This is a genomic window from Pseudomonas sp. MT92, assembly GCF_058792515.1.
Map to the genome: position 1 here is coordinate 113265 of NZ_JBXAFA010000010.1, position 57671 is coordinate 170935.

The window sequence follows — 57671 nt, forward strand, 5'->3', positions numbered from 1 at the left end:
CGCGCGCACGGCGCCAGCGGTGTAGGTCGCGTGATCGAGCAGCGACAGATAAGTCTGCGAGCTGCAGCCTTCGCCCAGTTGGCCACCCACGGTCACGGTCACGCTGCCATCGGCCTGGGGCACCGGGTTGTAGCGCACGCCGCCAGTGCATTGCTTGGAATTGATGGCCTTGACCTGATTGTCGATGCGGATGCTGGCAATTGGCGGTTCCACCGAAACCAGCACTTTGCCGGAGTCGTTGCGCGCGACGAATCGCAGGGCCTTGAGGTTGACCAGCAGCGCATCAGGCTTGACCAGGAATGGCTTGTTTTCGTCATTGCCGTCGTCGTTGAACTCTGGCAGTTGCGGTTGCACGAAAAAGTTCTTGTCCAGCACCAGGTCGCCGGTGACCTGGGTGACGCCATTGGCGCGCAGGTCGCGCATCAGCAGCCAGAGTTTTTCCATGTTCAGCTTCGGATCGCCGCCACCCTTGAGGTAGAGGTTGCCATTGAGGATGCCGCCGCTGAGGGTGCCGTCAGTGTAGAACTCGGTTTTCCACTGATGGTTCGGGCCGAGCATTTCCAGGGCCGCGTAGGTGGTGACCAGCTTCATGGTCGAGGCCGGGTTGACCGACACATCGGCGTTGAAAACGGTCGGGGTGCCGGGGCCGGTCAGTGGAATCATCACCAGCGACAGGGCGTTGTCCTGCAATTTGCTGGCCTTTAGGGCTTTTTCAACGTTGGGCGATAACGCGGTATTGATGGGATCAGCGGAAACAGGGAGGGCCAGGGGAAGGAGAAGGCCGGCCAGCAGTAATGGACGCAACGATTTGATCATTTGAAATAAAACCCTACAGCCGAGGGGAAAAGACGAGGGCATGAAGATAAATTCCCTCAGTGGTCATGAAAGTGTCGGCATTATGCCCCAAGGTGTCGTGGCTTGTGCCGTGCCTGACCCTTCTAATCCGCTATTTTTTTACCGGGCGGTAGGGCTGGCGCCGTTCAGAGGCGAGTAATCGGCCGCTTAAACTGCTAAAGTGCCGCCCGTTATTACTTAAGAGGATTGTTCCAATGGCGACTAACCGTTCCCAGCGTCTGCGCAAAAAACTGTGCGTCGATGAATTTCAAGAGCTGGGTTTCGAACTGAACCTGGATTTCAAAGAAGATTTGGCTGATGAAGCCATTGATGCTTTCCTCGACGCGTTCCTCAAAGAAGCCATGGAAGCCAACGGTCTTGGCTATGTTGGCGGCGACGACTTCGGTCTGGTATGCCTGCAGAAGCGTGGCTCGGTGTCCGAAGAGCAGCGTGCTGCTGTTGAAGCCTGGCTGAAAGGCCGCAGTGAACTGACCGAAGCGACTGTCAGCCCGCTGATCGACGTCTGGTACCCGGAAAAGCCGATCAATCCGGTAGCTTGATGTTCAGAAAAACGGCGACCCATGGGTCGCCGTTTTTTTTGTAAGAGTCGCGATGACCTGAAAGCTTCGCGGGGCGTCATGTTTCCAGCGTTATTGTTGACGACCATCGCGAGCAAGCTCGCTCCTACAGGGCCTTGCGCCAGTTCAGAATCATCAGCGTCACCACCCCCGCGACAATCCCCCAAAATGCCGAGCCAATGGAAAACAGCGTCAGCCCCGATGCCGTGACCATGAAGGTGATCAGTGCCGCCTCCCGTTCCTTGACCTCACTCATGGCGATGCTCAGACCATTGATGATCGAGCCGAACAGCGCCAGCGCGGCAATCGACAGCACCAGTTCCTTGGGCAATGCGGCAAACAGGGCGGCCAGCGTCGCACCGAACACCCCGGCGATCCCGTAGAAAACCCCGCACCAAACGGCTGCCGTGTAGCGCTTGTTGCGGTCCTCATGGGCGTGTGGCCCGGTGCAGATCGCTGCGCTGATGGCGGCGAGGTTGATCCCGTGGGAGCCGAAGGGCGCCAGCAGCAAGGAAGCGATGCCAGTGGTGGTGATCAGCGGTGAGGCCGGCACGGTGTAGCCGTCGGCGCGCAGTACGGCGATGCCGGGCATGTTCTGCGAGGTCATTGCCACGACGAACAGCGGAATGCCGATGCTGATGGTTGCCGCCAGGGAAAAGTGCGGGGTGGTCCAGACCGGCGTCGCCACTTCCAGGTGGAATCCGCTGAAATCCAGCAACCCCATCAACCCCGACAACGCAGTACCGATCAGCAGCGCGGCCAACACGGCATAACGGGGCGACAGGCGCTTAACCACCAGATAGGTGAAGAACATGCCCAGCACCAGCGCCGTGCGATGCTGCGCGGCGACGAAAATCTCGCTGCCGATCTTGAACAGAATCCCGGCCAGCAACGCGGCGGCCAACGACGCCGGGATCTTTTTCACCAGGCGCTCGAAGCTGCCGGTCAGCCCGCAAATCGTCACCAGTACCGCGCAGGTTATGTAGGCACCAATGGCTTCGCCATAGCTCACGCCGCCAAGGCTGGTGATCAGCAACGCCGCCCCGGGGGTCGACCAGGCGATGGTAATCGGCGTGCGATAGCGCAGGGACAGACCGATGGAACACACCGCCATGCCGATGGAAATCGCCCAGATCCACGACGAAATCTGCCCGCTGGTCAGGCCGGCCGCTTGCCCGGCCTGGAACATCAGCACCAGGGAGCTGGTATAGCCGGTCATCATGGCGATGAAACCGGCGACGATGGCCGAAGGCGATGTATCGGCCCATGGGCGCAGTTGCGTGTGTGTGGCGTCGTTCATGACGGTGGTGTTCCCTGTTCTGATAAAGATGTCCGCCACACCACAATTCCCTTGTGGGAGCCAGCAGGCTCGCTCCCACAAGAATTCTATGCAAAAGGCGGATTCTGCGATTAAGCCTAAACTCAAACGTAACCAACCGTTGCAATACAGCGGAAGCAACAAACAGCCATACAGTCGTGTTGCCACTATCCATTGTGTACAATCACAGCGTTTTTTACGCGATACTTGCCAGCGACCCACTGTGCCGTATTACAGTCACGGTCAATTCGCCGCAGTTCTCCCGACTCGAGTGCCCATGAACGAACAGTTGCAGCCCCTCAAGAAACAACCGCGAGCAGGCAAAGCCGGCCGCAGCGGTACCCAGGACGATATTGTCTATGCGCATATCTTCGAGGCCATCCTCGAACAGCGTCTGGCGCCCGGCACCAAGTTGAGCGAAGAAGCGCTGGGGGAAATTTTCGGGGTCAGCCGCACCATCATTCGCCGTGCGCTGTCGCGCCTGGCTCATGAAGGTGTGGTGCTGCTGCGTCCGAATCGCGGCGCGGTGGTGGCCAGCCCGAGTGTCGAAGAGGCGCGCCAGGTGTTCATGGCCCGGCGTCTGGTAGAGCGCGCCATCACCGAGCTGGCGGTGCAGCACGCCACTGCCGAGCAGATCGCCGAATTGCGTCAGATGGTCAACGACGAGCGCGACAGCTTCTCCCGTGGCGATCGTGGTGCGGGCATCCGCCTGTCGGGCGAATTCCACCTGAAACTGGCCGAAGCGGCGAAAAACGCGCCGCTGATCAGCTTCCAGCGCAGCCTGGTGTCCCAGACTTCGCTGATCATCGCCCAATACGAAAGCGGCAACCGTTCCCACTGCTCCTACGACGAGCACACCCAGTTGATCGACGCCATCGAGGCGCGCAACGGTGAGCTGGCGGTGGACCTGATGATGCATCACATGGATCACATCGACAGCAAGCTCAACCTTGACGAAGAAAGTGCGTCGGATGATTTGCACGCCGTGTTTTCGCATTTGTTGCAAACCAAGAAACCGGGACGTTCACCAGCGAAAATCTGAAAAAACGCGTCGCGCCTTTCGCCAGCAGGCTGGCTCCCACAGGGTTTTGTGTTGAGTGCACATTTGTGGGAGCGAGCCTGCTCGCGATAGCAATGTGACAGGCAACAAAAATCCCCCGGGCTGAAAGGCTGCGGGGGATTTTTTATGTCGGTGAAACCTAGCGCTGATGCACCAGATTCCCCGCCGCATATGTCTGCAGCACGGTCCTGTCATCCCCGAGGGTCATCAGCACGAACAGTGTCTCGGCAATGTTGTTGGCCTGCTTCAGGCGATAGCCCAGCAGTGGCGTGGCGTTGTAGTCCAGCACCAGGAAGTCAGCATCAGTGCCCGGTTGCAGGGTGCCGATCTTGTCTTCCAGGCGCAAGGCGCGGGCGCCGCCCAGGGTCGCCAGGTACAGTGACTTGAACGGGCTCAGGCGCGCACCTTGCAGTTGCATGACCTTGTACGCTTCGTTCAGGGTTTGCAGCAGCGAGAAACTGGTGCCGCCGCCCACATCGGTGCCCAGGCCGACGTTCAGCTTGTGTTTCTCGGCCATCGGCAGGTTGAACAGGCCACTGCCGAGAAAGAAGTTCGACGTCGGGCAGAACGCAATCGCCGACCCGGTTTCGGCCAGTCGCGCGCACTCGTCGTCGCACAGGTGCACGCCGTGGGCAAACACCGAGCGCTCGCCCAGCAACTGGTAGTGATCGTAGACGTCCAGGTAGCCCTTGCGCTCCGGGAACAATTCCTTGACCCACTCGACTTCCTTGAGGTTTTCACTGATGTGGGTCTGCATGTACAGATCCGGGTACTCGCTGAGCAACTGGCCGGCGAGGGTCAGTTGTTCCGGGGTGCTGGTCGGGGCGAAGCGCGGGGTCACCGCGTAGTGCAGGCGGCCCTTGCCGTGCCAGCGCTCGATCAGCGCCTTGCTTTCGACGTAGCTGGACTCGGCGGTGTCGGTCAGGTAGTCCGGGGCGTTGCGGTCCATCATCACCTTGCCGGCGATCATCCGCAGGTCCAGCTGTTCGGCAGCTTCGAAGAACGAGTTCACCGACTGCGGATGCACGCTGCCGAACACCAGCGCCGTGGTGGTGCCGTTGCGCAGCAGTTCCTTGATGAAAATGTCGGCGACTTCGTCGGCATGGGCCTTGTCGGCGAACTGGCTTTCGCACGGGAAGGTGTAAGTGTTCAGCCAGTCCAGCAGTTGCTCGCCGTAGGCTCCGACCATGCCGGTTTGCGGCAGGTGGATGTGGGTGTCGATGAAGCCCGGGGTGATCAGCGAATCCTGGTAGTGGGTGATTTCGATGTCCGCCGGCAGGGTCGGCAGCAGCTCACTGGCGTGACCCAGTGCGCTGATTTTGCCGTTATCGACCACCAGCAGGCCATCCTCGAAATACTCGTAGGAGGCTTCGATCCCCACTTCAGCGGGGTCGGCGATACTGTGCAGAATGGCGGCGCGGTAGGCTTTGCGAGTCAGAGGCATGGTCATTCTCTATTTATGAAGCTCATCAATTTGAGGCTTTCAGTTTTGTGGCCTGACTGCGGCGCGACACGGGCAGCAGTTTGGCAATCGGTTCGGCGCTGGCGGTCTGCTGGCCGAAGTTGGCGTTGTAGGTGGCGATGATTTCGCCGGCGATGGAGATGGCGATTTCCACAGGCAACTTGCCTTTGACTTCGCCGATGCCCATCGGGCAGCGCATGCGTTGCACTACGTTGCTGTCGAAACCGCGATCACGCAGGCGATGTTCGAATTTCACCCGTTTGGTCTTCGAGCCGATCAGGCCGAAGTAGGCGAAGTCATTGCGCTTGAGGATCGCGGCGGTGAGTTCGAGGTCGAGCTGATGGTTGTGGGTCATGACGATGCAATAACTGCCGGCGGGCAGGTCATCGATTTCATCCACCGGTTCTTCACTGACAATCTTGCGCACGCCGTGGGGGATCTGTTGCGGGAACTCATCCTCCCGCGAGTCGATCCAGCGCACCCGGCAGGGCAGGCTGGCCAGGAGCGGCACCAGTGCGCGGCCGACGTGGCCGGCGCCGAACACGGCGATTTGCGCCTGGACCTGGCCCATCGGTTCGAACAGCAATACGGTGGCACCACCGCAGCACTGGCCCAGGCTGGCGCCGAGGCTGAAGCGCTCCAGATGGGTGTCTTGCTTGCCGCTGGCGAGCATCTCGCGGGCGATCTGCATGGCCTTGTATTCCAGGTGCCCGCCGCCGATGGTGTCGAACGTCTGGCTGGCACTGATGACCATCTTCGAGCCGGCGTTGCGCGGCGTCGAGCCGAGCTCTTCGATGATGGTCACCAACACGCAGGGTTCACCGCGGTTTTGCAGGTCGGCGAGGGCGTCGATCCAGTTGTACATGTCTCACCTCAACATCTCTGTTGTCTGTTCCGGCCTCATCGCCAGCAGGCTGGCCCCACATTGGAATGCATTCCCCTGTGGGAGCTGGCTTGCCAGCGATGGCAGCGCCTCGGGCTTAGAGCGGAGCCAACTCGGTTTCAGCCTCGACAGCCTTCGCCACCTTCAGCTGGCGCATCTGCTCACAGCCCCACAACACGCGCTCCGGGGTGGCCGGTGCGTCGATTTTCGGTTGGTGCTTGTAGTCGCCCAGGCTGGCCACGGCGTCCTTGATTGCACACCACGCGGCGATACCGAGCATGAAGGGCGGCTCGCCCACGGCCTTGGAGTGGAACACCGTGTCTTCCGGGTTCTTGCGGTTCTCCACCAGCTTCACCCGCAGGTCCAGCGGCATGTCCGCCACGGCCGGGATCTTGTAGCTGGCCGGGCCGTTGGTCATCAGCTTGCCTTTGTTGTTCCAGACCAGCTCTTCCATGGTCAGCCAGCCCATGCCCTGGATGAAGCCGCCCTCGACCTGACCGATATCGATCGCCGGGTTCAGCGAGGCGCCGACGTCGTGCAGGATGTCGGTGCGCAACATCTTGTATTCGCCGGTCAGGGTGTCGACCAGCACTTCGCAGCACGCCGCGCCGAAGGCGAAGTAGTAGAACGGACGACCACGGGCCTGGCTGCGGTCGTAGTAGATTTTCGGGGTCTTGTAGAACCCGGTACTCGACAGCGACACCTGGGCGAAATACGCCTGCTGGATCAGTGCCTCGAAGGTCAGGATGTGATCGCGAACCCGCACGTGGCCGTTGTGGAATTCCACGTCTGCTTCGCTGACCTTGTAATGCCGCGCGGCGAATTCCACCAGGCGTTGCTTGATGGTTTCGGCGGCGTTCTGCGCAGCCTTGCCGTTCAGGTCGGCGCCACTGGAGGCGGCGGTCGGCGAGGTGTTCGGCACTTTGTCGGTGTTGGTCGCGGTGATCTGCACGCGGTCCATTTCCACCTGGAACACTTCGGCCACGACCTGCGCGACTTTGGTGTTCAGGCCCTGGCCCATCTCGGTGCCGCCGTGGTTCAGGTGAATGCTGCCGTCGGTGTAGACGTGTACCAGCGCGCCGGCCTGGTTGAGGAAGCTGGCGGTGAAGGAAATGCCGAATTTCACCGGGGTCAGCGCCAGGCCTTTTTTCAGGATCGGGCTGTTGGCGTTGTAGCGACGGATCGCTTCGCGGCGCTCGGCGTACTGGCTGCTTTCTTCCAGTTCGGCGGTCATTTCCTCGAGCATGTTGTGCTCGACGGTCTGGTAGTAGTGGGTGACGTTGCGCTCGGTCTTGCCGTAGTAGTTGGCCTTGCGCACGGCCAGCGGATCGAGGGCCAGGTGACGGGCGATGGCGTCCATCACTTCTTCAATGGCCACCATGCCTTGCGGGCCGCCGAAACCACGGTAGGCGGTGTTCGACGCGGTGTTGGTCTTGCAGCGGTGACCGTTGATGGTCGCGTCGCCCAGGTAATACGAGTTGTCGGAGTGGAACATCGCCCGGTCGACAATCGAGGCCGACAGGTCCGGCGAGCAACCGCAGTTGCCGGCCAGTTCCAGGGCGATGCCGTGCAGGCGGCCCGTGCTGTCGAAGCCGACGTCGTACTCGACGTAGAACGGGTGCCGCTTGCCGGTCATCAGCATGTCTTCGACACGTGGCAGGCGCATCTTGGTCGGCTGGCCGGTCAGGTGCGCGATCACCGCGCACAGGCACGCCGGGCTCGCGGCCTGGGTTTCCTTGCCGCCGAAACCTCCGCCCATGCGGCGCATGTCGACGACGATTTTGTTCATCGACACATCCAGCACTTCGGCCACCAGTTTCTGCACTTCGGTGGGGTTCTGGGTCGAGCAGTAGACGATCATGCCGCCGTCTTCGGTCGGCATCACCGAAGAAATCTGGGTTTCCAGGTAAAAGTGTTCCTGCCCGCCGATGTGCAGCGTGCCCTGGATGCGATGTTCGGCGGTGGCCAGCGCGGTGGCTGAATCGCCGCGTTGGTGGGTGTGGCTGTCGAGTACGAAGTGACGCTTGCGCAGGGCTTCGACCACATCCAGCACTGGCTCGAGATCTTCGTATTCAATGATCGCGGCCATCGCCGCCTTGCGCGCGGTTTCCAGGTCCTTCGCGGCAACCGCGACCACGGGTTGACCGACGAACTGCACCGTGTCGATCGCCAGCAGCGGATCGCCCGGCAACAACGGGCCGATGTCTTTCAGGCCCGGCACGTCTTCATGGGTGATGGCGATGCGCACGCCTTCGAAGGCGTAGCAGGGCGTGGTGTCGATGCGGATGATTTTCGCGTGGGCGCGGTCCGACAGGCGGGCGTATACGTGCAACTGGTTCGGAAATTCCAGGCGATCGTCGATGTACTGCGCTTCACCGGACACATGCTTGGCGGCGCTGTCATGCTTGACGCTGCGGCCGACACCGGTGGTCAGGTCCTTGGCGAACAGTTCAGCCAGTTCGGCCTGGGTCTTCTCTACGGCGTGATGATTAGACATAAGCGGTCACCCGAGTCTCGATGTGCGGTGTTTGCAGTTCGATGAAGTATTTGCGCAGCAGGTTCTGCGCACTGAGCAGGCGATATTCCTTGCTGGCGCGGAAGTCCGAGAGTGGTGTGAAGTCTTCGGCCAGGGCCGCGCAGGCGCGTTCGACCGTGGCGTTATTGAAAGGCGCACCCAGCAGCGCCGCTTCGCACGCGGCGGCACGTTTCGGGATGGCTGCCATGCCGCCGAAGGCCACGCGTGCCTCGGCGACCATGCCGTTTTCCAGGCGAATGTTGAAGGCGGCACACACGGCCGAGATGTCATCGTCCAGGCGCTTGGAGACTTTGTAGGCGCGGAACAGTTTTTCGGCGCTGGCGCGCGGCACGATGATCTTCTCGATGAACTCGCTTTCCTGGCGGGCAGTGACGCGGTAATCGATGAAGTAATCCTCCAGCGCCAGGGTGCGGCGGGTTTCGCCCTTGCACAGGACGATTTGCGCGCCGAGGGCGATCAGCAGCGGAGGCGAGTCACCGATGGGCGAGGCGTTGCCGATGTTGCCGCCGAGGGTGCCCTGGTTGCGGATCTGCAAGGAGGCAAAGCGCTGCAGCAATTCGCCGAAGTCCGGGTACTCGGCTTTCAAGGCGTCGTAGCAGTCGGAGAGGGCCGTGGCGGCGCCGATTTCCAGGCGATCCTCGAAGCGCTCGATGCGTTTCATTTCGGCGACGTTGCCAACGTAGATCATCACCGGCAGCGTGCGGTGGAACTGGGTGACTTCCAGCGCCAGGTCCGTGCCGCCGGCCAGCAGGCGAGCCTGTGGGTAAGCATCGTAGAGGTCGGCCAGATCGGCCACCGTCAGCGGCACCAGGCAACGTTTGTCGCCACTGTTGAGTTCGCCGATATCGGTCGGGGCAATGGCTTTGAGGCGGGCAATGGTTTCGGCTTCACGGGCATCGAACTGGTCGGGCTGTTTACCGCAGCAGGACTGTTGGGCCGCTTCCAGAATCGGGCGATAGCCGGTGCAGCGGCAGAGGTTGCCGGCCAGGGCTTCGTGGGCTTTATGGGCGTCGGGTTCGGTGCTGTTCTTTTGCAGGGCGAACAGCGACATGACGAAGCCAGGCGTGCAAAAGCCGCACTGCGAGCCGTGGCACTCGACCATGGCTTTCTGCACGCTGTGCAGCTCGCCTTTGTGCTTGAGGTCTTCGACGCTGATCAATTGCTTGCCGTGCAGGGACGACACGAAGGTCAGGCATGAATTAAGGCTGCGATAGCGAATGTGTTCGCGGCCCTCGTCATCCGTTTGCAACTCGCCGACCACCACGGTGCAGGCGCCGCAGTCACCGCTGGCGCAGCCTTCTTTGGTGCCGGGTTTGCCCACATGGTCGCGCAGATAGTTGAGCACGGTCAGGTTCGGGTCCAGGGCGTGCTCGCTACGGAGTTCCTGGTTTAGTAAAAACTGGATCACGGAAGGCCTCGCAGACTCATTATTGTTGTTAACCGACTTGAACCGAATTTAGCAGGTCTGACTTTTCGGTCAATGATTTTCTGACTTAAAGGTCAGAAAAATGCACTTTGTCGATCGACAACCGGTTTCTTCATTATTGACCCTCGCGGGATAGCCTGCTTTTTGCTCGAATCGTGCCAAAAACCACCAGGCGGGCACTCTGCCCTGTCGTATCAATTGCGCTACACTGCGCCGCTTGTGCAGATCTACGAGTTTGAAGGGACCACCATGACGTTCAAGGCGCCGGACAGCCTCGCCGAGCAAATCGCTCACCACCTCGCCGAACGGATCATTCGCGGCGAAATGAAGCCCGGAGAGCGCATCCAGGAACAGAAGGTCACGCTTGCCCTGAACGTCAGTCGCGGTTCGGTTCGCGAGGCCCTGCTGATCCTTGAGCGCCGTCATCTGATCGCGATCCTGCCGCGACGTGGCGCCCATGTCACCGAACTCACCGCGCACAAGGTGCAGAGCCTGTGCACGCTGATGAGCGAGATGTACATCCTGTTGGGCAATGCGGTGGCCAATGGCTGGCAAGTCCAGGCGGACCTGGCGCCGTTCGTGCAGATCCAGCAGCGCCTGAACAGCGATTTCGAGCGCCAGGACATTCGCAGCTTCGTCGATGACAGTTTCAGCGTGATGCGCGCCGCGTATCCGTTTGCCAACAACCCGTACTTGCAGGAAACCGTCGAGAATCTGCAGCCGGCGATGAGCCGTGCCTATTTCCTCGCCCTGGATCAGCGCAAAGCGTCGATGAGCGAGTTTCTGGAACTGTTCGAACGCCTGCTTGCCGCCGTGATCGCCCGTGACTTTGCGCAGATTCGCCTGGTGCTGACGGCTTACGCCCAGCGCAGCTGCGATCTGGTGATCTCCGCCCTGACGGACGCCTGATTTTGCGGCTCAAGTGCATCAAGCTGGCGGGGTTCAAGTCCTTCGTCGATCCGACCACGGTGAACTTCCCCAGTAACATGGCGGCGGTCGTCGGGCCCAATGGCTGCGGCAAGTCGAACATTATCGACGCCGTACGCTGGGTGATGGGCGAGAGCTCGGCCAAGAACCTGCGCGGCGAGTCGATGACCGACGTCATCTTCAACGGCTCCACCAGCCGCAAGCCAGTGAGCCAGGCCAGTATCGAGCTGGTGTTCGACAACTCCGACGGCACACTGCTCGGTGAATACGCCGCCTACGCGGAAATCTCCATTCGCCGCAAAGTCACCCGCGACAGCCAGACCACCTATTATCTCAACGGCACCAAATGCCGGCGTCGCGACATCACCGACATATTCCTTGGTACCGGCCTGGGCCCGCGCAGTTATTCGATCATCGAGCAGGGGATGATCTCCAAGCTGATCGAGTCCAAGCCCGAGGACCTGCGTAACTTCATCGAAGAAGCGGCAGGCATTTCCAAGTACAAGGAGCGCCGGCGCGAGACCGAAAACCGTATCCGTCGCACCCACGAAAACCTTGCGCGCCTGACCGACCTGCGCGAAGAACTTGAACGCCAGCTCGAACGCTTGCACCGTCAGGCCGAGGCCGCCAAGAAGTATCAGGAATTCAAAGGCGAAGAGCGGCAGCTCAAGGCTCAACTGTCGGCCTTGCGTTGGCAGGATCTGAACGACCAGGTCGGCCAGCGTGAAGCGATCATCGGCACCCAGGAAATTTCCTTTGAGGCCCTGGTCGCCGAGCAGCGCAATGCCGACGCGAGCATCGAGCGCCTGCGTGACGGGCATCACGACCTCTCTGAGCGCTTCAATCTGGTGCAGGGGCGCTTCTATTCGGTCGGCGGCGACATCGCCCGGGTCGAGCAGAGCATCCAGCACGGTCAGCAGCGTCTGCGCCAACTGCAGGACGATCTGAAAGAAGCCGAGCGCGCGCGCCTGGAGACCGAATCTCACCTGGGCCACGACCGCACCTTGCTGCTGACCCTCGGCGAAGAGCTGGACATGCTCACCCCTGAGCAGGAAGTCACCAGCGCCGCCGCCGAAGAGGCCGCCGCCGCGCTGGAAGAGTCCGAAACCACCATGCACGGCTGGCAGGAGCAGTGGGACACGTTCAACCTCACCGCCGCCGAACCGCGACGTCAGGCCGAAGTCCAGCAGTCGCGAATCCAGCAGCTGGAAACCAGCCTGGAGCGTCTGGCCGATCGCCAGAAGCGCCTTGGTGAAGAGCGCGCCTTGCTGTCGGCGGACCCGGAAGACGCGGCGATCATGGCGCTCAGCGAACAGCTCGCTGAATCCGAGGCGACCCTTGAGGATTTGCAGACCAGTGAAGAAGCTCAGGTCGAAAAGCTTGAGCAACTGCGTCAGCAATTGCAGCAAGCGCTGACGGCGCAGCAGCAGGCCCAGGGCGATTTGCAGCGCCTCAATGGTCGATTGGCCTCCCTGGAAGCCTTGCAGCAAGCCGCCCTGGATCCGGGCACCGGCACCGCTGAGTGGTTGCGTGATCAACATCTGGCGGATCGCCCGCGCCTGGCCGAAGGCTTGAAGGTGGAAGCAGGTTGGGAACTGGCGGTGGAAACCGTGCTCGGGGCCGACCTGCAAGCCGTGCTGGTGGATGATTTCAACGATTTAGATTTGTCCGGGTTTGTCCAGGGCGACCTGCGTTTGCTCAGCCCCGCGACCGATGGCGTGCGGGTGCCGGGCAGTTTGCTCGACAAGGTCGAGGCGCAGATCGATCTGTCGCCGTGGCTGGGACAGGTCAAACCGGTCGACAGTCTGGAGCAGGCGCTGGCCTTGCGTGGCCAGTTAACGGTCGGCCAGAGCCTGATCAGCCGCGACGGTTATTGGGTCGGTCGGCACTTCCTGCGTGTGCGTCGTGCCAGCGAAGCGGAAAGCGGCATGCTGGCTCGAGGTCAGGAAATCCTGACACTGGGCCTGGAGCGCGAAGAGCGCGAAGCGGCGGTCGAGACCCTGGAAACCGAATTGCAAAACCTGCGGGCGCAACAGCGTCAGCAGGAGAACGGACGCGAACACTTGCGCCGATTGCTGCAAGACGAGGCCCGTCAACAAGGCGAATTGAAAGCCCAGTTGTCGGCCGGAAAAGCCAAGGCCGAGCAGTTGACCTTGCGCCGCACGCGTCTTGATGAAGAAATCGAGGAATTGGGCGAACAGCGGGCCCTGGAGCACGAAAGCATCGGCGAAGCGCGCCTGCAATTGCAGGAAGCCCTCGACGCCATGGCGTTGGACACCGAGCAGCGCGAGTTGCTGCTGGCCCAGCGCGACAGCTTGCGTGAGCGTCTTGACCGGGTGCGCCAGGAAGCGCGCCAGCATAAGGATCACGCTCATCAATTGGCGGTGCGCCTTGGATCGCTCAAGGCCCAGCACGATTCGACGCGACAGGCGCTGGAGCGACTGGAAATGCAGTCCGAACGCCTGACCGAAAAACGCGAGCAGTTGAGCCTCAATCTGGAGGAGGGCGAGGCGCCGCTGGAAGAGCTGCGCCTGAAACTTGAAGAGCTGCTCGACAAGCGCATGACCGTCGACGAAGAACTCAAGACCGCGCAGATCGCTCTCGAGGATGCCGACCGCGAACTGCGCGAAGCCGAGAAGCGCCGGACCCAGGCCGAACAACAGTCCCAGCTGATTCGCAGTCAGCTCGAGACCCAGCGCATGGAATGGCAAGCCCTGACCGTGCGGCGCAAGGCATTGCAGGACCAGTTGCTGGAAGACGGCTACGACTTGCACGGTGTGCTCGCCACGCTGACACCCGAAGCCAGCGAGAAGGACGCCGAGGAAGAACTCGAACGCATCGCCGCGCAGATTCAACGCCTGGGTGCGATCAACCTCGCGGCCATCGACGAATACCAGCAACAATCGGAGCGTAAACGTTATCTGGATGCGCAGAACGATGATCTGGTCGAAGCGCTCGACACGCTGGAGAACGTGATTCGCAAGATCGACAAGGAAACCCGTAACCGCTTCAAAGATACCTTTGATCAGATCAATGGCGGTTTACAGGCACTTTTCCCGAAAGTTTTCGGTGGAGGCCGCGCGTATTTGGAACTGACGGGCGAAGATCTACTCGATACAGGGGTGACGATCATGGCGCAGCCTCCTGGCAAGAAGAACAGCACCATCCATTTGCTGTCCGGTGGCGAAAAAGCCCTGACCGCACTGGCTCTGGTTTTTGCGATCTTCAAGTTGAATCCGGCGCCGTTCTGCATGCTCGATGAAGTTGACGCACCACTGGATGACGCGAACGTTGGACGCTACGCACGGCTGGTCAAAGAGATGTCGCAGACCGTGCAGTTCATCTATATCACCCACAACAAGATCGCCATGGAAATGGCCGATCAACTGATGGGGGTGACGATGCACGAGCCTGGTTGCTCGCGTCTGGTGGCGGTCGATGTCGAGGAGGCGATGGCGATGGTCGAGGCCTGACGCCAGCCGCAAGTTGCAGGTTTCAAGCTGCAAGCGAGGCGGATTGCAGCTTGAAGCTTGATGCTTGTGATTGCGCGGCCCTATAAAGTTGCCTTTGGTCGTGCTAGTTTAATGTCAATTTTTCGTGTACGTGGGCAAAACGCCTGTCAGAACATAGAGTTGGCGCCACGTTTTAAAGCGGTTTACAGGTTGTAAACCCCTTATTTTTCAGCATTTTTTATAGAGGCACGGGATTACATGGAAATCGGTCTGCGCGAGTGGCTGATCGTCATCGGCATTATTGTCATTGCCGGTATTCTTTTTGATGGCTGGCGCCGTATGCGCGGCGGCAAGGGAAAACTGAAATTCCGTCTTGATCGAAGTCTGTCCAATCTGCCGGATGAAGACACCAGTGCCGAACTGTTGGGCCCGCCTCGTGTATTGGACACTCACAAGGAACCGCAACTGGACGAGCACGATCTGCCGTCGGTGAGCATGCCGGCCCGTGAACCGCGTGAGTCGGGTTCCAAGCGCGGCAAACGCGGCCATGGCGAACCTTCGCAAGGCGACATGAACCTCAGTCTGGATCTGGACGGTGGCCCGAGCTTCAGCACTCGCGACGACGATTTCGCCGAAGACATCAAGGCAGCCCCTGCGGTCAGCGACAAGGATCATCCGCAAGCCGAAGAAGTGCTGGTGATCAGCGTGATCTGCCGCGACGCCGCTGGCTTCAAGGGCCCGGCCCTGTTGCAGAACATTCTGGAAAGCGGCCTGCGTTTTGGCGAAATGGACATCTTCCACCGTCACGAAAGCATGGCGGGCAACGGCGAAGTCCTGTTCTCCATGGCCAATGCGGTGAAGCCGGGCGTCTTCGATCTGGACGATATCGACCACTTCAGCACCCCGGCAGTGAGCTTCTTCCTGGGCCTGCCAGGCCCGCGCCATCCGAAGCAAGCCTTCGACGTGATGGTGGCGGCGGCGCGCAAACTGTCTCAGGAGCTGAACGGCGAGCTGAAGGATGACCAGCGCAGCGTGCTGACGGCCCAGACCATCGAGCACTACCGTCAGCGTATCGTCGAGTTCGAACGTCGCGCCCTGACCCAGAAGCGCTAATCCAATGGCCGGGCAGGTTTCTGTGGCACAGGGGCTTGCCGTGGCAAGGGAGCAAGCTTCCTTGCCGCACTGTCCATAGCCTTGAGCTACTGTATCCAGAAAATTGAGCAGCCTCGGCTGCTCTTTTGCTTTATGAGAGAACACCCATGACTGCCGCCAAAAACCGCATTCTAGAGCTGCGCGCCGAGCTGGATCAGCACAACTATCGCTATCACGTGCTGGACGAGCCGAGTATTCCGGACGCCGAATACGATCGGTTGTTCAACGAGCTCAAGGCGCTCGAAGCTGCCAACCCGGAACTGATCACCAGTGACTCGCCTACCCAGCGAGTCGGCAGCGCGGCCCTGTCGGCGTTCACTCAGGTGCGCCACGAAGTGCCGATGCTCAGCCTCGGCAACGCCTTCGAAGAAACCGACATGTATGAGTTCGACCGCCGGGTGACCGAAGGGCTGGATCTGCCGGCCGGTGATCTGTTCGGTGGCGGTGCGACGGTCGAGTACAGTTGCGAACCAAAGCTCGATGGCCTGGCGGTCAGTTTGCTGTATCAGGACGGCATGCTGGTGCGAGGTGCAACGCGCGGCGACGGCACCACCGGCGAAGACATCAGCGTCAACGTGCGCACCGTGCGCAACATTCCGCTCAAGTTGCACGGCACCGGTTGGCCGGCCACCCTGGAAGTGCGTGGCGAAGTGTTCATGTCCAAGGCCGGTTTCGAGCGGCTCAACGCCACGCAACTGGAAGTCGGCGGCAAGACCTTCGCCAACCCGCGCAACGCCGCGGCGGGCAGCTTGCGTCAGCTGGATTCGAAGATCACGGCCAATCGGCCGCTGGAATTCTGCTGCTACGGCATCGGCCAGGTGTCCGCCGATATCGCCGATACGCATATTGGCAACTTGCAGCAACTCAAGGCCTGGGGGCTGCCGATCAGCCACGAGCTCAAGCTGGCGAACGGCATCTCCGAGTGCCTGGATTACTACCGCGACATCGGTGAGCGGCGCAACGCGCTGCCTTACGAAATTGATGGTGTGGTGTTCAAGGTCAACAGCATTGCCGCCCAGCGCGAACTGGGTTTCCGCGCTCGCGAACCGCGCTGGGCCATCGCCCACAAGTTTCCGGCCATGGAAGAGTTGACCGAGCTGCTCGACGTCGAATTCCAGGTCGGGCGCACCGGCGCCGTCACGCCCGTGGCCCGCCTGAGGCCGGTCAAGGTGGCGGGTGTCACCGTGGCCAACGCGACGTTGCACAACATGGATGAAGTGGCGCGCCTGGGATTGATGATTGGCGACACGGTGATCATCCGCCGTGCTGGCGACGTGATTCCGCAAGTGGTTCAGGTCGTGCTCGAGCGTCGTCCGGACGATGCGCGGCCGGTGCATATTCCCGAGCAATGCCCGGTCTGCGGCTCCCATGTCGAGCGCACGCAACTGATCAAGCGCAGCAAGGGCCGCGAGACTGTCAGCGAAGGCGCGGTGTATCGCTGTGTCGGTCGACTGGCCTGCGGCGCGCAACTCAAACAGGCGATCATTCACTTCGTTTCCCGTCGCGCGATGGATATCGAAGGTCTGGGCGAGAAGAGTGTCGAACAACTGGTGGATGAAGGTCTGGTGAGTTCGCCCGCCGATCTGTACGCCCTGACGTTCGAGCAGATCGTGGATCTGGAAGGCTTTGCCGAGCTGTCGAGCAAAAACCTGCTTGCTGCAATTGAAGACAGCAAGAAGCCAGGCCTCGCACGCTTCATTTACGCCCTGGGGATTCCCGATGTCGGCGAGGAGACAGCCAAGGTCCTGGCGCGCTCCCTGGGTTCGCTGGAGCGGGTACAGCAGGCATTGCCGCAAGTGTTGACGTACTTGCCGGATGTCGGGCTGGAAGTCGCCCACGAGATCCACAGCTTCTTCGAAGATGCGCATAACCGGCAGGTGATCGCCAATCTGCTCAAGCATGGGCTGCAGATACAGGATCAGGGCGAACTGGGCGCCGAATTTGCCGCCAGCACCACGCTGGGCGGTTTCCTCGACAAGTTGAACATTCCTTCGGTCGGACCGGGCGGTGCGCAGAAACTCGCCGACAAGTTCGGTTCGCTGCAAGCGGTCATCGCCGCCGACTGGCTGGATATGCGACAGGCGTTGCCGGAGAAGCAGGCCAGTTCGGTCCGCGAGTTTTTTGCGATCGAGGAACATCGTCAATTGGCCGAGGCTGCCGAAAAACAGCTGGCTGAGTTCGGCATGCACTGGCACAGCGAGAAAAAAGTCGTCGAAGGCTTGCCGCTGGCCGGTCAGACGTGGGTGTTGACGGGGTCGCTGGAGCTGATGAGTCGCGACGTGGCCAAGGACAAACTCGAAAGCCTTGGTGCCAAGGTGGCGGGTTCGGTATCGGCCAAGACCCGTTGCGTGGTCGCCGGGCCGGGTGCAGGGTCGAAATTGACCAAGGCCAATGAGCTTGGCTTGAAGGTGCTGGATGAAGAGGCGTTTGTCGGGTTCCTGAGCGGGCACGGCATTTCGGTTTGACGCCATTCGCTGGCCAGCCAGTTCCTGCAAGGACGACGCAGCCCCTGCAGGAGCCGGCCTGCCGAGAATCGGTATCAGCCCCGTTGAAAGTCGCGGGAACGATCGACGGCCAATCATGATCTAGTCTTGGCAAGCCCCAGGGAGAGATCGCCATGTACCGCTACTTCGACCAGCTCAGCTCACGCATCGCTGCGCCTGTCATCGGCGAAAGTTCTCGCAATGGCAAGGTCTGGCCGTGCCGTTGCGGGCAATCATTGTTCTTTCGCAACAGCCAGTGCCTGGCCTGTTCGGCAGCGTTGGGTTATCACCCGTCGCTCGGCTGTGTCTCCTCGCTGCAACCGGGCTGGCAATCCGATACCTGGTTGCTCGATGTCGACCCTGCCATGGGCGTGTTTCGCCGGTGTGCCAATCTCGATTCCCCGGCAGCCTGTAACTGGCTGTTGCCCGCCAACGATCACGATGCCTTGTGCATCGCCTGCAGCCTGAATCGCACCATCCCCGATCTGTCGATGGCCGAGAACCACGAGCGCTGGCACAAGGTCGAAACCGCCAAGCGGCGCCTGATTGCACAATTGGTCAGCCTCGGGCTGCAGGTCATCCCGAAAACTGTCGACGAAGACACCGGCCTGGCCTTTGACGTTATCGGCATGGATCTGGAGGGCAAGCCGCCGACCACGGGTCACGCCAACGGCTTGATCACACTGGATATCAATGAGGCCGACGACGTCCATCGCGAACGGGTGCGCGTGCAAATGCACGAACCCTATCGCACCTTGCTCGGGCATTTTCGTCACGAAGTCGGGCATTACTACTGGGACCGGTTGATCGCCAGCAGTGATTGGCTCGAAGCCTTTCGCGATGTGTTCGGTGATGAGCGCGCCAGCTACGCCGAGGCCCTGGAGGGGCATTATCAACAAGGCGCACCGCTTGACTGGCAGCAGCATTGCGTCAGCGCCTACGCCACCATGCACCCCTGGGAGGACTGGGCGGAAACCTGGGCTCACTACTTGCACATGATGGACGCGGTGGACACGGCGCTGGGCTTTGGCATGAGTGCCCGGGAAATGGATTTCGACTACCAGCCGTTTCCTTCCAGCACCCTTTATGATCCTCAGCACCCTGGTGCCGAGGCGTTCCTGTCCTTCGTCAACGCATGGATCGAACTGGCTGGCATGCTCAATGAGCTGTCGCGCAGCATGGGTCAGCCAGATTTTTACCCTTTTGTATTGCCGTCGGCGGTGATTACCAAGCTGCACTTCATTCACCTGGTCATCCAGCGGGAGGGCGGCAGGGCAGATGATGTGCTGCAGGATCTGTAGGCGCGAGCCCGCTCGCGAAGAGCGGGGGGGGCGACGCGTTAATCCAGGCAGTGCGTGTCATTGTCAGTGCCTATTGCAAGCAAGCTCGCTTCTGCATGGACTGATTTTTATCGTTGTCGCATGTCCTTGACGCTGCTCATATTTTTTAATCCGCTCGAACGGTTGTAACTTCGCCGCAGATAGGTACAATGGCGCGGCTCGCCGTCAGGTGAGCGTCGTTATGGTGACCCCATCGGTCCCCCCGCAACGATTACCCGTGAACCTGGTCAGATCCGGAAGGAAGCAGCCACAGCGGGAACATTGTGTGCCGGGGTGTGGCTGGTGGGGTTGCCTCCATAACGCACCGCGAGCCCTCTCTCGCGTTATCTGTTCAAACACACTCTTCATTGCGCTGCCATGGATCTTGTCCATTGCGGTTTTTTGTCGTCTGCGATTTGCGGTTCAGGTGCAAAAAAGGAGGCCGACCTGTCGAGTGCGACAGGTCGGCCTCTCTTTTTCATTTTCTGCCATTAGGCTTGGACAAGGCCTGGTCAACCGCTGCAATCAGCTTTCCCAGATCATTTGGGGTTGCTTTATGAATGACATCGAACAGATACGCCCGCTGTTCATCTTCATCGCCCAAATCTGCGAAAAAGGCTTTCAGCTTCACGCCCAGCACATCGGCTAGTTGGAACAGAACGTCCACGCTGGGGGTATAGGTGCCGGTTTCGAAGCGGCTGATGGTTTTGGGGTCAAAACCGGTTCTTTCGCCAAGTTCAGCCTGAGTAAGCCCCGCGACCTTGCGGTAGCGCCGGATGGCTGGACCCAAACTTGAAATTTGCATTACTCAATTCCCATTTAGAATCAAGAACTTAACGATAGATTTTTGCATTAGACAACTGCTTGATCCATCACCTTGCTTTGCAAAATGTGATGTGTTTCGTAGAATTGCCCGCCAGTCAGGGCTTCAGTGACCGGATTTCATAAATTTGAATAATGTGAATAAGCCAGCACGGCACGCGCTCGGGCAGTTGCGTTCCTGTTAAACCAGCTCTCTAAACCTGCCGAATTTACCCTTGTTGGTGTTGCGTCCTTGAATCAGGCGACCGCCAGCAACAGCGAGTCTGACTCATGGATGAGAAATACCGCAGGGCCGTCGATGCCGCCGCTATCTTTTCCGAGACCGACCTTTCCGGCCGGATCACCCACGTCAACGATCAGTTCTGCGCCATTTCCGGCTACAGCCGTGAGGAACTGCTCGGGCAGAACCACCGCATGCTTAATTCCGGCATCCACTCCACTGAGTTTTTTGCCGGAATGTGGCGCACCATCGCCTTGGGAGGCGTCTGGAAGGGCGTAATCTGCAATCGCGCCAAGGACGGCAGCCTGTATTGGGTCGAAAGCTCCATGGTGCCCTTGCTCGACAGCGTCACCGGACGGGTCGAGCGTTATGTCTCCATACGCTTTGACATCAGTGAGAAGCATCAGTTGCTGCATTCCCTCCAATGGCGGGTCGGGCACGATGTCCTGACCGGGCTGCCCAATCGCGTGTTTCTCTCGGAACTGCTGGATCAGGCCCTGGAATTCTCGAGCCAGGAGAGTATCCCGCTGGCGGTATGCATGCTCGATCTCGATGGCTTCAAGGCCGTCAACGATAGTTACGGGCATGCCAGTGGCGATCTGTTGCTGGTGGAAGTGGCCAGACGTCTGCGCGACATCGTGCGCGGCGAGGATGTGGTGGCGCGGCTGGCCGGTGACGAATTCGTGCTCATATTGCGTTATGTGCGCGATCTGGCAGAGCTGCGTGCGGCGCTGAACCGGGTGCTGGGGACGATCTCGGTGCCGTATTCGGTGCACGGCAAAGACATCAATGTGTATGCCAGCATTGGCGTCACGCTGTTCCCCCACGACAACGAAGACGCTGAAACCCTGCTACGCCACGCCGATCAAGCCATGTACGTAGCCAAGCAGAGCGGGCGCAAGCGTTTTCATGTGTTTGACGTGTCACGGGATCGCGAAGGCAAGGCTACGCACCAGACGGTCGAACGGGTGCGTCAGGCGCTGGCCGCCGATGAACTGCGCCTGCATTTTCAGCCCAAGGTCAATATGCGCCGTGGTGAGGTCGTGGGTTTCGAAGCCCTGCTGCGCTGGGAGCATCCGCAGGATGGCCTGGTGGCGGCGAAGGAGTTTCTGGCGCTGGTTGAAGAGACAGACCTTATTATCGATATCGGTGAATGGGTCATGGATCAGGTGTTGTCTCAGTTGGATCGTTGGCAGCAGGCCGGGCATGACTGGCCGGTCAGCGTCAATATCGCCGCGCGGCATTTTCAGCGAGCGGATTTTGTCGAGCGGCTCGGAAACCTGCTTTCGCGCTACGCACGGGTCGCACCGAAAAAACTCGACCTGGAAATCGTCGAGTCGGTCGCCATCGAGAACATTCAGCACGTCAGTGACTGTCTGCGAGCCTGCCAGGCAATGGGGGTGCAGTTTTCATTGGGCGATTTCGGTACCGGTTATTCATCCCTGAGCTACCTCAAGCGCCTGCGCACCCAAACCATCAAGATCGATAAATCTTTTGTGCGCGACATATTGCATGACCACGACGACCTGGCCCTCACGTCCGCAGTGATTGGCCTGGCGCGGGCGTTTGGTCGGCAGGTCATTGCCGAAGGGCTGGAAAGTGTCGAGCACGGTGAGTTGTTGCTGCAGTTGGGCTGCGAAGTGGCACAGGGCTATTTCATTGCCCGGCCGATGCCGCCCGCAGACATACCGGACTGGGTCGCGGGTTTTGTCGCGCCTGCGCAATGGCGGCTCATGGATGAAACGGCCCGGGATCAGGGATTGGCTTCGGACTTGCTGCCAATGTAAAGCCCGATGATGTCGTCGATCTCGCCGGACATTTTCATCCGCAGCAAGGTGCGCAGGATCCGTTGCACCGGCACGTCGGGATCGTTGCGCACATAGCAGCCTACGTGCTGTACCTGCAGCACCGCGACACTCTGCAGTCGCTGCTCTGGCAACAGGCGCTGATTGAACCACTCCAGCGACCATTGATTGCTGACGGCGTACCGATTGCGCCCCGCCTGGAGCTTTTGCAGCACCTGTTCCTGATTGCGAGCGTCGTCGCGGTGCAACTGGCTGCTATCGAACAGCGGCTGCAGGGTCGGATAGCTATAGCCGAGCACCGTGCCGATGGACTGGTGCGATAAATGCTCCGGACTCACCGAGGCGGGGCCGGGAGGGCGACTGATCAGCATGTCGGGTTGGGTCCAGAGCGGGATACTCCAGATGTAGTCGCCGGACTGGTTCGGCAACCAGGACTGCGCGGCATAGCAGCGGATATCGACCTCGCCGTGCTCCATGGCGCTCTGCACCCGTGCCCGAGGCAATACGTGAAATTCCGCCGGGACGCCGACCTGGGTCGCGAGTCTGAGCATCACGTCGTACAGAATGCCCTGGGTCGGTTGGCCATGTTCCAGTTGCACCATCGGCATCGCCCAACTGTCGGGCACCACAAAGCGCAACGGTGCACCGGCGGCCGCTCCGTTCTGGCTGATCAACAGCAGTGCCCCCAAGGCCAGCCGCATAAACGCTCCAATGGATCTTTGAAACAAATAGCCCCCAAAATCGAGCTTAGCCAGATTAGACGAGCGCACCGGATGCAATTTTGCCCTTGCTCCGCTAGCATTAGCCGCTTCAGCTTCCTTCGTTGCGACGGTTTTCGATGAGTTATCAGGTTCTTGCACGTAAATGGCGTCCGCGCTCGTTCCGCGAAATGGTCGGCCAGACCCATGTGCTCAAGGCTCTGATCAATGCCTTGGACAGCCAGCGGCTGCACCACGCCTACCTGTTCACCGGTACGCGCGGGGTCGGCAAGACCACCATCGCGCGAATTATCGCCAAATGCCTGAACTGTGAAACAGGTATCACTTCAACGCCTTGCGGCGAGTGCTCGGTGTGTCGCGAAATCGATGAAGGCCGTTTCGTCGACCTGATCGAGATCGACGCCGCGAGCCGCACCAAGGTCGAGGACACCCGCGAACTGCTCGACAACGTGCAGTACGCCCCAAGCCGCGGACGCTTCAAGGTTTACCTGATCGACGAAGTGCACATGCTCTCCAGCCATTCCTTCAATGCGCTGTTGAAAACCCTCGAAGAGCCGCCACCCTACGTCAAGTTCATCCTGGCCACCACTGATCCGCAGAAACTTCCTGCAACGATTCTCTCCCGGTGCCTGCAGTTTTCCCTGAAGAACATGACCCCGGAGCGCGTCGTCGAGCATTTGACCCACGTGCTGGGCGTCGAGAACGTGCCGTTCGAAGACGATGCACTGTGGTTGCTGGGGCGCGCCGCCGATGGTTCGATGCGCGACGCCATGAGCCTGACCGACCAGGCGATTGCCTTTGGTGAGGGCAAGGTCATGGCCGCCGATGTCCGGGCAATGCTCGGGACACTCGATCACGGGCAGGTCTATGACGTCCTGCATGCGCTGATCGAAGGCGATGCCAAGGCGTTGCTCGAAGCCGTTCGGCATTTGGCCGAACAAGGCCCGGACTGGAACGGCGTGCTCTCGGAAATTCTCAACGTGCTGCACCGTGTCGCCATCGCCCAGGCCTTGCCTGAAGGCGTCGATAACGGCCATGGCGATCGGGACCGCGTGCTGGCACTGGCCCAGGCGCTGCCGGCCGAAGACGTGCAATTCTATTACCAGATGGGCCTGATCGGCCGTCGCGACTTGCCACTGGCGCCGGACCCCCGCGGCGGCTTCGAAATGGTGTTGCTGCGAATGCTCGCCTTCCGGCCCGCCGACACCGCGGATGCCCCGAGGCAACCGCTAAAGCCAGTGGGGATCAGCCAGGCCACAGTTGATTCCGCCAAATCCGTGGCTGCCGCGCCCGTTGTTGCGCCGGTAGTCGCTGCGGCAGTTGCACCCGTGGCGCCCGCACCTGTCGTGGCTTCGGTAGCGTCGCCTGAGCCAGAACCGCGGGTCGAGGCGGTCGTGGTCGAAGAAGTGGTCGACCTGCCGTGGAATGATCCGGTCGAACCGGAAGTCGTTCAGCAGCCAGCGGTCGAGCCGGTACTGGAAACCGCCAGCGAACAACCCGAATTGCCTCCGATGCCGTTGCCGACGCCTGACAGCGTAGTGCCGGACGCGCCGGAGTGGGCCGCCGCGCCTATTCCGGAACCTTCGGTGGCCGAGGTCGATGCCGCCACGCCGGGCATGGACCTGGACGACGAGCCGCCGCTGGATGAGGACTACATCGAGCCGGACATGGACTCCGCCTACAGCTACCTCGACGAACTGGCCAGCGAGCACGCCGCCGAGCCTGCCGCCGAACCGGAGCCCGAGCCTGCCGCCGCGCCGGCCACGGGACTGGCCCTGCAATGGCTGGAACTGTTCCCGAACCTGCCGATCTCCGGCATGACCGGCAGCATCGCCGCCAACTGCACGCTGATCGCCGTTGATGGCGACAATTGGCTGTTGCACCTGGACCCGGCCCACAGCGCCTTGTTCAACGCCACCCAGCAACGCCGCCTCAACGATGCGTTGAATCAGTACCACGGGCGTACGCTGACCCTGACCATGGAACTGATCAAGCCCGAGCAGGAAACCCCGGCCCAGGCTGCGTCGCGCCGTCGTGCCGACCGCCAGCGCGAGGCCGAGGAGTCGATCCATGGCGATCCGTTCATCCAGCAAATGATGCAGCAGTTCGGTGCGGTGATCCGTAACGATACTATTGAACCTGTCGAAGCTCTGGTCAGTCAGGGCTAATAACTGAGGGCGTTCGGCCAGCAGGGCCGGGCGCTGTTTTTATCCAAGTACTTTTGAGGTGATTCCCATGATGAAAGGTGGCATGGCCGGCCTGATGAAGCAGGCGCAGCAGATGCAGGAAAAAATGGCCAAGATGCAGGAAGAGCTGGCCAATGCCGAAGTCACCGGCAAGGCCGGTGGCGATATGGTTACCGTGGTCATGACCGGTCGTCACGACGTCAAGCGCGTGACCATCGACCCAAGCCTGGTCGAAGGCCTGAGCGAAGATGACAAGGAAATGCTCGAAGCGGTGTTCGCGGCAGCGGTCAACGACGCCGTGCGCAAGATCGAAGCCAACAGCCAGGACAAAATGTCCGGCATGACCGCAGGCATGCAATTGCCACCGGGCATGAAACTGCCGTTCTGATTCGTCTTCGGGCGTCAGATGAGCAACAAGAAATGCCAGGCATCGCGCCTGGCATTTTTGTTTCCGGCTGCTCGCGATGGCGTCCACTCGGCAAAACGGAAGAATCATCGAACGCAGCACCGCCACAAAGGTCTTCTCCCTGTACCACCGAACTCAACGATCAAGGAGACGCTGACATGTCCGACCCCATGACCCTCAACCAACGTATCGTCCTGGCCTCCCGCCCGGTGGGTGCGCCGACGCCCGAGAATTTCCGCCTGGAGCGGGTCGCGTTGCCCGAACTGGCTGAGGGTGAGGTATTGCTCAAGACCCTTTATCTGTCGCTGGACCCGTACATGCGCGGGCGCATGAGTGATGCGCCGTCGTACGCCGCGCCGGTGGAAATCGGTGGGGTGATGACGGGCGGCGCCGTCAGCCGGGTCGAGCGTTCGCTCAATCCCAGGTTCCAGGAAGGCGATCTGGTGGTCGGCGCCACGGGTTGGCAAAGCCATAGCATCAACGACGGTCGCACTATTGTGCCGGTGCCGTCGGGTCTGCCGAGCCCGTCGATGGCCCTGGGGGTCCTCGGCATGCCGGGCATGACCGCTTACATGGGCTTGATGGACATTGGCCAGCCGAAGTCCGGCGAAACGCTGGTGGTCGCGGCCGCATCGGGCGCAGTCGGCTCGGTGGTCGGGCAGGTGGCGAAGATCAAGGGCTTGCGCGTGGTGGGCGTGGCCGGTGGCGCAGACAAGTGCCGCTACGTGGTTGAGGTGTTGGGCTTCGACGCCTGTATCGACCACAAGAGCCCAGACTTCGCCGATGAGCTGGCCCGGGCCTGCCCCAAAGGCATCGATATCTATTATGAAAACGTCGGCGGCAAGGTGTTCGACGCGGTCGTGCCACTGCTCAATCCCAAGGCGCGGATTCCGCTCTGTGGGTTGATCGCTTCGTACAACGCCAGCGAGGCGCCGAGCGGCCCGGATCGCTTGCCGCAATTGCAGCGCACGCTGCTGACCAAGCGCGTACGAATTCAGGGCTTCATCGTGTTCGACGACTATGGCGACCGTCAGCCGGAATTCGTCAGTGCCATGGCGCCGTGGGTGCGCGATGGCAAGGTCAAGTTCCGCGAAGACGTGGTCGAGGGTCTGGAGCAGGCGCCCGAGGCGTTCATCGGTCTGCTGGAAGGGCGTAACTTCGGCAAACTGGTGGTGCGGGTCGCAAAAGACTGACGCTGCAATTTGACGCTAATCAGAGGCGCGGGTATAAACCGCGTCTCGTTGTTTTGTCGGATTTTTCCCCATGAGCTTCAGCCCTTTGATTCGCCAACTGATCGATGCCCTGCGAATTTTGCCTGGTGTAGGTCAGAAAACCGCCCAGCGCATGGCGTTGCAGTTGCTCGAACGTGATCGCAGCGGCGGCTCGCGCCTGGCGTTGGCCTTGAGTCAGGCCATGGAAGGTGTCGGTCATTGCCGTTTGTGCCGCACCTTGACTGAAGATGACCTTTGCCCGCAATGCGCGGACACTCGCCGCGACGACACCCTGCTTTGTGTGGTGGAAGGACCGATGGATGTCTACGCCGTAGAGCAGACCGGGTTTCGCGGTCGCTACTTCGTGCTCAAGGGCCACCTGTCGCCACTCGACGGGCTGGGGCCGGAGGCCATCGGCATTCCGCAATTGATGGCGCGAATCGAGGAGGCGGGCACGTTTGCCGAAGTCATTCTCGCCACCAACCCGACCGTGGAAGGTGAAGCAACTGCGCATTACATCGCCCAATTGCTCAGCAGCAAAGGCCTGATTGCCTCGCGCATCGCCCATGGCGTTCCACTGGGTGGCGAGTTGGAACTGGTGGATGGCGGAACGCTGGCGCATTCGTTTGCCGGGCGTAAGCCGATCAGCTTGTGATGTGTGTCGTTCGGGTTGAGGTCATCGCGAGCCTGATCGCGATGGCGTCGCCTCGGTCCCCTTGATTCACACAATCCTGTTGAAAACCAAGCAAGCGCTCGGTTAACGTCGCTGAACCCTTCAGTGGAGTTCGCCGATGCCTGCCTTCCAGGAATACTTCGACCCCAGCCACCAATTGGTCCGCGACAGCGTCAGACGTTTCGTCGAGCGCGAGATTCTTCCGGACATCGACCAGTGGGAAGAAGCCGAAAGCTTCCCCCGCGAGCTTTACCTCAAGGCCGGTGCGGCGGGCATTCTCGGCATTGGTTACCCCGAGAGCCTGGGTGGCAGCCACCAAGGCGATCTGTTCGCCAAGGTCGCCGCCAGCGAAGAGTTGATGCGCTGTGGCTCGGGCGGCCTGGTGGCGGGGCTTGGCTCGCTGGACATCGGCCTGCCGCCGATTCTCAAGTGGGCCAGGCCTGAGGTGCGTGATCGGGTTGTGCCGCAGGTGTTGTCCGGCGAGAAAATCAGCGCTTTGGCCATCACCGAACCCGGCGGCGGTTCCGACGTTGCCAACCTGCAGACCCGCGCCGTGCGTGACGGTGACTTTTACCGGGTCAGTGGCAGCAAAACCTTTATCACCAGCGGCGTGCGCGCGAATTTCTACACGGTCGCCGTGCGAACCGGTGAGCCGGGTTTCGCCGGCATCAGCCTGTTATTGATCGAGAAGGGCACACCCGGTTTCACCGTGGGACGTCAGTTGAAGAAAATGGGTTGGTGGGCGTCGGACACCGCTGAACTGTTCTTCGACGATTGCCGGGTGCCTGTAGGCCATTTGATCGGCAGCGAGAACATGGGCTTCGCCTGCATCATGGGCAACTTCCAGAGCGAGCGCCTGGCCCTGGCCTTGATGGCCAACATGACCGCTCAACTGGCGCTGGAGGAAAGCCTGAAATGGGCGCGGGAGCGTGAGGCCTTTGGCAAGCCCATCGGCAAGTTCCAAGTGATCAAACACCGCCTCGCCGAAATGGCCACGGCACTGGAGGTGTCGCGCGAATTCACCTACCGCCAGGCAGCGAAAATGGCCGCGGGGCAGAGCGTCATCAAGGAAATTTCCATGGCCAAGAATTTTGCGACGGACACGGCAGATCGCATCACCTCGGAGGCGGTGCAGATTCTGGGTGGCATGGGTTACATGCGCGAAAGCCTTGTGGAGCGGTTGTACCGGGATAACCGGATTCTTTCGATCGGCGGCGGTACGCGGGAAGTGATGAACGAGATCATCAGCAAGCAGATGGGGCTATGACAGGCTTTGGATTGATGTTGTAGCGACCGACGCTATCGCGAGCAGGCTCGCTCCCACAGAATTTTGTGAACTCCACAAATCCAATGTGGGAGCGAGCCTGCTCGCGATGGCGTTAGTGCACGCGCCGCTTACCTGTCGGTCAGCGCAAACTGCGTCAGGCAGAACGTCGCAATTCCCATGTCTTGCAGGCGCTGCGACCCGCCCAGCTCCGGCAAATCAATAATCGCCGCCGCTTCATGCACCCGCGCGCCCATGCGGCGGATCAGGTTAGCCGCTGCAATCAGGGTGCCGCCGGTGGCGATCAGGTCATCGAACATCACCACTGAATCGCCTTCGCAGAGGCTGTCAGCGTGCACTTCCAGAAAGGCTTCACCGTATTCGGTCGCATAGCCTTCGGCCAACACATCGGCGGGCAGCTTGCCTTGCTTGCGGAACAGCACCAGCGGTTTGTTCAACTGATAGGCCAGCACCGAACCAATCAGGAAACCACGGGCATCCATGGCGCCGATGTGGGTGAAATCAGCCTCGACATAGCGATGGGCAAAGCTGTCCATCACCAGGCGCAGGGCCGTGGGCGATTGGAACAGCGGGGTGATGTCACGAAAAATCACCCCCGGCTTGGGGAAGTCGATCACGGGGCGAATGAGGGATTTGATGTCGAAGGAGTCGAAGGCCATCGTCAAGGTGTCCTGGCAGGGCTGCAAACGGCGCAGTATACCCGCGGCTGAAACGGTTCGCTCAACCACGGATCGAGATCAGCCTTCGATCGAGCCGCCCGCGAGTGCACAGAGCTGGATCGGATCGAGAATCTGGATTTCCTTGCCTTCGGCGGCGATCAGTTCGTTCTGCTGGAAGCGCGTGAACACCCGCGAAACGGTTTCCACCGCCAGGCCCAGGTAGTTACCGATTTCGTTGCGGGACATGCTCAGGCGGAACTGATTGGCCGAGAATCCACGGGCGCGAAAACGTGCCGACAGGTTGACCAGGAATGTGGCGATTCGCTCGTCAGCGGTCTTTTTCGACAGCAGCAGCATCATCTGTTGATCGTCGCGAATCTCGCGGCTCATCACTCGCATCAGCTGACGGCGCAGCTGCGGCAGTTGCAGGGCCAGTTCGTCGAGACGTTCGAAGGGGATTTCACAGACCGACGTGGTTTCCAGCGCTTGTGCCGACACCGGATGTTTCTCGGTGTCCATGCCCGACAAGCCAACCAGTTCACTCGGCAAGTGAAAACCGGTGAGCTGTTCTTCGCCGACATCGCTCAGGTTGAACGTTTTCAACGCACCGGAGCGTACGGCATAAACGGAGTCGAAGGTGTCACCCTGGCGGAACAGAAACTCGCCTTTTTTCAGCGGGCGTCCACGTTTGACGATTTCATCCAGGGCATCCATGTCTTCCAGGTTGAGCGAAAGTGGCAAACACAGAGGGGCCAGGCTGCAATCCTTGCAATGGGCCTGATTATGAGCACGCAACTTTACTGGCTCAGACATTTCTTCAATCCTTGTGGGAAAACACGCGTAAGACGTAAGGGTAACCCACCGAAGGACATGGAGGCCAGTGTATGGCGGATTTGCCGGTCAGGCTTAGATCACGCGGGAAAACCGTTGGCGATTGTGATGTTCCAGGTACGCATCAAAAACCATGCACACCGAGCGTACCAGCAGGCGGCCGGCCGGCAGCACGGTGATTCGTTCATTGTCGAGTTCGATCAGGCCATCCTTGGCCATATTGTGGAGCTGTGGCCACAGCTCGCCGAAATAGCCCTGAAAGTCGATGTTGAAGGCTTGTTCGATCTGGGCGAACTCCAGGCTGAAATTGCAGATCAGTTGCTGAATGACTGCGCGCCGCAGCCGGTCATCGGCGTTGCACAACAGGCCGCGGCTGGTGGCCAGCTGTGAAGAGTCCAAAGCGCTCTGGTACTGATTCAGGTCGCTGCTGTTCTGGCAGTACAAGTCGCCGATCTGGCTGATCGCCGACACGCCCAGCCCGATCAAATCGCAATGTCCGTGGGTGGTGTAGCCCTGGAAGTTGCGTTGCAGGGTCGATTCTTCCTGGGCAATCGCCAGTTCGTCGTCCGGCAGGGCGAAGTGGTCCATGCCGATGTAGCGATAACCGGCCGCCGTCAGTTGCTCGATGGTGCGCTGCAACATTTCCAGTTTCTGCGCGGGCGTCGGCAGCTCGTTGCTGTTGATCCGCCGTTGCGGCATGAAACGTTCCGGCAGGTGAGCGTAGTTGAACACCGAAAGACGATCGGGTTGCAGGTTGATGACTTCTTCGACGGTGCGGGCGAAGTTGTCCGGGGTCTGTCTTGGCAAGCCGTAGATCAGGTCGATGTTGATCGAGCGAAATTGCAAGGTGCGGGCGGCGTCGATCACGGCGCGGGTTTCTTCAAGACTTTGCAGCCGATTGACGGCACGCTGCACCGCGGGGTCGAGGTCTTGCAGGCCGATACTGACCCGGTTGAACCCCAGCTCCCGGAGCAACCCCATGGTCGACCAGTCGGCCTCGCGGGGGTCGATCTCGATACCGTAGTCGCCGGAATCGTCGTCCAGCAGATTGAAATGTTTGCGCAGGTGAGCCATCAGCTGACGCAGTTCGTCGTGACTGAGAAAGGTTGGCGTACCGCCACCAAAGTGCAGTTGCTCGACTTTTTGCGCGGGGTCGAGGTGGCAGGCGATCAACTGGATTTCCTGTTCCAGGCGCTGCAGGTAGGGCTGGGCGCGGCCGCGATCCTTGGTGATGACTTTGTTGCAGGCGCAGTAGTAACAGATGTTGGCGCAGAACGGCACATGCACATACAGCGACAACGGGCGCTGGGACTTGCGGCTGTCGCGCAGGGCGTGAAACAGGTCGAACGTGCCGACCTGACTGTTGAATTGCACGGCGGTCGGGTAGGAGGTATAGCGCGGTCCCGCCAGGTCATAACGGCGGATCAAATCGGTATCCCAACGAATGGCGTCGAGCATCATGCGGGCGTTCCCCCGGATAGGCTGGCAGTGTCGGCCAGTCTAGGGGTTGCGTCGATTGGACATCTTGATTTGCGTCAAGGGTCGGAATTCGTGCTGTCAGTGCGGGCCTCATCGCGAGCAGGCTCGTTCCCACTTTTGGAATGCATTCCCCTGTGGGAGCGAGGCTGCTCGCGAAGGGCGCGTCGCCGATCTAGTGCCCCATGAGCCAATGCTGATGCGGCCCCGGCAAGGTCCAGATGCCGAACAGCATCACCAGCAGCCCACCGGCCATGCGCACGCTGCGCTTGCGCAAAAGCGCCGTCACCCGTTCGGCCGCCAGCCCCGTGGCGAGCAGCACCGGCCAGGTGCCCAATCCAAAAGCCAGCATCAGCAACGCACTGTCCAGCGCATTGCCCTGACTGGCCGACCACAGCAGCGTGCTGTAGACCAGGCCGCACGGCAACCAGCCCCAGAGCGCACCCAAGAGCAGCGCACGGGGCACGCTCGACACCGGTAGCAGCGTGTTGGCAACCGGCTGGATATGCCGCCACAGGCCGCGTCCGAGGCTTTCGATGCGGGTCAGGCCGCTCCACCAGCCAGCGAGGTACAGGCCCATCGCGATCAGCAGCAAACCGGCGAGCACCCGCATGAACATCGCCGCCGGACTGTTGGCCACCGCCCAGCCTGCCAGGCCGATCAACAGGCCGGCCGTGGCATAGCTGAGAATGCGCCCGAGGTTGTAGGCCAGCAGCAGGCGAAAGCGGCGGCTGCGTTGTTCCTTGGGGATCGCCAGGGTCAGCGCGCCCATCAGGCCACCGCACATGCCCAGGCAATGACCGCCCCCGAGCAGGCCGAGTATCAACGCCGAGACCAACAGTGGCGCCAATTCAAGCATGGGGCGGCACCTTGTCGTCGGGTTTGGCCGGATGGCCGCTGGCCTCGTCGACCGCAGCGGTGTGGTTCGGGTCCTGGTCGTCGAACAGGATGCTGTGGGCCGGGCCGTCGAGGTCGTCGTACTGCCCGCTGTCGACCGCCCAGAAGAAGATGTAGACAGCGATGGCCACGATCAGCAGTGCAGCCGGGATCATCACGTAAAGAGCTGGCATCTGGACTCCATGCCCGCGCGGCTCAGGCCGGTAGCGGGCGGGTTTGTGGCGTGCTACTGGTGGCGGGCGCGCTCGGCAGGCGAGTCAGGCGCAGCGCGTTCAGCACCACGGTCAGCGAACTGATGGACATACCGACCGCGGCCCATACCGGAGTGATCCAGCCGAGGGCGGCGAACGGCAACATGAGGCCATTGTACAGACCGGCCCACAGCAGGTTCTCGATGATGACCCGACGGGTGCGTCGCGCCAGGCTGAAGGCTTGCACCAGGGCATCGAGACGATTGGACAGCAGCACCGCGTCCGCACTGGTTTTCGCCAGATCGGTGGCCGAACCCATGGCCACGCTGATGTCGGCAGCCGCCAGCACCGGCACGTCGTTGACCCCGTCACCGAGCATCAAAACCTTGCGACCTTCCTTGTGCAGCTGTTGCAGGACTTGCAGCTTGTCGTCCGGGCGCAATCCGCCCCGGGCTTCGTCGATGCCTAGCTCGGCGGCGACACTGGCGACCATCGGCGAGCTGTCGCCGGACAGCAACAAGGTGTGCCAGCCACGCGCCTTGCAGGCATCCAGCAGGGCGCGGGCATCGGCACGCAGGCGGTCGTCGAGGACCAGCCACGCCAGCGGCCCCCGGGTATCGCCGAGCAACAACCATTGCCCGGCTTCATCCGGCATCGATGGCAGCGCGCTGCCACTGAGTTCGCAGACAAAACCGGGTTGGCCAATACGCAAACGTTGCTCGCCGACCCGTCCTTCGAGGCCGAGGCCGGGGGTGCTGTGCACGTCTTCGGCGGCCAGTGGCGCACGACCAAAGGCGCGGGCAATCGGGTGTTCGGAGCGGTTCTCCAGCGCGGCGGCGAGGCTCAGGCATTGATCGCTGTCCAGGGCGCCGAGAGGGCGGATCGAGCGTAACGCCAGGCGTCCTTCGGTGAGGGTGCCGGTCTTGTCGAAAATCACCGTATCGATCTGGTTCAGGCCTTCGAGCACATGGCCGCGCGTCAACAACAGCCCCAGCTTGTGCAACGTGCCGGTGGCGGCGGTGAGGGCCGTCGGCGTGGCCAGGGACAGGGCGCACGGGCAGGTCGCAACCAGCATCGCCAGGACAATCCAGAAGGCCCGCGAAGCATCCAGTTCCCACCACAGCAGGCCGATGGCGGCGGCGGCGATCAGTGACAGCAGGAGGAACCATTGCGCCGCACGGTCGGCGATTTCCGCCAGCCGCGGCTTTTCAGCCTGGGCGCGATCGAGCAGGCGGACGATGGCGGACAGACGAGTGTCCTGACCCAGGGCCTGGACTTCCACGGTCAACGCGCCTTCGACGTTCAGGGTGCCCGCAGTGACCGCATCGCCCGTGGTCCTGGCCTGTGGCAGGTATTCGCCGGTGAGCAGCGATTCATCGATGCTCGACTGGCCCTCAAGGATCTTGCCGTCGGCCGGGAGAATCGCGCCGGGGTGCACCAGCACCTGGTCGCCGACGCGCAGTTCGCTGAGCAGGATGCGTTCACTCTGACCGTCGGCACTCAGGCGCAGGCACGAGGCCGGCAGCAGATTGACCAGTTGTGCGGTGGCGGCGGCCGTGCGTTCCCGGGCGCGGCGTTCCAGATAACGCCCCGCCAGCAGGAACAGCGCGAACATGCCGACGGCGTCGAAATACAGTTCACCCACGCCGGTGATCGAGGTCCAGATTCCGGCGATGTAGGCACTGCCAATGGCCAGCGACACAGAAACGTCCATCGTCAGGTGCCGGGTGCGCAGGTCGCGCATCGCGCCTTTGAAGAAAGGTGCGCAGCTGTAGAACACGATCGGGGTGGTGAGGAACAGCGCGACCCAGCGCAGGATCGTGTGCAGTTCGGGGCTGAGGTCGATGTTGAATTCCGGCCAGGTGGCCATGGTCGCCATCATCGCCTGGAACCACAGCAATCCGGCAACGCCCAATTGACGCAGGGCCCGGCGGTTTTCGCTGGCCAGTTGTTCGCTGGCGCGGTCGGCCTGGTAGGGGTGGGCGGCGTAACCGATGTGGCGCAACTCGCCGAGCACCTGGCTCAGCGGCAATTGGGCATCGGCCCAACGCACATGCAGGCGATGGTTGGACAGGTTCAGGCGCGCTTCGGCCACGGCGGGCAGGGCACGCAGATGTTTCTCGATCAGCCAGCCACAGGCGGCGCAACTGATGCCTTCCATCAACAGTGTGGTTTCGGCGAGTTCGCCTTCGTGGCGGACAAAGGGCTGTTGCACATCCGCACGGTCGTACAGCGCCAGTTCGTCCACCAGTTGCACCGGCAGCGCTTCAGGGTTGGCCGACGCTTCGCTGCGATGCTGGTAATAGTTTTCCAGCCCACCGGCGACAATCGCCTCGGCCACCGCCTGGCAACCCGGGCAGCAGAACTCGCGGGTTTGCCCAAGAACCGCCGCGGTGAAACGGCTGCCGGCCGGGACGGGCAGGGCGCAGTGGTAGCAGGGGAGTGGGGTGGTCATCAGGTTTTCACTAGCGCCGCTGAATCTTTGTCTTCAGGAAGGGCCGCATCGCGAGCAAGCTCGCTCCCACAGGGACCATTGGTGATATCAAAATCTGCATACAACAGTGATTGACTGTGGGAGCGAGCTTGCTCGCAATGCGCGAAGCGTGGGTTTATTTTTTCAGGTCTTCCGCGCCTTGCAGCGGCTCGTCACCGAGCAGCAGGTCCTTGTCATGGCTGACCACTTCTTCTTCGAACAGACGCCATGTGTGGTCATCCTGGGTGCCGAGCAGTTCGACAAAGCGCCGGCCTTCGACCTTGTCGCTCAATTGACCGATGTAACGGCCCTGTTCGGTTTCACTGCGGGTCAGGACAATCTTGCGGTCCTTTTCCGGTTGGGTCGGCGAGATCAGGTTCAGCTCCACGGTCTTCGGCTGGCTATTGCCGTTCAAGCGCAGATCGACTTCGCCGGTCACGTCATCCAGGTGGACCGCGGCGCGCATCAGCAGGGTCTGGGCGAGCAGTTCACGGTCCAGGGAACGGTTGATGCCTTTGCCGGCCTCGTAGTAGTTGTCGTTGACCAGGTTGTCCGGGTGATTCACCGCAATGGTCACCATGGACAGGGTCAGGGTCACCGAGCAAGTCAGAATCCCGATGATGATCCACGGCCAAAGGTGCTTGTACCAAGGGCTTGCGGCGTTTGCTGCGGGCATGTTCACTTCTCTCAACGATTTTGTGGGCCGATGAATCGGCTCTTGGCTTCAACGTGGATGCTGTTGTCATCGGCATCCTTGAGGATGAATTTCACCTCGTTGGTGCTCGACGGCAGGTGTTCCGGTGCTACGGACAGTTCCGCCGGCTGGCTCACGATCTCGCCGGCCGCCACTTTGATTTCGCGCTGGCCTTGCAGTTTGAGGTCCGGCAGACCGGCGGCTTCCAGCACGTAGGTGTGGTCGCGCTGATCCTTGTTCATGATTTTCAGGCTGTAGACGTTTTCGATCCGCCCTTCGGCGTTTTCACGGTACAGCACGCGGTCCTTGCTGACGTCGAAACCTACCAGCGAACGCATGAAAAACGCAGTGACCAGCAAACTGATCATCGCCAGCAGCACCACGGCATAGCCGATCAGGCGCGGGCGCAGTTTGTGGGTTTTCTGCCCGGACAGGTTGTGCTCGGTGGTGTAGCTGATCAGCCCGCGCGGGTACTCCATTTTGTCCATGATGCTGTCACAGGCATCGATGCAGGCGGCGCAACCGATGCACTCAATCTGCAGGCCGTCGCGAATGTCGATGCCGGTGGGACAGACCTGAACGCACATGGTGCAGTCGATGCAGTCGCCCAGGCCCTGGGCTTTGTAGTCGGCGCCTTTTTTACGCGGGCCACGGCTTTCGCCACGACGCGGGTCGTAGGACACGATCAGCGTGTCCTTGTCGAACATCACGCTCTGGAAACGTGCGTACGGGCACATGTAGATGCACACCTGTTCGCGCAGCCAGCCGGCGTTGCCATAGGTGGCGAGGGTGAAGAATCCGACCCAGAAATATGACCATCCATCGGCTTCGCCGGTGAAAAAGTCGATAACCAACTCACGAATCGGCGAGAAATAACCGACGAAGGTCATGCCGGTCACAAAGCCAATCAGCAGCCACAGGGTGTGCTTGCTGAGTTTACGCAGAAACTTGTTGGCGCTCATGGGCGCTTTGTCGAGCTTGATGCGCTGGTTGCGGTCGCCTTCGGTGACCTTTTCGCACCACATGAAAATCCAGGTCCAGACGCTCTGCGGACAGGTGTAGCCGCACCAGATCCGCCCGGCGTACACCGTAATGAAGAACAGGCCGAAGGCACTGATGATCAAAATGCCCGAGAGCAGGATGAAGTCCTGCGGCCAGAAGGTCGCGCCGAAAATAAAGAATTTTCGCTCCGGCAGATTCCACCAGACGGCCTGATGGCCCGCCCAGCTCAACCAGACCGTGCCGAAATACAACAGGAATAAAAAGGCGCCGCCCATCATCCGCAGGTTGCGGAACAGGCCGGTGAAGGCGCGGGTGTAGATTTTTTCTCGAGAGGCGTAGAGATCGACGCTGTTGTTCGCGTTTTTGCTGGGCGGTGTGACGTCGTGTACCGGAATCTGGTTGCTCATCATTGCATCCCACGGCAGTGGAAAAATGCCTCGGTCAGTACATGCTGGCCGCGGTCAAAAAGAGGTGTTGCAGTGGCGCAATGATACGCCTGTCGCTCTGGCCCAAGGGTGCGACCTTTGGTCGCGTTGGGTGAAATTCATAGATGGTGTAGCGAATGTAACAAAACATGATGCAGGTCAATTGACAGGTGAAGTATAGCTGCCCGGTCTTGAGGTATCGGTGACAACGTTAGCCCAGCATTACGGCAAAGGGGCTGTGTGATCGGGATCATGTCTTGCGATTACAAAAAAAAGACCCCGTCGAATGACGGGGTCTTTTGCGTTGCGTCGAGCGTTTGCCTTACTGAGCGTCTGCCGCCGCAGCCTTCTCGCCGTGAGACAGACTGTAGACATAAGCGGCCAGCAGGTGAACCTTGTCGTTACCCTGCAGTTGCTCTTGCGCAGGCATCTGGCCCTGACGGCCGTAACGGATGGTCTGCTGCAGTTGAGCGAAGCTCGAACCGTAGATGAACGCGGCGGGGTGGGTCAGGTTCGGTGCGCCCATTGCCGGGGTGCCTTTGCCTTCCGGACCGTGGCAGGCCACGCAGTTGGCCGCGAACAGTTTCTGGCCGGCAACCGGGTCAGCCTTGGTGCCTTCCGGCAGCTTGCGGCCATCGAGGTTGGTCACCACGAATGCGGCAACGTCGGCAACGCCTTGTTCACCGATCACTTCAGCCCACGCCGGCATGACCGCGTGACGGCCGCCCATGATCGTGGTCTTGATGGTTTCCGGCTCGCCGCCCCAGCGCCAATCGGCGTCGGTCAGATTAGGGAAACCATAGGCGCCCTTGGCGTCGGAACCGTGGCAAACCGAGCAGTTGGAGGCGAACAGGCGGCCCCCCATCTTCAGGGCTTGTGGGTCCTTGGCGACTTCTTCGATTGGCATGGAAGCGAACTTGGCGAAAATCGGACCGAACCTGGCGTCCGACTTGGCCATTTCCTTTTCCCACTCGTGAACGCCGGTCCAGCCGCTCTGGCCGTTGGCGAACGCGGTCTGCTTCTCGTTATCCAGGTAGTTGTAACCTGGCAACAGGCCTTTCCAGTTGCCCAGGCCCGGATACAGTACCAGGTAGCCCAGGGCGAAAACGATGGTGCCCACGAACAGCATGAACCACCATTTCGGCAGTGGGTTGTCGTACTCCTCGATCCCGTCGAAGGAGTGGCCAACCGTCTCTTCCGTCACCTCGGTGCGCTGGCCCTTGCGGGTCGACAGCAGCAGCCAGGTCAGGGAAAAGATCGTACCGAGACTGAGGACTGTGACATACAGACTCCAGAATGTAGTCATTCTTTGTTACTCCTAGAAGCTTGCTCGACGTGCTTGATGGCTTCGGGATCATCCGCGAAAGGCAGCAAGGTCGCGTCTTCAAACTCCGACTTGCGCTTGGGGCTGAATACCCACAAGGCCAGACCGATAAAGGCCACCATCACGACGACGGTGCCCAGGCCACGAATCATCCCGATATCCATCTAGATCACCGTTTGCTTTTGATGATGGTGCCCAGGCCTTGCAGATAGGCCACCAGCGCGTCCATTTCGGTTTTGCCCTTCACAGCATCCTTGGCGCCGGCGATGTCTTCGTCGGTGTAAGGGACGCCGAGCGTGCGCAAGACTTCCATTTTCCTGGCGGTGTCTTTGCCGTCGAGCTTGTTTTCCACGAGGAACGGGTAGGCCGGCATTTTCGACTCGGGCACGACGTTGCGCGGGTTGTACAAATGCGCACGCTGCCAGTCATCGGAGTAACGACCGCCGACACGGGCCAGGTCCGGACCGGTACGCTTGGAACCCCATAGGAACGGGTGGTCCCAGACGCTTTCACCGGCGACCGAGTAGTGGCCGTAACGCTCGGTTTCAGCGCGGAACGGGCGGATCATCTGCGAGTGGCAGCCGACACAACCGTTGGCGATGTAAATGTCGCGGCCTTCCAGTTCAAGGGCGGTGCGCGGCTTCATGCCTTCGACCGGCTTGTTGGTGACGTCCTGGAAAAACAGCGGAACGATCTGGGTCAGGCCGCCGATACTGACGGCGATAACCATGAAGAAGGCCAGCAGGCCAATATTCTTCTCGACTGCTTCATGCTTCATCAGTGAGCTCCAACTACAGCAATCTGTTCGGCGGCTTTGGCTTCAACCGGGTTCGAGGCGCGTACGGTACGGAATACGTTGTAGGCCATGAACAGCATGCCGGTCGCAAAGAATGCACCGCCCAGTGCGCGGACGATGTAACCAGGGTGACTGGCTTGCAGTGCTTCGACGAACGAGTAGGTGAGGGTGCCGTCATCGTTGATCGCACGCCACATCAGACCCTGGGTGATGCCGTTGACCCACATCGAAGCGATGTACAGAACGGTACCGATGGTCGCGAGCCAGAAGTGCGTGTTGATCAGGCCGGTGCTGTGCATCTGCGTGCGGCCGAACAGTTTCGGAATCATGTGGTAGATCGCGCCGATCGAGATCATCGCTACCCAGCCCAGGGCGCCGGCGTGTACGTGGCCGATGGTCCAGTCGGTGTAGTGCGACAGCGAGTTCACGGTCTTGATGGCCATCATCGGGCCTTCGAAGGTCGACATGCCGTAGAACGCCAGGGACACGACCAGGAAGCGCAGGATCGGGTCGGTGCGCAGCTTATGCCAGGCGCCCGACAGGGTCATCATGCCGTTGATCATGCCGCCCCAGCTCGGAGCCAGCAGGATGATCGACATCGCCATGCCCAGGGATTGGGCCCAGTCCGGCAGCGCGGTGTAGTGCAGGTGGTGCGGACCGGCCCAGATGTACAGGGTGATCAGTGCCCAGAAGTGCACGATGGACAGGCGATAGGAGTAGATCGGACGCTCGGCCTGTTTCGGCACGAAGTAGTACATCATCCCCAGGAAGCCGGTGGTCAGGAAGAAACCCACGGCGTTGTGGCCGTACCACCACTGGATCATCGCGTCCGTCGCACCTGCGTAGGCGGAATAGGACTTGAAGAAACTGACTGGCAGGGAGGCGTGGTTGACGATGTGCAGCATCGCGGTCACGAGGATGAAGGCACCGTAGAACCAGTTACCCACATAAATGTGCTTGGTCTTGCGCTTGACGATGGTGCCGAAGAACACCAGAGCGTAGGTGACCCAGACGATGGCCAGCAGAATGGCCAGGGGCCATTCCAGCTCAGCGTATTCCTTGGTGGTGGTGTAACCCAGCGGCAAGGTAACGATGGCGCCGACGATCACCGCTTGCCATCCCCAGAAGGTGAAGGCCGCGAGGCTGTCGGAAATCAGTCGCGTTTGGCAGGTTCGCTGCACGACATAATAAGAAGTGGCAAACAGTGCACATCCACCGAAGGCGAAAATCACCAGGTTGGTGTGCAACGGGCGCAGGCGTCCAAAAGTCGTCCACGGCAGACCGAAATTCAATTCCGGCCATACGAGCTGTGAGGCGATGAAGACACCGAGCCCCATGCCAAGGATCCCCCAGACCACCGTCATGATGGCGAACTGGCGGACTACCTTATAGTTATAAGCAGTCGGACTGATTGCTGTGCTCATTCTAAGGTTCCACGGTTTGGGTGTTTTATTAGGATTAAAAATCGGCCGCAAGTATGTAGAAAGCGGGGGGTCATTGCAACGCGCCATGACCTGGGTCAATGCTTTCAAATGCTGATTCTGCGGCCTTTCCATGCGCCGCGTAAGGACAAATTTGCACGCCGGCAATTTGTCCCGCCGGACTAAATAGGCAAGGGGGTCAGGTCACATGTAACGAGGTGTGTTCAATCGCAACGATCAGGTGACCGATGGCAATTCGCGCGACAGCCGGTATCTACCAGCCTTTGCGGCCTGTCATCGAGCTGAATCGTCGAACACATCGGTTAGGGTCGACCTGGAACCGGTACTTGCCAGTCCGCATCGGAGCAAGCTTAGACCCGAATCTGGCGAACCGAAAGGAAGACTGAATGAGGGTGCGACAATGGGTCGCAAAGGGGCGGGAAACTGCCGCATTCCGGAGAATGCGGCAGTAGAGCGGTCATCGATTACTCGGTTTTGCCTTCAGCCTGCAAGCGCTCGGTACCGGCAGCGTGCGACAGGCTGTACACATACGCCGCCAGCAATTGAACCTTATCGTTGCCGAGCAGTTCGCTTTGCGCTGGCATATGGCCCTGGCGACCATGGCGGATGGTTTGTTGCAGCTGCGCCAGGCTTGTACCGTAGATAAAACCGGTCGGGTGCGTCAGATTCGGCGCGCCCATGGCTTCAGTGCCCTGGCCGTTTGCCCCGTGGCAGGCGACGCAGGTGGTGCTGAACAGTTGCTGTCCGGCTTGCAGATCCGCACCGCTGTCGGCGGCCAGCGGCAGGCCGGCCAATCCATGGCGCACATAGGCCGCGACGTTTTTCACGCCGGCTTCACCGAGGATTTCACCCCAGGCCGGCATCGCCGCCATGCGCCCACCCATGATGGTGGTCTTGATGGTGTCAGCGTTGCCGCCCCAGCGCCAATCAAGGTCCGTCAGGTTGGGGAAGCCGAATGCACCCTTGGCGTCCGAGCCGTGGCAGACCGAGCAGTTGGAGGCAAACAGGCGCCCGCCCATTTTCAACGCTTGCGGGTCCTTGGCTACTTCTTCCAGCGGCATGGCAGCGAACTTGGCGAAGATCGGCCCGAACTTCGCATCAGCCCTGGCCATTTCCTTTTCCCATTCGTGCGCGCCGGTCCAGCCGTTGTCGTAGCCGGGCAGGATGCCTTTCCAGTTGCCCAGGCCCGGATAGAGGATCAAGTAGCCCACGGCAAACACCAGGGTGCCGGCGAACAGCATGAACCACCACTGCGGCAACGGATTGTCGTACTCCTCGATGCCGTCGAAGCTATGGCCCATGGTCTGGTCGACGCTGCCCTTGGTTTCGCCCTTGCGGGTGCCGATCAGCAGCCAGGTCAGGCCGATCAGGCTGCCGATGGTCAGTACGCAGATCCACGTACTCCAGAAGGTGGTCATGTCCGGGTACTCCTTGTTGCGGATTCTTGGGGGGTGACACTGTCGGGTTGCGGCTCGTCGGCGAATGGCAACAGGCGCGCTTCGGCGAAGTCCGGATTGCGCTTGCCGTTGAACACCCAGAGCGCCAGGCCGACAAAGGCCACGAACACCACGACCGTGCCCAGGCCGCGAATCATTCCACTGCTTATTTCAAAGACCACGGCTCACCTCTTGCTCTTGATCGCAGTGCCGAGCACTTGCAGGTAGGCAACCAGGGCATCCATTTCCGATTTGCCCTTGAGCGACTCGGTCGCACCGGCGATGTCTTCGTCGGTGTACGGCACGCCGAGGGTGCGCATGGCGCGCAGCTTGGTCTCGGTGTGGCTGCTGTCGAGCGCGTTGGCCACCAACCACGGGTAGGCCGGCATTTTCGATTCCGGCACAACGTTGCGCGGGTTGTACAAATGCGCGCGGTGCCAGTCATCGGAGTAGCGCGCGCCGACCCGGGCCAGGTCAGGTCCGGTGCGTTTCGAGCCCCACAGGAACGGGTGGTCCCAGACACTTTCACCGGCCACCGAGTAGTGCCCGTAGCGTTCGGTCTCGGCGCGGAACGGACGGATCATCTGCGAGTGGCAGCCGACGCAGCCTTCGCGGATGTAGAGGTCGCGGCCTTCGAGTTGCAGCGCGGTGTAGGGCTTCATGCCTTCCACCGGTTTATTGGTCACGTCCTGGAAGAACAGCGGGACGATCTGGGTCAGACCGCCGATGCTCACGGCAAAGATCATCAGCAACAGCAGCAGGCCGACGTTTTTTTCGATGGTTTCGTGTTTCATGGCGGACTCCTCAGGCCATCTGCGCGGCAGCGGCGGCGTCGGCAGGCTGCGAGGCCCGCACGGTGCGCCAGGTGTTGTAAGCCATCAGCAACATGCCGCTGAGGAAGATCGCACCACCTACCAGCCGCACGATGAAGCCCGGGTGGCTGGCCGCCAGGGTTTCAACGAAGGAGTAGGTCAGCGTCCCGTCTTCGTTGACTGCACGCCACATCAGGCCTTGGGCGATGCCGTTGACCCACATGGAGGCGATGTACAACACGGTGCCGATAGTCGCGAGCCAGAAGTGCGCGTTGATCAGGCCGATGCTGTGCATCTGTGGGCGACCGAAGACTTTCGGGATCATGTGGTACAGCGCGCCGATGGAGATCATCGCCACCCAGCCGAGGGCGCCGGCGTGTACGTGGCCGATGGTCCAGTCGGTGTAGTGGGAGAGCGCGTTGACGGTCTTGATCGCCATCATCGGCCCCTCGAAGGTCGACATGCCGTAGAACGCCAGGGACACGACCAGGAAGCGCAGGATCGGGTCGCTGCGCAACTTATGCCAGGCACCCGAGAGCGTCATCATCCCGTTGATCATCCCGCCCCAGCTCGGCGCCAGCAGGATCAGCGACATCACCATGCCCAGCGACTGTGCCCAGTCCGGCAGCGCGGTGTAGTGCAGGTGGTGCGGACCGGCCCAGATGTACAGGGTGATCAGCGCCCAGAAGTGCACGATGGACAAGCGATAGGAATACACCGGGCGCTCGGCCTGTTTGGGCACGAAGTAATACATCATCCCCAGGAAACCGGCGGTGAGGAAAAAGCCCACGGCGTTGTGCCCGTACCACCACTGCACCATGGCATCGGTCGCACCGCCATACACCGAGTAGGACTTGGTCAAGCTCACCGGCAGCTCAAGGTTGTTGACGATGTGCAGAATCGCCACGGTGACGATGAACGCACCGAAGAACCAGTTACCGACGTAGATGTGCTTGGTCTTGCGCTTCATGATCGTGCCGAAGAACACCACGGCATAGGCGACCCAGACAATGGTGATCAGGATATCGATCGGCCATTCCAGCTCGGCGTATTCCTTGGAGCTGGTGTACCCCAGCGGCAGGCTGATGGCGGCCAGCAGGATCACCAGTTGCCAGCCCCAGAAGCAGAACGCGGCGATTTTTGGCGCGAACAGCTGGGTCTGGCAGGTGCGCTGCACCGAGTAGAACGAACTGGCGAACAGGGCGCAGCCGCCGAAGGCGAAGATCACCGCGTTGGTGTGCAGCGGGCGTAAACGGCCGAAACTGGTCCACGGCAAGTTGAAGTTGAGTTCGGGCCAGACCAACTGGGCAGCGAGAAAAACCCCGAGCCCCATGCCGACGATGCCCCACACCACCGTCATAATGGCGAATTGGCGGACCACCTTGTAGTTGTAGGCGGTACTGATAGAAGTGTTCATGGTTCCCCATCCACGGTTCAGCTGAAGTGAGCGCGCTTGCGCAAGGCAGTGCACTCTTCGGCCGGAGTTATAGGCAGACTAAAAGCGAGGCAAGCATGGACAAGAAGCACATGGCCGGTATTGACGGGGATCAATGGGCGCAGTGCGTGCGGGATCATGGATGGCGGTGGGATGCCGGCGTGGCGCCCGCGCACGCGACCTTGATCCTGGCCCATGGTGCCGGAGCGCCGATGGACAGCGACTGGATGAACGACATGGCCACACGCCTCGCGGCGCAAGGCGTCAACGTGCTGCGCTTTGAATTTCCATACATGGCGCAGAGGCGTGTCGACGGCGGCAAGCGCCCACCCAACCCGGCACCGAAGCTGCTGGAGTGCTGGCGCGAGGTGTACGCCGTGGTGCGACGTCATGTCACTGGGCGCCTGGCCATCGGCGGCAAGTCCATGGGCGGGCGGATGGCCAGTTTGCTGGCGGATGAAATGGGCGCTGATGCGTTGGTGTGCCTGGGCTATCCGTTTTATGCGGTGGGCAAGCCGGAGAAACCGCGAGTGGAACATCTGGCGGGGTTGAAGGCGCGGACGCTGATCGTGCAAGGCGAGCGGGATGCGCTGGGCAATCGCGAGACGGTCGAGGGGTATGTGTTATCGCCGGGCATCGAGGTCATGTGGCTGGTTGCGGGGGATCACGACTTGAAGCCGTTGAAGGCTTCGGGGTTTAGTCATGAGCAGCACTTGGCGGCTGCAGCGCAGAAGGTGGCTTTATTCCTTCGGTGAGGGTTTGTTGAGGTTGTGATGGTCCCGTCGCGGGACGACCCGGCAGCATCCCGTCTACAGGCTCAAAAAAACCCGGAAGCTTTCGCGATCCGGGTTTTGTTTTTCTGGCAGCAATCAGCGGTTGAACCGCTCCACCAACGAATACTGGGTATTCGCGGTTTTGGTCAGCTCTTCACTCAGCAGCGCCGAGTTCTGAGCCTGTTCCGAGGTTTGGTCAGCGAGGATGGAAATGTTGCTGATGTTGCGGCTGATCTCCTCGGCGACCGAGCTTTGCTCTTCGGTCGCGGCAGCGATCTGGGTGGTCATGTCAGTGATGTTGGCCACCGCTTCGCTGATGCCGACCAAGGCCTGATCCGCTTCCAGTACCCGCGCCACGCCTTCTTCAGCCTGACGATGCCCGGCTTCCATGGTCTGCACCGCTGTGCTGGCCGTTTGCTGGAGCTTGGCGATCAGGGCGTGAATCTGCCCGGTGGATTCGCTGGTGCGTTGCGCCAATTGGCGTACTTCATCGGCCACCACTGCAAAACCGCGACCCATCTCACCGGCGCGGGCCGCTTCGATAGCAGCGTTGAGTGCCAGCAGGTTGGTCTGGTCGGCGATGCCTTTGATCACGTCGACCACGCCGCCGATTTCGTCGCTGTCCTTGGCCAGTTGGGTCACGGTCTGGCCGGTTTCCCCGACCACCACCGACAGGCGCTGAATGGCTTCGCGGGTTTCCCCGGCGATGTCACGGCCGCGACTGGTCAGGCGATTGGCTTCCTGGGTAGCGTCGGCGGTGCGTTGCACGTGGCTGGCGACTTCCTGGGTGGTGGCGGCCATCTCATTGACGGCGGTGGCCACCTGCTCGGTTTCGACGCGCTGGCGCTCCAGGCCCGAGGAACTGTTGTGGGCCAGGGTGTCCGATTGTTTCGCCTGATCGGTCAGGTGCTCGGCGGTGTCCTGCAGGCGGGTCAGGCAGGTTTTCAGGCGGGCTTCCTGGCTGAGGATCGACATCTCCAGACGTGCCTGGGCACCGCTGCTGTCGGTATACATCTGCGCGATCAGCGGGTCGGACGTGGTCTGCTCGGCCAGTCGCAACAAGCGCTTGATCCCGCGTTGTTGCCAGCCCAGGCCCATCAGGCCCAGGGGCACCGAGAGACCGGCGGCCAGGGCAAACCCCCAGTGGGAGTTCAGCGTGGCGCCAATCATGAAACTCAGTTGGCTGACCAGAATGAACGGCAACCAGTCCTGCAGAATCGGCAACCATTTATCGGAGGAAGGAATGGCCGACTTGCCCTGATTGATGCGCTGGTAAAGCGCTTCGGCACGGCGGATCTGCTCCGCGGTGGGCTTGACCCGCACCGACTCGTAACCGATCACCTGATTGCCTTCGAAGATCGGCGTCACATAGGCGTTGACCCAGTAGTGATCACCGCTCTTGCAGCGATTCTTGACGATACCCATCCATGGCAAGCCTTGTTTCAGTGTTGCCCACATGTGCGAGAACACCGCGGCCGGGACGTCGGGGTGACGCACCAGGTTGTGCGGGGCACGGATCAGTTCTTCCTGAGAAAACCCGCTGATGTCGACGAAGTCGTCGTTGCAGTAGGTGATCAGGCCTTTGGCATCAGTGGTGGAAATCAACCGTTGCTGAGCCGGAAAGGTCCGTTCGCGTTGTGTAATTGGTTGGTTGTTACGCATGGCTTTTTTTTATCCGCAAGGCTTTCAAGTGCTGTATCGGCACCCATGGCTATTTGTTGAGACGAATTTTCGATTATCGGTGGTGCGTCGCAAAATGACCCATGCGTCAGCCGGTGAGCATTGGATAGGTGAACAGTCCGAAGTGCAGCAGGTTCAAACCGAAGTGGGTGGCGATGGCGGCAGACAGTCCGCCAAAACGGTAGGCCAGACCATAACCGACGCCGGCCAGGCTCGCCAGCAGTACCCATTGCCAGCCCGCACCGGCATGCGCCAGGCCGAACAGCAGTGAGGTGAGCAGCAGGGCGAGGTTTTCGCCATAAGCCAGGTTTTTCAGGCAACGGTTCAGGCCACCCTGTATATAGCCGCGAAAGAGTGCTTCTTCGACCAGTGTTACCAGTAGCAAGTTGTTGAGCAGCCAGATCCAGGCCTGGTCCGGCCATTTCGGCGCCCAAGCGATGACGCCCAGCAACAGCGCGCCACCCAGTGCCAGCACCGCACTCAAGGTCAACGCCAGCGCGGTGGCATACAGGGACACTCGCAACGACCGCTGGCCGACAATCCATGGGCACACCAACAATAGCCAGAAACCGATCAGGGGTTTGTCCAGATTCAGGTACATGGAAAACGGCAAGGCGTCGTCGGTGAAGCGCTGGGGGGCGATAACGCGACCATTGTAGAAACCGGGCAGCCAGTGCAGCGCCAGTGCCAGGGCCAGAAAGATGAACAAGCCGTGGCCGAGGCAGCGGCCGAACTGAATTGTTTGCTGGCGAGCGGCGAAAGCGGCCATCAGCAACAACGCGACGGAGATTCCGGCGAACCAGCCGAGGTGACCATAGGCCAGGGCCATGCCGTAGCCGAGGGAGAGCAGGGCCAGAAATGTCCATGGCAGGGCGAGCATTGCAAGTCCTTGTGTCTGACGTTCTGTGGGGTGACCCTATCTCCGGTTCAGGAGCGAGCTTGCTCGCGATAGCAGAGGGTCATTCATCATCGTCCATGAATGGTACACCGTCATCGCGAGCAGGCCCGCACATGGATTTTTGTGATCCCAAAAAAAACACCGCCCGAAGGCGGTGTCTTTGTCAGTACGCCGTCATGAGGCAATCAACTGCCGCAGCACGTAATGTAAGATCCCTCCCGACTTGAAGTATTCCACTTCGTTCAGCGTATCGATTCGGCACAGCACCTCGATTTTCTCGCTCTTGCCGTCTTCACGGGTGATGACCAGGTTCAGGTTCATCCGTGGCGTCAGCTCAACGCCGGTCAGGCCTTGGATGTCCAGGGTTTCCTTGCCGGTCAGGTTCAGGCTCTTGCGGTTCTGGTCGAGTTTGAATTGCAGCGGCAACACGCCCATTCCCACCAGGTTGGAGCGGTGAATACGCTCAAAGCTTTCGGCGATGACCGCTTTGACCCCCAGCAGATTAGTGCCCTTGGCCGCCCAGTCCCGGCTCGACCCGGTGCCGTATTCTTGCCCGGCGATCACCACCAGCGGCGTGCCCGAGGCTTGATAGCGCATGGCTGCGTCGTAGATCGCCAGTTTCTCGCCAGTCGGTATATAGAGGGTGTTGCCACCTTCTTCGCCGCCAAGCATTTCGTTGCGAATGCGGATGTTGGCGAAGGTGCCGCGCATCATCACTTCATGGTTTCCGCGCCGCGAACCGTAGGAGTTGAAGTCCCGTGGCTCCACGCCTTTCTCGCGCAGATAGCGCCCCGCCGGGCTGTCGGCCTTGATGTTGCCGGCCGGTGAAATGTGGTCGGTGGTCACCGAATCGCCCAGCAGCGCGAGGATGCGGGCGCCGGCAATGTCCTTGACCACGGGGGGCGGCCCGCCGATGTCATCGAAGAACGGTGGATGCTGGATGTAGGTCGAATCCGCCTGCCAGACGTAAGTCGCGGCCTGCGGCACTTCGATGGCTTGCCACTGCTCGTCGCCGGCAAACACTTCGGCGTACTCCTTGTGGAACATCGCGGTGTTGACTTGCTCCACGGCTTCGGCGATTTCCTTGCTGCTCGGCCAGATATCGCGCAGGTACACCAGGTTGCCGTTCTGGTCCTCACCCAGCGGCTCGGTGCTGAGGTCGATGCGCACCGTGCCCGCCAACGCATAAGCGACCACCAGCGGCGGGGAGGCCAGCCAGTTGGTTTTCACCAGCGGATGCACCCGGCCCTCAAAGTTGCGGTTGCCCGATAGCACCGAGGCCACGGTAAGGTCGGCCTGCTGGATGGCTTTTTCGATCGGTTCCGACAGCGGCCCGGAGTTGCCGATGCAGGTGGTGCAGCCGTAGCCGACCAGGGCGAAACCCAGTTGATCCAGATACTGCGTGAGCCCGGCTGCCTTGTAGTAGTCGGTGACCACTTTCGAGCCAGGAGCCAGCGAGCTTTTCACCCAGGGTTTGCGTTGCAGGCCTTTTTCCACGGCTTTTTTCGCCACCAGACCGGCGGCCATCATTACGCTCGGATTGGAGGTGTTGGTGCAGGAGGTGATCGCGGCAATCACCACCGCGCCGTTTTTCAGCCGATGGGTCTGGCCCTCGTATTCATAGTCCGCTTCGCCGGCCATGTCCGCATTGCCCACGGCCACACCGCCACCGCCCTCGCTTTCGAGGCGGCCTTCTTCCTTGCTGGTGGGTTTGAGCTGGACACCGAGGAAATCGCTGAACGCTTGCGCGACGTTCGGCAGCGACACGCGGTCTTGCGGGCGCTTCGGCCCGGCGAGGCTGGCTTCGACGCTGCCCATATCCAGCGCGAGGCTGTCGGTGAATACGGGCTCTTTGCCCGGCAGGCGCCACAGGCCCTGGGCCTTGCTGTAGGCCTCGACCAATTTGACGGTCGAGAGGGGGCGGCCGGACAGGCGCAGGTACTCCAGCGTCACCTCGTCCACCGGGAAGAAACCGCAGGTGGCGCCGTATTCCGGGGCCATGTTGGCGATGGTCGCGCGGTCGGCCAACGGCAGGTCGTCCAGCCCGTCGCCATAGAATTCGACGAACTTGCCGACCACGCCTTTCTTGCGCAGCATTTGGGTGACCGTCAGCACCAGATCGGTGGCGGTGATGCCTTCCTTGAGTTTGCCGCTGAGCTTGAAGCCGATCACTTCGGGAATCAGCATCGACACCGGCTGGCCGAGCATCGCCGCTTCCGCTTCGATCCCGCCAACGCCCCAGCCGAGCACGCCCAGACCGTTGATCATGGTGGTGTGGGAGTCCGTGCCCACCAGTGTGTCCGGGAAGGCGTAGGTGCGTCCGTCCTCGTCCTTGGTCCAGACCGTGCGACCGAGGTACTCCAGGTTGACCTGGTGGCAGATCCCGGTGCCCGGCGGCACCACGCTGAAGTTGTCGAAGGCACTCTGGCCCCAGCGCAGGAAGGCATAACGTTCGCCGTTGCGCTGCATTTCGATGTCGACGTTCTGTTCGAAGGCGCTGCTGCTGGCGAATTTGTCGACCATCACTGAGTGGTCGATCACCAGGTCTACTGGCGACAGTGGATTGATTCGTTGCGGGTCACCGCCAGCCTTGGCCATCGCCGCGCGCATGGCCGCCAAGTCGACCACGGCGGGCACGCCAGTGAAGTCTTGCATCAGCACCCGCGCCGGGCGGTACTGGATTTCGCGGTCGGAGCGGCGTTCCTTGAGCCAGGCAGCAATCGCCTTGAGGTCGGCGCCGGTGACGGTTTTTTCGTCTTCCCAGCGCAGCAGGTTTTCCAGCAGCACTTTCAACGACATCGGCAGCTTGTCCAGATCGCCCAGGCTCCTGGCGGCATCCGGCAGGCTGAAATAGTGATAGGTCTTGTCGTCGACTTGCAGGGTTTTAAGGGTGTTCAGACTATTGAGGGAGGGCATTGCAATCACTCCTTTGAGTCCGCACGGCTACGGACGGAGGGGACGGGCAGAGCATTAAACCTAGCCCTGTTTTGAGTAGCTGGCTAATTACTGGACTCTATCGATAAGTCCGAGGTTCCGAAGTCAGTTATCATGCGCCGGTTTTCGTGACAGGCTTTGCTTCAACGCAAGTCTGGGCATCGCGCAGTGGTTGAATGTCTCGCCATCTGCCCAGGAGTAAGAATGAACACCCTCTTTATGCACTGCCGGCCGGGCTTCGAAGGCGAAGTCTGTTCCGAGATTTCCGACCTCGCCGCGCGGCTGAACGTGGCCGGTTATGCCAAGGCCAAGACCGCCAGCGCCTGCGCCGAATTCGTCTGCACCGAAGAAGATGGCGCCGAACGGCTGATGCGCGGTCAGCGTTTCGATCAATTGATTTTCCCGCGCCAGTGGGCCCGGGGGATCTTTATCGATTTGCCGGAAACCGATCGCATCAGCGTGATCCTCGCCCATATGGCCGACTTTCCGCTGTGCGGCAGCCTGTGGCTGGAGATGGTCGACACCAACGATGGCAAGGAGTTGTCGAATTTCTGCAAGAAATTCGAAGTCCACCTGCGCAAGGCGCTGATGGCAGCCGGGAAACTGGTGGAAGACGCCCACAAGCCGCGTTTGTTGCTGACCTTCAAAAGCGGTCGTGAAGTGTTCATGGGCCTGGCAGAGGCGAACAACTCGGCGATGTGGCCGATGGGCATACCACGATTGAAATTCCCCCGCGAGGCGCCAAGCCGTTCGACGCTGAAGCTGGAAGAGGCGTGGCACCATTTCATCCCGCGCGACCAGTGGGGCGAGCGCCTGCATGGCGACATGACCGGCGTCGATCTGGGCGCTGCGCCCGGTGGCTGGACCTGGCAACTGGTCAATCGGGGCATGCTGGTGACCGCCATCGACAACGGCCCGATGGCCGAAAGCCTGATGGATACCGGGTTGGTGCAACATTTGATGGCCGACGGCTTCACCTTCAAGCCCAAGCAACCGGTGGACTGGATGGTGTGCGACATCGTCGAGAAGCCGGCGCGTAACGCCGCGATGCTTGAAGAATGGATTGGCGAGGGGCATTGCCGCGAAGCCGTGGTCAACCTCAAGTTGCCGATGAAACAGCGTTACGCCGAAGTGAAGCGCCTGCTGGAGCGGATCGCCGACGGCTTCAAGGCGCGGGGCATCAAGGTCGAGATTGGCTGCAAACAGCTGTATCACGACCGTGAGGAAGTGACCTGCCATTTGCGGCGGCTGGATGTGAAGAAACCGAAGTCCCGCTGAGCAGTTAAAAACTGTGGGAGCGGGCGTAATGCCACAGATGACCGAACACCCGGCATTGCGCGACAATGCCGGCCAGTTTCAGGAGTAAATCATGAGTGAAATGATCGATACACCGGTTGACGGCACCCTGGATGCCACCGGCCTCAACTGCCCGGAGCCGGTGATGATGTTGCACCAGCACATCCGTGACCTGGCGCCTGGCGGTCTGCTGAAGGTGATCGCCACCGATCCGTCGACCCGGCGCGACATCCCCAAATTCTGCGTGTTTCTCGATCACGAACTGGTCGGTCAGCAGGAAGAGGCAGGCACTTACCTGTACTGGATCCGCAAGAAGTCCAAATAACCGACGCTCGCTCCTGCACCATTGGGTCAACCCAGCGAATGACTCATGCGAATCCGCTTGCGCGCACTGCGTGTCAGGCGGATCGACAGCATCAGCGCCGCACAGCTCAAGCCCACGATCAAGCCCTGCCATAGCCCGCTCGGGCCACTCGGTGCGCCGAACCAATCGGTCAGGCCAAGGACGTAACCCACCGGCAAACCAATGCCCCAATACGCGAACAGCGTCAGGATCATCGTTACCCGGGTGTCCTGATAACCGCGCAGCGCACCGGCCGCCGTGACCTGTATCGCATCGGAAAACTGGAACAGTGCCGAGTAGACAATCAGCATCGCCGCGACTTTGACTACTGTCGGGTCAGCGGTGTAGATCGTTGCGATGTGCTCGCGCAGCAACAGCATCATGCTCGCCGACAAGCAGGCGTAAGCCAGGGCCGTGCCCATGCCGACCCCGGCGGCGAAGCGTGCTTCGCGCGGCTCCTGACGGCCCAGCGCCTGGCCGACCCGTACCGTCACAGCCATGCCGAGGGAGTAGGGGATCATGAACACCAGCGAGCTGAAGTTCAGGGCGATCTGATGCCCGGCGACCACGGTGGCGCCGAGGCTGCCGATCAGCAGCGCGATCACGGCAAAGATACTCGACTCGGCGAACACCGCGATGCCGATAGGCAGGCCGATACCCAGCAAGCGCTTGATCACCGACCATTGCGGCCAGTCGAAACGGCTGAACAATTCACTCGACTGGTACGCCGGCGCCCAGCGCTCCCAACCGGCCATGCCCAGCGCCATGACCCACATCACGATCGCCGTGGCCCAACCGCAGCCGACGCCACCCATGGCCGGGACACCGAAGTGGCCATAAATGAAGATGTAGTTCAGAGGAATATTCAGCGCCAGCCCGCACAGACCCAGCACCATCGCCGGGCGGGTACGGCCCAGGCCATCGCTGAAACAGCGCAGCACATGGTAAATGGCGACGGCAGGCAAGCCGCTGGCGATGCCATGCAGATACTGCATGCACGGGCCAATCAGTTCGGGGTCGACCTTCATGACGCGCAAAACCGGTTCGGCACTGAACAGAATGCCGGTCGCCATCAACCCCACCACCAGCGCCAGCCACAGCGCCTGACGCACGATCGGGCCGATTTCGCTGTGGGTGCCGGCGCCGAAACGCTGGGCGACTTTCGGCGTGGTGGCCAGCAAAGTACCGGTCATCAGCAGGAACACCGGCACCCAGATCGAATTACCCAGGGCCACGGCGGCCAGGTCACGCGGCCCGACCCGCCCGGCCATCACGGCATCGACGAACCCCATGGCCGTGGTCGCCAGTTGCGCGATCATGATCGGCAGCGCCAGGGCGAGCAGGTTTTTCAGCTCGAGGCGAACCCGGGCCGGGCGATTGAGGGGCGTGGCGGTGGAGCGGTCGGTCACAGAATTCAAGGGTAAAACGTCCAGAAGGTATTGATGCGCAGGCGCGCATTCTACGCGTTGACGTAACGGTCAGGAAAAGACCTGTGTTAGCGATTTGTAATCAACCGCTTGAATGAATCCTCATGCTCCCTCGCCACAGGAAATATGAAGTCCTTCATATCCAGGATGCACAATGCACGCTGGCTCACCACCCGCCTCTACGCCTACACTGCCGATCCGCCTAAGGAGCCTGCCATGTTGATTGTTGCCGACGAAAATATCCCCCTGCTCGATGCTTTCTTTGCAAGTTTCGGTGAAATCCGCCGGGTGCCAGGGCGTTCCATCGACCGAGCCACCGTCGAACAGGCCGATGTGTTGCTGGTGCGCTCGGTGACCAACGTCAACCGCGCGTTGCTCGAAGGCAGCAAGGTGCGTTTTGTCGGTACCTGCACCATTGGCACCGATCACCTGGATCTGGATTATTTTCAACAAGCCGGGATCACCTGGTCCAGCGCGCCGGGTTGCAATGCCCGTGGCGTGGTCGACTACGTGCTCGGCAGTCTGTTGACCCTGGCTGAAATCGAAGGCGTCGATCTGACTCGGCGAACTTACGGTGTGGTCGGCGCCGGTGAAGTGGGCGGACGCTTGGTCAAGGTCCTGCAGGGGCTGGGCTGGAAGGTACTGGTCTGCGATCCGCCGCGCCACGCTGCCGAAGGGGGCGATTACGTCAGTCTGGAGCAGGTCATCGAACAGTGCGATGTCATCAGCCTGCACACACCGCTGACCAAACAGGGCGCTCATTCCACCTGGCATTTGTTCGATCAAAAGCACCTGAACCGACTCAAGCCCGGCACCTGGCTGATCAATGCCAGTCGTGGTCCCGTGGTGGATAACAGCGCCCTGCGCCAGGTGCTGTTGCAACGTGAAGACCTGCAAGCGGTACTCGACGTCTGGGAGGGTGAGCCGGAGGTCGATGTGGCACTGGCCGAACTCTGTGTGCTGGCCACGCCGCACATTGCCGGCTACAGCCTGGATGGCAAACAGCGCGGAACGGCGCAGATCTACCAGGCGTATTGCGATTTTCTCGGGCAATCGGCTGAGGTCAGCCTGAGCGATTTGCTGCCGGCGCCGTGGTTGTCCGAAGCTACCCTGAGTGCTGAAAGCGATCCGGCCTGGGCACTGGCGATGTTGTGCCGCGGCGTGTACGACCCGCGCCGTGACGACGCGGATTTCCGCCGCAGCCTTGTAGGCAGCGTGAGCGAGCAACGTGCGGCGTTCGATGCTTTGCGCAAAAATTATCCATCGCGGCGTGAGATTGATGGGTTGAAAGTGCGCATTGAAGGGGATTCGCCGGCGTTGCGGCAGATCGTAGCGGCGTTGGGCGCGTCGGCCCTCTGAAAGCCGTGTAGGGCCGATCGAGGGCAAGCCACGTTCCCACAGGGCATGCGGCTGCATTGGCGTCGCATTGATTACGTGGGGAGCAGCACTGTCAAAAAAGCGCATAAAAAACCCGGCCAACAGGGGCCGGGTCAAAGAAGACGGTGGCTATATCACTTTTGTTCGGCAGGCTTGACCAATCGCTTTTCCAGCTCACGGCACGCGGCCTGGATCATGTCTTCAGTGATCGGTACTTCGCGGCCATCGGCATCGATTATCGAGCAACCCAGAGACTGGTTTGGCTGTGTGCGGATTACTTGAATCTTGTCATTTCTGCTGTTTTGCAAGGACATGGCCTGTCTCCTCTTCAGGTGTGTGCTTACTGTAGAACCGCCAGGTGACCAGGCTGTGACAGCTCCCTGCGATCTTTACGCGGCGGCAAGCCCAGTCCACCAGAAATGGCGCGAGGTTGCCACCCGAACCTTAGACCAATAGCGTCTAGCGCCTAGTAGCGGCGGTCATAATTAACCTGACTCATTGTGATTTACCAGGTTCCATCCCATTTGGCCGGACTAGGCTGACCTTATTAACCGTTCTGGATGATGCCAATGCTTTCTGTTCGTCACCGTCGTGCGATTCGCCTGGCCAGTCGTTTCATCGCGCCTTATCGCTGGCACGCGTTCGGTGCCTTACTCGCGTTGATCGTCACGGCGGGTATCACGTTGTCCATGGGACAGGGCATTCGCCTGCTGGTGGATCAGGGCTTCATGACCCAATCACCGCACTTGCTCAATCAGTCCATCGGCCTGTTCATGTTGCTGGTGTTCGGCCTGGCGGTCGGGACCTTTGCGCGTTTTTATCTGGTGTCGTGGATCGGCGAACGTTGTGTCGCCGACATCCGCCGCCAGGTATTCAACCACTTGATTTACCTGCATCCCGGGTTCTACGAAAACAACCGCAGCTCTGAAATCCAGTCGCGGTTGACCGCCGATACGACGTTGCTGCAATCGGTAATCGGCTCTTCCTTGTCACTTTTTCTACGCAACCTGCTGATGGTGATCGGCGGTATCGTCCTGCTGTTTGTGACCAACCCCAAACTCACCAGTATCGTCGTCGTCGCTTTGCCTCTGGTGATCGCGCCGATCCTGATTTTCGGTCGCCGGGTACGCAACCTGTCGCGTTTGAGTCAGGACCGGATTGCCGATATTGGCAGTTATGTCTCGGAAACCCTGGGTCAGATCAAAACCGTGCAGGCCTACAACCACCAGTCTCAGGACGAGCGACGTTTTGCCTTGACCGTGGAAGAAGCGTTCGACACGGCACGCAAGCGTATTTTTCAGCGGGCCTGGTTGATCACATTGGTGATCGTGTTGGTGCTGGGCGCGGTAGGCGTCATGCTGTGGGTCGGAGGCATGGACGTCATTGCCGGGCGAATTTCTGCCGGCGAGCTGGCGGCGTTTGTCTTCTATAGCCTGATCGTCGGCAGTGCATTCGGCACCCTGAGCGAAGTGATTGGCGAGTTGCAGCGCGCGGCGGGCGCAGCCGAGCGGATTGCCGAGTTGCTGCGTTCGGAAAACATCATCCAGTCACCCGGCACCGATCGGGTGACCTTGCCGGAGCGGGTGAAGGGGGATCTGGTGCTGCGAGATGTGCGCTTTTCCTACCCCTCGCGTCCCGAAAGCTATGCCGTCGACGGTCTGAACCTGACCATCAACGCGGGTGAAACCCTGGCACTGGTCGGGCCATCCGGGGCTGGCAAATCGACGGTATATGACCTGCTGCTGCGCTTCTACGACCCCGCCGAAGGCTCCATCCTGCTCGATGGCGTGCCGCTGACCCAGCTCGATCCGCTGGACCTGCGTCGTTGCTTTGCCCTCGTCTCGCAAACGCCGGCGCTGTTTTTCGGCAGCATCGAAGAGAACATCCGCTATGGGAAGCCGACGGCAACGCTGAGCGAGGTTCAGGAGGCGGCGAAAGTCGCCTATGCCCACGACTTTATCGAAGCCATGCCCCAGGGTTACCAGACTCACCTGGGGGACGGTGGCCTTGGATTGTCCGGCGGCCAGCGCCAGCGCCTGGCGATTGCCCGCGCGCTGCTGGTCGACGCGCCAATCCTGCTGCTCGACGAAGCTACCAGCGCCCTCGATGCCCAAAGCGAACACCTGATCCAGCAAGCCCTGCCAACGCTGATGAAAAATCGCACCACCCTGGTCATCGCCCATCGTCTGGCCACGGTGAAAAACGCTGACCGGATCGCTGTGATGGATCAGGGGAAACTGGTCGCGGTGGGCACGCATCAGGAGTTGCTTGCCAGTAATGCGTTGTATGCGCG

At 60.8% G+C, this 57671-nt stretch carries 47 protein-coding genes and 1 other RNA gene (2 of these 48 cut by a window edge); 19 read left to right on the forward strand and 29 right to left on the reverse strand.

Annotation, left to right across the window (positions count from 1 at the left end):
* Positions 1–816, reverse strand: the 5' portion of a protein-coding gene (gene dacB, locus AC1Q6D_RS19410; RefSeq protein WP_103402631.1) for a D-alanyl-D-alanine carboxypeptidase/D-alanyl-D-alanine endopeptidase. 645 nt of this gene lie to the left of the window's left edge; the window shows 816 of its 1461 coding nt (coding positions 1–816); its start codon is at positions 814–816; its stop codon lies beyond the left edge, outside the window.
* A 233-nt stretch (positions 817–1049) separates the two neighbouring features.
* Between dacB and AC1Q6D_RS19415 the strand changes: the two genes are divergently transcribed.
* Complete coding sequence (locus AC1Q6D_RS19415; protein WP_007896965.1) at positions 1050–1394, forward strand: YggL family protein; 345 nt, start codon at positions 1050–1052, stop codon at positions 1392–1394.
* Between the two features lie 124 nt (positions 1395–1518).
* On the opposite strand, the gene AC1Q6D_RS19420 is transcribed toward AC1Q6D_RS19415, so the two are convergent.
* On the reverse strand, positions 1519–2712 hold the full coding sequence (locus AC1Q6D_RS19420; protein ID WP_103402632.1) for a benzoate/H(+) symporter BenE family transporter: 1194 nt from the start codon (positions 2710–2712) through the stop codon (positions 1519–1521).
* Positions 2713–3007: 295 nt separating this feature from the next.
* On the opposite strand from AC1Q6D_RS19420, the gene AC1Q6D_RS19425 reads away from it, so the two are divergent.
* On the forward strand, positions 3008–3772 hold the full coding sequence (locus AC1Q6D_RS19425) for a GntR family transcriptional regulator (RefSeq protein ID WP_047531465.1): 765 nt from the start codon (positions 3008–3010) through the stop codon (positions 3770–3772).
* Positions 3773–3929: 157 nt separating this feature from the next.
* On the opposite strand, the gene guaD is transcribed toward AC1Q6D_RS19425, so the two are convergent.
* From guaD to xdhA, 4 genes are all read right to left on the reverse strand, one after another.
* Complete coding sequence (gene guaD, locus AC1Q6D_RS19430) at positions 3930–5234, reverse strand: guanine deaminase (RefSeq protein ID WP_103402633.1); 1305 nt, start codon at positions 5232–5234, stop codon at positions 3930–3932.
* Positions 5235–5259: 25 nt separating this feature from the next.
* Positions 5260–6117, reverse strand: coding sequence for a xanthine dehydrogenase accessory protein XdhC (gene xdhC, locus AC1Q6D_RS19435; RefSeq protein ID WP_103402634.1), 858 nt, complete (start codon positions 6115–6117; stop codon positions 5260–5262).
* A 115-nt stretch (positions 6118–6232) separates the two neighbouring features.
* Entirely contained in the window at positions 6233–8632 is a 2400-nt protein-coding gene (xdhB, locus tag AC1Q6D_RS19440; RefSeq protein ID WP_103402635.1) for a xanthine dehydrogenase molybdopterin binding subunit, read from the reverse strand.
* Positions 8625–10079, reverse strand: coding sequence for a xanthine dehydrogenase small subunit (gene xdhA, locus AC1Q6D_RS19445; RefSeq protein WP_103402636.1), 1455 nt, complete (start codon positions 10077–10079; stop codon positions 8625–8627). Before xdhA ends, xdhB begins: the two co-directional genes overlap by 8 nt.
* Before the next feature lie 267 nt (positions 10080–10346).
* On the opposite strand from xdhA, the gene AC1Q6D_RS19450 reads away from it, so the two are divergent.
* The 6 genes from AC1Q6D_RS19450 (at position 10347) to ffs (ending at position 19739) form a co-directional block, all read left to right on the forward strand.
* Complete coding sequence (locus AC1Q6D_RS19450) at positions 10347–11006, forward strand: GntR family transcriptional regulator (RefSeq protein WP_103402742.1); 660 nt, start codon at positions 10347–10349, stop codon at positions 11004–11006.
* Between the two features lie 2 nt (positions 11007–11008).
* Entirely contained in the window at positions 11009–14497 is a 3489-nt protein-coding gene (gene smc / locus AC1Q6D_RS19455; protein ID WP_103402637.1) for a chromosome segregation protein SMC, read from the forward strand.
* A 237-nt stretch (positions 14498–14734) separates the two neighbouring features.
* Entirely contained in the window at positions 14735–15589 is an 855-nt protein-coding gene (gene zipA, locus AC1Q6D_RS19460) for a cell division protein ZipA (RefSeq protein WP_047531450.1), read from the forward strand.
* Between the two features lie 146 nt (positions 15590–15735).
* Positions 15736–18093 carry an NAD-dependent DNA ligase LigA gene (gene ligA, locus AC1Q6D_RS19465; protein ID WP_103402638.1) on the forward strand — a complete coding sequence of 786 codons (2358 nt, stop codon included), beginning with the start codon at positions 15736–15738 and terminating at the stop codon, positions 18091–18093.
* A gap of 152 nt (positions 18094–18245) precedes the next feature.
* Entirely contained in the window at positions 18246–19412 is a 1167-nt protein-coding gene (locus tag AC1Q6D_RS19470) for a zinc-binding metallopeptidase family protein (protein WP_103402639.1), read from the forward strand.
* 230 nt (positions 19413–19642) lie between these two features.
* An RNA gene (gene ffs, locus AC1Q6D_RS19475) (signal recognition particle sRNA small type) lies at positions 19643–19739 on the forward strand.
* A gap of 169 nt (positions 19740–19908) precedes the next feature.
* Here the strand turns inward: ffs and AC1Q6D_RS19480 are convergent.
* Positions 19909–20235 carry a helix-turn-helix domain-containing protein gene (locus AC1Q6D_RS19480; RefSeq protein WP_047531444.1) on the reverse strand — a complete coding sequence of 109 codons (327 nt, stop codon included), beginning with the start codon at positions 20233–20235 and terminating at the stop codon, positions 19909–19911.
* Between the two features lie 287 nt (positions 20236–20522).
* Here AC1Q6D_RS19480 and AC1Q6D_RS19485 point away from each other — a divergent pair, with 287 nt between their 5' ends.
* On the forward strand, positions 20523–22259 hold the full coding sequence (locus AC1Q6D_RS19485) for a putative bifunctional diguanylate cyclase/phosphodiesterase (protein ID WP_103402640.1): 1737 nt from the start codon (positions 20523–20525) through the stop codon (positions 22257–22259).
* Here the strand turns inward: AC1Q6D_RS19485 and AC1Q6D_RS19490 are convergent.
* Positions 22226–22978 carry a substrate-binding periplasmic protein gene (locus tag AC1Q6D_RS19490; RefSeq protein ID WP_103402641.1) on the reverse strand — a complete coding sequence of 251 codons (753 nt, stop codon included), beginning with the start codon at positions 22976–22978 and terminating at the stop codon, positions 22226–22228. The genes AC1Q6D_RS19485 and AC1Q6D_RS19490 overlap by 34 nt on opposite strands.
* A gap of 137 nt (positions 22979–23115) precedes the next feature.
* Here AC1Q6D_RS19490 and dnaX point away from each other — a divergent pair, with 137 nt between their 5' ends.
* The 5 genes from dnaX (at position 23116) to AC1Q6D_RS19515 (ending at position 28739) form a co-directional block, all read left to right on the forward strand.
* Complete coding sequence (gene dnaX / locus AC1Q6D_RS19495; RefSeq protein ID WP_103402642.1) at positions 23116–25164, forward strand: DNA polymerase III subunit gamma/tau; 2049 nt, start codon at positions 23116–23118, stop codon at positions 25162–25164.
* A 67-nt stretch (positions 25165–25231) separates the two neighbouring features.
* A complete protein-coding gene (locus AC1Q6D_RS19500; protein ID WP_008028561.1) occupies positions 25232–25570 on the forward strand; it encodes a YbaB/EbfC family nucleoid-associated protein in 339 nt (112 codons plus the stop codon).
* 176 nt (positions 25571–25746) lie between these two features.
* Positions 25747–26781, forward strand: coding sequence for an NADPH-dependent curcumin/dihydrocurcumin reductase (gene curA / locus AC1Q6D_RS19505; protein WP_103402643.1), 1035 nt, complete (start codon positions 25747–25749; stop codon positions 26779–26781).
* Positions 26782–26851: 70 nt separating this feature from the next.
* Positions 26852–27454 carry a recombination mediator RecR gene (recR, locus tag AC1Q6D_RS19510; protein WP_008050204.1) on the forward strand — a complete coding sequence of 201 codons (603 nt, stop codon included), beginning with the start codon at positions 26852–26854 and terminating at the stop codon, positions 27452–27454.
* A 136-nt stretch (positions 27455–27590) separates the two neighbouring features.
* Positions 27591–28739, forward strand: a complete 1149-nt coding sequence (locus AC1Q6D_RS19515) for an acyl-CoA dehydrogenase family protein (protein ID WP_103402644.1) — start codon at positions 27591–27593, stop codon at positions 28737–28739.
* 128 nt (positions 28740–28867) lie between these two features.
* Here AC1Q6D_RS19515 and AC1Q6D_RS19520 read toward each other — a convergent pair whose 3' ends face one another.
* The 16 genes from AC1Q6D_RS19520 to ccoN (AC1Q6D_RS19595) form a co-directional block, all read right to left on the reverse strand.
* Positions 28868–29416 carry an adenine phosphoribosyltransferase gene (locus tag AC1Q6D_RS19520; protein ID WP_047538938.1) on the reverse strand — a complete coding sequence of 183 codons (549 nt, stop codon included), beginning with the start codon at positions 29414–29416 and terminating at the stop codon, positions 28868–28870.
* 78 nt (positions 29417–29494) lie between these two features.
* Complete coding sequence (gene fnr, locus AC1Q6D_RS19525) at positions 29495–30229, reverse strand: fumarate/nitrate reduction transcriptional regulator Fnr (protein WP_103402645.1); 735 nt, start codon at positions 30227–30229, stop codon at positions 29495–29497.
* A gap of 93 nt (positions 30230–30322) precedes the next feature.
* Positions 30323–31705 (reverse strand): oxygen-independent coproporphyrinogen III oxidase, encoded by a 1383-nt coding sequence (gene hemN, locus AC1Q6D_RS19530; RefSeq protein ID WP_047538932.1) that lies wholly within the window; start codon positions 31703–31705, stop codon positions 30323–30325.
* 193 nt (positions 31706–31898) lie between these two features.
* Positions 31899–32582: a sulfite exporter TauE/SafE family protein gene (locus tag AC1Q6D_RS19535; protein WP_090463798.1), complete on the reverse strand. Its 684-nt coding sequence runs from the start codon at positions 32580–32582 to the stop codon at positions 31899–31901.
* Entirely contained in the window at positions 32575–32793 is a 219-nt protein-coding gene (gene ccoS / locus AC1Q6D_RS19540) for a cbb3-type cytochrome oxidase assembly protein CcoS (protein WP_103402647.1), read from the reverse strand. The genes AC1Q6D_RS19535 and ccoS overlap by 8 nt, the downstream gene beginning before the upstream one ends.
* A 22-nt stretch (positions 32794–32815) precedes the next feature.
* Positions 32816–35266 (reverse strand): heavy metal translocating P-type ATPase, encoded by a 2451-nt coding sequence (locus tag AC1Q6D_RS19545; RefSeq protein ID WP_103402648.1) that lies wholly within the window; start codon positions 35264–35266, stop codon positions 32816–32818.
* 154 nt (positions 35267–35420) lie between these two features.
* Complete coding sequence (locus AC1Q6D_RS19550) at positions 35421–35960, reverse strand: FixH family protein (protein ID WP_103402649.1); 540 nt, start codon at positions 35958–35960, stop codon at positions 35421–35423.
* An 11-nt stretch (positions 35961–35971) separates the two neighbouring features.
* Positions 35972–37387, reverse strand: a complete 1416-nt coding sequence (ccoG, locus tag AC1Q6D_RS19555; protein ID WP_103402650.1) for a cytochrome c oxidase accessory protein CcoG — start codon at positions 37385–37387, stop codon at positions 35972–35974.
* A gap of 340 nt (positions 37388–37727) precedes the next feature.
* Positions 37728–38711: a cytochrome-c oxidase, cbb3-type subunit III gene (ccoP, locus tag AC1Q6D_RS19560; protein WP_103402651.1), complete on the reverse strand. Its 984-nt coding sequence runs from the start codon at positions 38709–38711 to the stop codon at positions 37728–37730.
* The gene (locus AC1Q6D_RS19565) at positions 38708–38893 is read right to left on the reverse strand and encodes a CcoQ/FixQ family Cbb3-type cytochrome c oxidase assembly chaperone (protein ID WP_003175465.1); all 186 of its coding nucleotides are present in this window, start codon (positions 38891–38893) and stop codon (positions 38708–38710) included. The genes ccoP (AC1Q6D_RS19560) and AC1Q6D_RS19565 overlap by 4 nt, the downstream gene beginning before the upstream one ends.
* A gap of 5 nt (positions 38894–38898) precedes the next feature.
* On the reverse strand, positions 38899–39507 hold the full coding sequence (gene ccoO, locus AC1Q6D_RS19570) for a cytochrome-c oxidase, cbb3-type subunit II (protein WP_047531418.1): 609 nt from the start codon (positions 39505–39507) through the stop codon (positions 38899–38901).
* Positions 39507–40949, reverse strand: coding sequence for a cytochrome-c oxidase, cbb3-type subunit I (ccoN, locus tag AC1Q6D_RS19575; RefSeq protein WP_103402652.1), 1443 nt, complete (start codon positions 40947–40949; stop codon positions 39507–39509). Before ccoN (AC1Q6D_RS19575) ends, ccoO (AC1Q6D_RS19570) begins: the two co-directional genes overlap by 1 nt.
* Before the next feature lie 482 nt (positions 40950–41431).
* Positions 41432–42385: a cytochrome-c oxidase, cbb3-type subunit III gene (ccoP, locus tag AC1Q6D_RS19580; RefSeq protein ID WP_103402653.1), complete on the reverse strand. Its 954-nt coding sequence runs from the start codon at positions 42383–42385 to the stop codon at positions 41432–41434.
* Positions 42382–42585 (reverse strand): cbb3-type cytochrome oxidase subunit 3, encoded by a 204-nt coding sequence (locus AC1Q6D_RS19585; protein WP_103402654.1) that lies wholly within the window; start codon positions 42583–42585, stop codon positions 42382–42384. The genes ccoP (AC1Q6D_RS19580) and AC1Q6D_RS19585 overlap by 4 nt, the downstream gene beginning before the upstream one ends.
* 3 nt (positions 42586–42588) lie before the next feature.
* Positions 42589–43197, reverse strand: coding sequence for a cytochrome-c oxidase, cbb3-type subunit II (ccoO, locus tag AC1Q6D_RS19590; RefSeq protein WP_047531409.1), 609 nt, complete (start codon positions 43195–43197; stop codon positions 42589–42591).
* A gap of 10 nt (positions 43198–43207) precedes the next feature.
* Positions 43208–44632, reverse strand: coding sequence for a cytochrome-c oxidase, cbb3-type subunit I (gene ccoN, locus AC1Q6D_RS19595; protein WP_103402655.1), 1425 nt, complete (start codon positions 44630–44632; stop codon positions 43208–43210).
* Between the two features lie 95 nt (positions 44633–44727).
* On the opposite strand from ccoN (AC1Q6D_RS19595), the gene AC1Q6D_RS19600 reads away from it, so the two are divergent.
* Positions 44728–45405, forward strand: coding sequence for an alpha/beta family hydrolase (locus tag AC1Q6D_RS19600; protein ID WP_103402656.1), 678 nt, complete (start codon positions 44728–44730; stop codon positions 45403–45405).
* A gap of 114 nt (positions 45406–45519) precedes the next feature.
* Here AC1Q6D_RS19600 and AC1Q6D_RS19605 read toward each other — a convergent pair whose 3' ends face one another.
* The 3 genes from AC1Q6D_RS19605 to acnA all read right to left on the reverse strand — a co-directional run bounded on the left by AC1Q6D_RS19605 (position 45520) and on the right by acnA (position 50917).
* Positions 45520–47085 carry a methyl-accepting chemotaxis protein gene (locus AC1Q6D_RS19605; protein WP_103402657.1) on the reverse strand — a complete coding sequence of 522 codons (1566 nt, stop codon included), beginning with the start codon at positions 47083–47085 and terminating at the stop codon, positions 45520–45522.
* 106 nt (positions 47086–47191) lie between these two features.
* Positions 47192–47983, reverse strand: coding sequence for a CPBP family glutamic-type intramembrane protease (locus AC1Q6D_RS19610; RefSeq protein ID WP_103402658.1), 792 nt, complete (start codon positions 47981–47983; stop codon positions 47192–47194).
* A 192-nt stretch (positions 47984–48175) separates the two neighbouring features.
* A complete protein-coding gene (acnA, locus tag AC1Q6D_RS19615; RefSeq protein WP_103402659.1) occupies positions 48176–50917 on the reverse strand; it encodes an aconitate hydratase AcnA in 2742 nt (913 codons plus the stop codon).
* Positions 50918–51139: 222 nt separating this feature from the next.
* On the opposite strand from acnA, the gene rlmM reads away from it, so the two are divergent.
* Together rlmM and tusA are read left to right on the forward strand one after the other, a co-directional pair.
* Positions 51140–52213, forward strand: a complete 1074-nt coding sequence (rlmM, locus tag AC1Q6D_RS19620) for a 23S rRNA (cytidine(2498)-2'-O)-methyltransferase RlmM (protein WP_103402660.1) — start codon at positions 51140–51142, stop codon at positions 52211–52213.
* A gap of 91 nt (positions 52214–52304) precedes the next feature.
* Positions 52305–52556 (forward strand): sulfurtransferase TusA, encoded by a 252-nt coding sequence (tusA, locus tag AC1Q6D_RS19625; protein WP_103402661.1) that lies wholly within the window; start codon positions 52305–52307, stop codon positions 52554–52556.
* Between the two features lie 26 nt (positions 52557–52582).
* On the opposite strand, the gene AC1Q6D_RS19630 is transcribed toward tusA, so the two are convergent.
* Entirely contained in the window at positions 52583–53992 is a 1410-nt protein-coding gene (locus AC1Q6D_RS19630; protein ID WP_103402662.1) for an MATE family efflux transporter, read from the reverse strand.
* 225 nt (positions 53993–54217) lie between these two features.
* Here AC1Q6D_RS19630 and pdxB point away from each other — a divergent pair, with 225 nt between their 5' ends.
* A complete protein-coding gene (gene pdxB / locus AC1Q6D_RS19635; protein WP_103402743.1) occupies positions 54218–55360 on the forward strand; it encodes a 4-phosphoerythronate dehydrogenase PdxB in 1143 nt (380 codons plus the stop codon).
* A 152-nt stretch (positions 55361–55512) separates the two neighbouring features.
* Here pdxB and AC1Q6D_RS19640 read toward each other — a convergent pair whose 3' ends face one another.
* Positions 55513–55692 (reverse strand): PA1571 family protein, encoded by a 180-nt coding sequence (locus AC1Q6D_RS19640; RefSeq protein WP_047531384.1) that lies wholly within the window; start codon positions 55690–55692, stop codon positions 55513–55515.
* A gap of 246 nt (positions 55693–55938) precedes the next feature.
* On the opposite strand from AC1Q6D_RS19640, the gene AC1Q6D_RS19645 reads away from it, so the two are divergent.
* A protein-coding gene (locus AC1Q6D_RS19645) for an ABC transporter transmembrane domain-containing protein (RefSeq protein ID WP_178083085.1) crosses the window boundary here: on the forward strand, positions 55939–57671 show its 5' portion. The gene runs 49 nt beyond the window's last position; the window shows 1733 of its 1782 coding nt (coding positions 1–1733); the start codon lies at positions 55939–55941; its stop codon lies beyond the right edge, outside the window.

Excerpts from the sequence above, each read along its gene's own strand:
- AC1Q6D_RS19485 (WP_103402640.1), top strand. The coding sequence starts at position 20,523 with ATGGATGAGAAATACCGCAGGGCCGTCGATGCCGCCGCTATCTTTTCC.
- xdhC (WP_103402634.1), bottom strand. The coding sequence starts at position 6,117 with ATGTACAACTGGATCGACGCCCTCGCCGACCTGCAAAACCGCGGTGAA.
- xdhB (WP_103402635.1), bottom strand. The coding sequence starts at position 8,632 with ATGTCTAATCATCACGCCGTAGAGAAGACCCAGGCCGAACTGGCTGAA.
- pdxB (WP_103402743.1), top strand. The coding sequence starts at position 54,218 with ATGTTGATTGTTGCCGACGAAAATATCCCCCTGCTCGATGCTTTCTTT.
- AC1Q6D_RS19480 (WP_047531444.1), bottom strand. The coding sequence starts at position 20,235 with ATGCAAATTTCAAGTTTGGGTCCAGCCATCCGGCGCTACCGCAAGGTC.
- AC1Q6D_RS19450 (WP_103402742.1), top strand. The coding sequence starts at position 10,347 with ATGACGTTCAAGGCGCCGGACAGCCTCGCCGAGCAAATCGCTCACCAC.
- AC1Q6D_RS19520 (WP_047538938.1), bottom strand. The coding sequence starts at position 29,416 with ATGGCCTTCGACTCCTTCGACATCAAATCCCTCATTCGCCCCGTGATC.
- AC1Q6D_RS19415 (WP_007896965.1), top strand. The coding sequence starts at position 1,050 with ATGGCGACTAACCGTTCCCAGCGTCTGCGCAAAAAACTGTGCGTCGAT.
- AC1Q6D_RS19610 (WP_103402658.1), bottom strand. The coding sequence starts at position 47,983 with ATGCTCGCCCTGCCATGGACATTTCTGGCCCTGCTCTCCCTCGGCTAC.
- AC1Q6D_RS19470 (WP_103402639.1), top strand. The coding sequence starts at position 18,246 with ATGTACCGCTACTTCGACCAGCTCAGCTCACGCATCGCTGCGCCTGTC.
- hemN (WP_047538932.1), bottom strand. The coding sequence starts at position 31,705 with ATGCTCGACGCCATTCGTTGGGATACCGATTTGATCCGCCGTTATGAC.
- ccoP (WP_103402653.1), bottom strand. The coding sequence starts at position 42,385 with ATGACCACCTTCTGGAGTACGTGGATCTGCGTACTGACCATCGGCAGC.
- ccoN (WP_103402652.1), bottom strand. The coding sequence starts at position 40,949 with ATGAGCACAGCAATCAGTCCGACTGCTTATAACTATAAGGTAGTCCGC.
- fnr (WP_103402645.1), bottom strand. The coding sequence starts at position 30,229 with ATGTCTGAGCCAGTAAAGTTGCGTGCTCATAATCAGGCCCATTGCAAG.
- ccoO (WP_047531418.1), bottom strand. The coding sequence starts at position 39,507 with ATGAAGCATGAAGCAGTCGAGAAGAATATTGGCCTGCTGGCCTTCTTC.
- AC1Q6D_RS19550 (WP_103402649.1), bottom strand. The coding sequence starts at position 35,960 with ATGCCCGCAGCAAACGCCGCAAGCCCTTGGTACAAGCACCTTTGGCCG.
- ccoS (WP_103402647.1), bottom strand. The coding sequence starts at position 32,793 with ATGCCAGCTCTTTACGTGATGATCCCGGCTGCACTGCTGATCGTGGCC.
- ccoO (WP_047531409.1), bottom strand. The coding sequence starts at position 43,197 with ATGAAACACGAAACCATCGAAAAAAACGTCGGCCTGCTGCTGTTGCTG.
- curA (WP_103402643.1), top strand. The coding sequence starts at position 25,747 with ATGTCCGACCCCATGACCCTCAACCAACGTATCGTCCTGGCCTCCCGC.
- ccoP (WP_103402651.1), bottom strand. The coding sequence starts at position 38,711 with ATGACTACATTCTGGAGTCTGTATGTCACAGTCCTCAGTCTCGGTACG.
- ccoG (WP_103402650.1), bottom strand. The coding sequence starts at position 37,387 with ATGAGCAACCAGATTCCGGTACACGACGTCACACCGCCCAGCAAAAAC.
- zipA (WP_047531450.1), top strand. The coding sequence starts at position 14,735 with ATGGAAATCGGTCTGCGCGAGTGGCTGATCGTCATCGGCATTATTGTC.
- AC1Q6D_RS19605 (WP_103402657.1), bottom strand. The coding sequence starts at position 47,085 with ATGCGTAACAACCAACCAATTACACAACGCGAACGGACCTTTCCGGCT.
- recR (WP_008050204.1), top strand. The coding sequence starts at position 26,852 with ATGAGCTTCAGCCCTTTGATTCGCCAACTGATCGATGCCCTGCGAATT.
- AC1Q6D_RS19420 (WP_103402632.1), bottom strand. The coding sequence starts at position 2,712 with ATGAACGACGCCACACACACGCAACTGCGCCCATGGGCCGATACATCG.
- AC1Q6D_RS19545 (WP_103402648.1), bottom strand. The coding sequence starts at position 35,266 with ATGACCACCCCACTCCCCTGCTACCACTGCGCCCTGCCCGTCCCGGCC.
- AC1Q6D_RS19535 (WP_090463798.1), bottom strand. The coding sequence starts at position 32,582 with ATGCTTGAATTGGCGCCACTGTTGGTCTCGGCGTTGATACTCGGCCTG.
- AC1Q6D_RS19600 (WP_103402656.1), top strand. The coding sequence starts at position 44,728 with ATGGACAAGAAGCACATGGCCGGTATTGACGGGGATCAATGGGCGCAG.
- AC1Q6D_RS19515 (WP_103402644.1), top strand. The coding sequence starts at position 27,591 with ATGCCTGCCTTCCAGGAATACTTCGACCCCAGCCACCAATTGGTCCGC.
- guaD (WP_103402633.1), bottom strand. The coding sequence starts at position 5,234 with ATGCCTCTGACTCGCAAAGCCTACCGCGCCGCCATTCTGCACAGTATC.
- acnA (WP_103402659.1), bottom strand. The coding sequence starts at position 50,917 with ATGCCCTCCCTCAATAGTCTGAACACCCTTAAAACCCTGCAAGTCGAC.
- tusA (WP_103402661.1), top strand. The coding sequence starts at position 52,305 with ATGAGTGAAATGATCGATACACCGGTTGACGGCACCCTGGATGCCACC.
- AC1Q6D_RS19490 (WP_103402641.1), bottom strand. The coding sequence starts at position 22,978 with ATGCGGCTGGCCTTGGGGGCACTGCTGTTGATCAGCCAGAACGGAGCG.
- AC1Q6D_RS19500 (WP_008028561.1), top strand. The coding sequence starts at position 25,232 with ATGATGAAAGGTGGCATGGCCGGCCTGATGAAGCAGGCGCAGCAGATG.
- ligA (WP_103402638.1), top strand. The coding sequence starts at position 15,736 with ATGACTGCCGCCAAAAACCGCATTCTAGAGCTGCGCGCCGAGCTGGAT.
- dnaX (WP_103402642.1), top strand. The coding sequence starts at position 23,116 with ATGAGTTATCAGGTTCTTGCACGTAAATGGCGTCCGCGCTCGTTCCGC.
- AC1Q6D_RS19565 (WP_003175465.1), bottom strand. The coding sequence starts at position 38,893 with ATGGATATCGGGATGATTCGTGGCCTGGGCACCGTCGTCGTGATGGTG.
- AC1Q6D_RS19425 (WP_047531465.1), top strand. The coding sequence starts at position 3,008 with ATGAACGAACAGTTGCAGCCCCTCAAGAAACAACCGCGAGCAGGCAAA.
- rlmM (WP_103402660.1), top strand. The coding sequence starts at position 51,140 with ATGAACACCCTCTTTATGCACTGCCGGCCGGGCTTCGAAGGCGAAGTC.
- ccoN (WP_103402655.1), bottom strand. The coding sequence starts at position 44,632 with ATGAACACTTCTATCAGTACCGCCTACAACTACAAGGTGGTCCGCCAA.
- AC1Q6D_RS19640 (WP_047531384.1), bottom strand. The coding sequence starts at position 55,692 with ATGTCCTTGCAAAACAGCAGAAATGACAAGATTCAAGTAATCCGCACA.